We start from the raw sequence: 56,672 nt of genomic DNA on the forward strand, positions 1-56,672 counted from the left end.
CATGTTATGGACATGGACATGCTGGCCGGGTTGAATATCGATGGTGGCGGCACCAATGCTCTCCCCATATTTTACGACATGGCTGCTTTGGGCTATGGGTATGAGTGCAACCTTATGTCCCAAAGGGATATCCTGGCACACTGTAAGTGATTCTGCTTGGCTTCCTCGGAAAAACGAGATCGTGGTACCGGCAGGTATATGATCGACACAGGTAGCCACATTATCTTTTTCATAAATGACAACCGCTTGCTTTTTCACCACTGCTCCTCCATTCTTGACTTGATTCTCTATGATAGAACATTAGTATTCTGTAACACTTAATTCCTCATTCCTTCGCCTTGTCATGCAAAAATTTTCCTCGCCGGGCAAGGCGAGTTTTAAGTGTTACAGAATACTATTGATTATAACACAAGATAAGGATTTGTGTATTAATACAGAGTGATAAAGCAAATCCTGCTATGAACCCCCAGAGGCTCTTAAGCGGAATAAAATGATGGCTATGGAGAAAGACTATTCAGGCATATGTCACAGGCATATGCTTTTTCGTCCCAAAACCACAGAAAGGAGTTGCATGATGTATGCTAATAACCGCCATAAGAACCTTGATACTTTATTTTTTCGTGATTACGGCGTTGCGTCTTATGGGCAAACGTGAAATAGGCCAACTGCAACCCTTCGAGCTGGTCGTCATTCTTATGATCTCCGATTTAGCGGCTATCCCCAGCGAAGATGTGGGCATTCCTCTTATTTCAGGAATTATTCCCATGATGGTTTTGGTTTTAATGAGTATCTCACTGTCTTATCTGGAGTTAAAAAGCGAGAAGGCCCGGGATATTCTCAATGGCACTCCTTCGATCCTGATCGAAAGAGGAAGGATTCTTGAGCATGAATTAGTTCGCAATCGCCTGCCCTTAACCGATTTAGTGGAAGAATTAAGAATGAGAAGTATCCCCAATATTGCCGATGTAGAGTTTGCCATCCTGGAAACCAACGGGCAGATCAGTGTATTGCCCAAATCCTCCAAACGCCCTGTTACACCGGAGGATTTGAAGCTGCAGCCGGCTTACGAGGGCTTGCCGATTGTGTTTATTATGGATGGAATTCTGCAGGAAAGTGCCTTTGCCCTGTCGGGTAAAGATCGGGCATGGCTGGATAAGCAGATCAAAAAACATCAGCTGAAAGGCATAGAAGAGGTGCTCTTTGCCTGCCTGGACTCCTCGGATCATTTATATCTGCAGGGCAAAGAACGATATGCTAAGAAAAAGCAACAGGCTTAGGCCAAAATTAAATGAGGGGGTATTCTATGCTGAGAACGTATCTTATAGCAGGCATAATTATCCTTATTCTGGTGCTGGGGGGCTATTGGCAGAACAATTATATCAGTGAGTCCACTTATACCCTGACCGAAAAATTGGTCAATGTGGAGGAACAGATACGGGCCAGGAGCTGGAGCAATGCCAATCAGGAAATCGAGAAATTCAGCCAGGACTGGAATGGGATCAAAAAATTCTGGAGCATATTGCTCGATCATCAGGAGATAGATGAAATCGAACTCAGCTTAATAAGGCTGGAGCAATATATCAAGGAAAATGAGACCGTTTTAAGTTTAGGGGAGCTGTCCGCCTTGCGCCTGCTGGTTGATCATATTGCCGATAAAGGAATGATTACACTTCAAAATATTTTTTGAAAAAAGAATAGCCGGCGGGGGCGGATAAAAATGCAAATAGGCCAAAGACCGGCCCCGCTGGGTTATCTTATTATATTAGTAATCTCGTTGATATCATACGAAATCTTTATAGCACGATTAAGAATATAAATCAAAAAGTTAACACTTTACAGTAGAATTGGTAATAAAAAGAATGTATTATAGAAATTGATAAAGTGTTCACATAAACATGATACCAGTTATCTGAATTATCTAACATGACATAGATTATTGAATTTTCTTCGTTAAAAATATAGAAATAACCTGGTGAGACATAAGTAGTACAAGTTTTAACATTCACTTAGTAATTTTATTTTGGACGTGTTATTTTAACATAAATTAAAAAAATTACAATGAGGTGAGGAATGTGAAACGAGATGATCAGCCTATGGAAAGCGGATATCAGCGTCTCGCCAGAAGAGGGGTATCCAGAAGGGACTTTTTGAAACTGTGCACATTCACATGCGCGGCCCTGGGGATCGATTTGAGCTTAGCGCCTCAAATAGCGGAGGCGGCTGAAGCAAATTTGTCCAAAAAACCGGTGATCTGGATGCAAGGGCAAGGCTGCACCGGGTGCAGCGAATCTCTGTTATCTTCGGTTGACCCGGGGCCGGAGGAGATTATTCTCGATCTTCTCTCGGTACGCTACCATCCTACCCTGATGGCAGCCTCAGGAGAGCAGGCTGTTCAAAGCCTGGAAGACTGTATAGCCAAAGGTCATTACATACTCGTCCTGGAGGGCTCGATTCCCACAGCGGATTCACGGTATTGCTTTGTGGAAGGAAAGCCCTTTATAGAACAATTCAAACTAGCTGCGGAAAAGGCTGAAGCGGTGATCGCTGTAGGCTCCTGTGCTTGTTACGGCGGGATTCCCCGTGCCGGGTTCACCGGGGCAGTGGGCGCCCAGGAGGTGCTCGAAGGAGTTAAGGTGGTCAATCTCCCCAGTTGTCCGGTCAAACCGGATCGGCTGGTGGGTTTGCTTCTATACTATCTGAGCCATAATGCTTTGCCTAAGCTGGACGGACTCAACCGGCCGGAAGCTTACTATCGCTACACCTTACATGACAGCTGTTATCGCCGCTGGCATTATGAAAAAGGAGAGTATCTGGAGGATTGGAATAACCCGGACACTCTGGATTGGTGCCTTTATCACAAGGGGTGCAAAGGGCAGGATACTTACACGAACTGTGCTAATGCCTGGTGGAATGGCGGAGCCAATTTCTGCGGCTATGCCGGATCGCCCTGTGCGGGATGCAGTCAGCCTGAATACTATGAAGGATTCGCGCCCTTATTTGTGAACCCCAAGGAGGTGAAATAGATGGCTAAGCGAGTTGTGATTGACCCTGTAACACGAGTGGAGGGCCACTTACGCATTGAAGTGGAGATTGAGAATAATGTCGTAACCAATGCCTGGGCACAGGGAACCATGTTCCGGGGGATTGAGCAGATTCTCCAGGGCAGAGACCCCCGCGATGCTGTGTATATTACGGAACGGGTCTGCGGAGTGTGTATGGCATCACACGGCTGGACATCGGCCATGGCCATCGAAGACGCCCAGGGAGCCAATGTACCCCGTGCCGCTCAGCTTATTCGCAATCTTATTGCCGGCTCATTATGGCTGCATGACCATCCTTTGCATTTCTATCATTTGTCGGCCCTTGATTATCTTGATGTCTTGGCAGTCAATCATTATCAAGGAAATGTTGCGGAGCTTCTCGCTGTTAAAAATAAAATAATGTCTTTGGTGACGGCGGGAGATACCGCCCCTCTGACCCCCCGCTACCAACCGGACAGTTATTCCGTAAGGGATCCGGAAATTGTCACAACCGCTCTCGCCCATTATCTGGAGGCCTTAAAGATTCAGGGTAAAGCCAAGAAGATGTCGGCTGTTCTGGGAGGGAAACAGCCCCATCAATCCAGTATTGTTGTAGGCGGAGTGACTATCTACCCCCGGAAAGAACAGCTGGAAGCCTTTAGAACCCTGCTCAATGAAGTCGTGTCCTTCGCCGAGCTGACTTATGTGCCCGACGTCGTGAGTTTTTGCACAGGTCCTCTGTTGGAGCTGGGGAAAGCCGGAGTCGGCGCGGGTCCGGGCGGCTATATAGCCTATGGCGGTTTCCCTATGGATGATTCCGGTACAGAAAAATTATTCAAGGGGGGCTTTATCAGCAACGAGGCTCCGGGTGTTGTCGAAGCATTGGATATGAGCCGGATTACGGAAAGCGCAGCCAGTGCCTGGTACAAAGATGGGGAGCCTGCTCATCCTTGGGCGGGAGAAACCGTCATCGATTTTGATAAAAAAGGAGCCTATACCTTTATTAAATCTCCCCGGTATAAGGGAGAGGCTGCAGAAGTAGGGCCGCTGGCCCGGATGCTGGTTATGCAGCATTCAGGATTGCTGGACTTGATGGGCCGCTACGGAATTAAACCTGGAGCGGTTGCCCGTCACCTTGCCCGCGCCCAGGAAACGCTGCTGATCACCAAGTCCATGTACCGTTGGCTGGATGACTTAGAGACATTATTGGGAAGCAAGACCGTACGTCCTGATATTCATGATTCCAAGCACTGGGATCCTCCTGCTCAGGGTCAGGGAGCAGCTCTCAATGAGGCGCCAAGGGGGGCTTTGGGACATTGGCTCAAGATCGATCAACATGTCATCAGCAACTATCAGATGGTGGTTCCCACCACTTGGAATATTTCCCCTCGTGATGAGAAGAACATCCCAGGTCCTGTTGAACAGGCCTTGATAGGAGTGCCTGTTGATCCGGATAATCCTGTCAATGTGGTCCGGGTGATTCGTTCTTTTGACCCTTGTCTGGCCTGTGCGGTGCACCTTATTGATGCAGACGGGGAGAAGATAGTAAAGATCTGATTTCCCGTATTGAAGCGAACTCATAGCTGAGTGCTGAGGAGGTGACATGGTTTCCGGAACTAGAAAAGGGGTCCAGGGCTTGAGAAAATCCAAAGTAGGATAGTGACGAAAGGGAGGCTGTTTCAATGAGTGAAGAAAAAGATATGTCAAGAAGAAAGTTTTTAAAATCCGGTATTCTGGCGGCGGGAGCTTTAGCTGTTGGCACAAGCATCTTTCATACCCAAGTGGCGGAGGCTGCCCAATTGCCGGAAGGGGAGCATTGCGCACCACCAAGTTTTCCCTACCCTTATGTACAGCTGGACCCGGAAAAAGCCAAGCTGGACGGCTATGCCGGCTATGGTAAATCCAAATGTTCTTATGGTGCCTTTGAGGCGGTTATCGGTCAATTAAGAGAAAAGATCGGTTATCCCTACACCCATGTTCCTACGCAGGTTCTGGGCTGGGGCGGTACCGGCGGCGGAGGCTGGGGTACCCTGTGCGGAGCCCTGATCGGTGCGGCTACTGCCATTAACTACACCATGCCTAAGAGTGATGCGGATAAGGTGGTCAGCGAATTGTTCGGTTGGTATTGTGATCATCCTTTCCCTGAATTTATGCCGGAAGCAGGCAAGGCTTTGGAATATGAGGGGCCCATCGAAAAAAGTGTCGCCAAATCACCTCTCTGTCACGTTTCCGTAAGCGTGTGGTGTGATGCCAGCGGCCTCAAGGCTGAGAGCAAGGCCAGAAGTGAGCGCTGCGCCCGCATTACGGCGGATGTAGCCTCTAAAGCTGTGGAGCTGTTAAATCAATTCCACAGCAAGAATTTCAAAGCCGTTTATAAGAATGAAGTGGTGGATGACTGCATGATCTGTCATGGTAAGGGTCATTCTTTGGAAAATACCCGGGGCATGATGGACTGTGAACAGTGTCATACCGATGTTGATCCCAATAACCTGGTCGACCACATTAAGAAAAGCTGGGATCTGCTGTAATAAGTAACTGGTATATGCAGCGGGTAGTCTTAGCCAATGATGGATACGGAATCTAAAAATCACGGAGTCTAAACAATCTAAACAATCAACATAGAGGCCAATAGCCAGAGTCGTCCTCTCCCCACTGATAGTGGGGGGAGGACGACTTTTTTGTTGACGAACATCAACGAAAAAAGCTGCTCAGCCAATAACCTAAATAGGCAAGGGCAATTCCGCCGCCGTAGGTTATGGTGGTATAAAGTATAAATAGTCGATGCTCCTTTTTTAATTGCAGCTGGGCCATTTCCAGTTTTAGTGTCGAGAAAGTGGTAAATGCACCTAAGAAACCTGTTCCCAGCAAGAGCGTTGTTGTCGTACTTAAATTAGCCCCGGCCATGGCTCCTAAAAGAAATGCTCCGGATAAATTCACAGTCAGCGTGCCTACCGGTAGTTTTCCGCTATTTAATTTCCTGCTGAAGAAATAACGGACAATTGCTCCACAGAATCCGCCTATACCAACCAAAAGGATATGTGATGCCATCACGATTTCTGCACCTCTTTACTTACCTTAAAGCCCAGGTGGCTCATTGTTAGTCCCCCGAGGAGACTTACCAATACATAAACCATAGCTAAAAAGTTATGGCCATCCTGAAATAAGCTGATCGTCTCCACACTCAGGGTTGAAAAGGTTGTAAACGAACCAACGAACCCTGTTCCTATTGCTGTAGAAAGATGTGGGGAGAGGCGGACTTTCTTGAATACATAGCTTGTCAGCCAGGCTAAGAGAAAGCTCCCCAACAAATTTATGGTTAAGGTTGCCCAAGGAAACCGACTATCAGCAAAGAATGAAATACCGATTAAATACCTGAGCATTGCCCCGAACATTCCGGCACAACCTACCCATAAATAAATCATGTTCAGCTCACTCCCTAAAGATAAAAAGACTCCTGCCGGCAATAGATAACCGGCAGGAGTCATTAGCCAAGCGGCGGTTAAAGGCGAACTCCATCGCCTATCTGATTCATGATGATATTATATACTCTGGTTTAATAAAAAGAAAGTTCTATTTTAAAATGAAAAATTTCTATACTTCACACTTTAGAGTGTTGCGAAAAGCTTTCTTGATTGTCTTTAATCAATGTAAGCGTCAATTAAAGAAACGCTTGATATTCGGCGAGTCATCGTCGTGGGAGGCCGGGGCATGATGGGAAAACGAACGTTAGAGCTCCTTGAAGGGTTGAAGCTCCACTATACTAGGAGTTCGTATGCGTAATATAAAGGCCGGTTCAGAGCTCGCAACCTCTCCGGAACCTTATGTCATCGTGAAAGATAACCTGAGGGTTAAAGAAGTGGTCCATCAGAGTAAACGTTATATCGTGTGTTTAAAGAAGAGGAGGACAAACGAGATCAGTTGGTCCGAGAACAAATCGTGGTTAAACTGAGAAGTAAGCTGGAACATGGGAGTATTAAGGGATTTAAATTTAAAGGACCAAGAGCATCTGGTCAGAACGGAAATCCATGGGGCAGCGGCACAGTATGCATGACTACATATTGAATATAAATACTTTTATGGATTAATTTTCCGAAATCTCGTGTTTTTGAGCTTAAAAATAGCCCTAATGTTCTATTCTGGCCATTTTCCTATACCAACTGGGCATTGGCTGCCCCATACCTGGTTTGTCGCACACAGGTGAGTCAGTGTAAAATAAGACCTGTGGAGAATGTGAGACAGATCTCAAAAGATTTCATTTTCATTAGGAGTGGTTCAAATGCATGGAAGTTCTAACCTGAATAAAAACACAGGAAGAAAAAATTTGACATATCGCGAGAAAGAGATATCGAAACTGCGGATTCAAGGATACACTCGAAAAGAAATTGCAGATATTTTAAATATTAGCCATTTTACCGTGAAAAAGCATCTTGAAAACATTTATAAAAAGCTGGGTATAGCGTCTGTGGTCGAATTGATTAAATTGGTGTATAGAGAAAAATAGAAGAATTGAGTCGAAAATATAGGCTCGATGGCGTATGGAAAGTAATGGGGATTTCATCGATAATATAGCTGTACCTAAATTATACTTGCAAGAAGACTTCACGCAAAAAAGAATGATGAGTTTTGAAAGAAGGCGATTTCATGTGCTAATGAATAGACTTGTAATTATTTAAGAATTCAGGATGAAGTGAGGTAAGAAAAATGAGAATTAATAAAAATCTGTTTTTTTCCCTAGGTTTATCAATCATGTTAATTTTAGCAGTGATAGTTCCGGCTGTTTCTGCACAAACAATTGATCAACAGCCATTAACGCTGGCGCACGATGATAAAAGTGTGATAATTGATGGACAAAGGCTTGAAATTGATAAAATACCTGAGATTAAAAGAGGTGCTAAAGTAGAGGTTAAGGATTCAAGTGTTTATAAGGAAACCATTGATGGTAAACTTATGCTTCATGTAATTAAAATCAATGAAGTTAATCATGGCGCATTTAGTACTCAGGATACAAAATGCGTCCACTCCTATACTGTCAATGACTATTATGATCACACATATATGGGAACCGCCGAATTAGATACTACTTGGTTTATTTCCGGCGGAAATATAACCGGCATTAACAATCATGGCTGGGGAACTGTTCCCGACTACCAATGGCCTGATGAGTGGACAAATGATGGCTCAGACGCCTATGTTATTCCAGGAGACCCAACACAGGGTGTGTCTTATGCATATCTTACTGATCATTATTCTCTTCTTGGGTTTCCTGTCGATCATACAACATACTATTTAGAGACTGATGTAAATGGAATTGGTGGTTATACAGATCATAAGTTAATAATCGATTGATGGCTTATAAAAAGCAGAAGATATAGAAACTATAAAGATTGGAAGGTAAATGCAAGTCGGTACTAATTGTACCGACTTGCATCTGTCAAGATTATGTCTATAATATATAAAAAAAGATTTAGATTTGGAAGTGAAATCCAGTTCAAAAGGAGAGCATTATGAAATTAAAACTGTTTCTATTTCTTCTTTTAGTTTGTATTGCACTATATTCACTATTCAATGACCGCATTGGACTTGCAATCGCTATTATACCTATCTTTTTGCTAATGTATCTTTTAAAAATCATTCTTTATTATTATAAGAAAAAAGAATAAATCCGGCCATTTAAGGATGCTTTGGCAGGGACCCACCTGATGCTTTAGGTGGGTCTTTTTCTGGTTCAATGCATAGGAAACAGGAATGTGAAGAACACTAAAGGATGTTTGTTTAGAAGGAGGTGGCGAGTCAGTCCATGAGCTTTGGAGATAAGTTTACCAAGTGGAGCAGTATTATAGCAACGGTTGGAACCTGCATTTTGGCACTTACCGCCACGATTACGGTTACAGTTACGCTCAATGCCTGGAAAATTGATCGTGAATCTTCACGTCCTTACTTATCCCTGCGGGAGTCCCCTCAGGTTGAATTGAAATCCGGTCTGCGCTTAGAGTTCAAATTCAGTAATGTAGGAATTCATCCTGCAGTGAATTTAGCCAGCCGGACCATAGTTTTTGCGGAAAAACTACAAGATAAACCCATCCATAATGAACCCAATTATCTGGTGAATGAAATCCCTCAAGACATGAGCTCCAGTTTAGTGATTGCTTTGGATCCCTATGAAGTGGATATCAGCGAGCCTGATGTAAACCCCTACTATATCGTCCTACACCTGGAGTATGTTGATCCCATCATCAATCAGCAGTATCAGCAAACCCTCTATTACCGGTGGAGCGGCATCAAGGGAGGAGAGGGTCAGCCCGTAGTTCATGTGGAAGTGCGGGAGAAAGAGAGTATCATCAATTACTTTGCAGCCCAGAGTATAAACATGGATCTGTAGCCAGCTTGGCAATCAAGATCAGATGTGCGGCTAAAAAGATGTGTTATTAAAGAAAGGCGGGAACTCAAGGGTTAAGTTGAGTTCCCGCCCTGTTTTTGTATATTCTTTTAGAATGGCTCTGCTATTAATCCATCATAAGGATGCAATAAACTTCCACGGGACCGTGAACACCGATGGAAAGATCCATCTCAATGTCTGAGGTACGGCTTGGTCCGGAGATGATTTCAATAGCAGCCGGGATATCTGTTCCCATAAGTTCATCAAGGACCTGGTCGAGACTGTCCCTGAGGAAGGAGGCTGGAATAAAGGCCAGATGGCGGATGGGCACCAGGCTGACAGCCCGGCCCCGTTTGGCACTGCTTTTCAAAACGAGAGATCCGGATTGGGCTATGCCGAAGTCGGCTCCGGTAATGCCTAACTCCATCTTATCCATGATAGCGTTGCGTTCCGGGGCAGGAAGGTCAGCATAGGAACGGGCCGGCCAGCCCAGCTCTTCCAAACAGGCCCGGGCCATCGTAGGGAGCTCATTCCAAACCACAATGGAATTGGGGTTGAGCCACTGAGGGCTTTCCCCGAACCACTCCCGCAAAGCCTGGGCGGCTTCTTTAGCGGCAGAAGCTTGCACGGCTTTACCGCCCATGGCTTCATACATTTTCATGAATTTATCGATCCGTTCCTCTTGGGAGTCCAGCCGGTAGAGGGGGAATTTAAGCTTGATAGGTTCTACAGAGGTTGGAGTGGGACGTCCCAGTTTTTTAGCGATATTGGCGATAAATGCTTGACGCTCACTCATTATTGATCACCTCGCTGCATAGTTTTTAGTTTCTTCTCCAACTCCGGCCATTGATCCCGGAACATTTGCTTGGCTACAGGGGGTAAGGTCTTGCTGTTGGTCCAATTGCTGAGGGGCGGCGGTCCTGAGGCAATTCTGCCGTTGCGCATGAGGATAAATTGGAATTTGGAGCCTAAGCGGACAAATTTGCTGAGGGTCTTGGGATGGGAGAAGTAATAGCCATAGTATTTGAAGATCTTCTTTTCCACACCCGAAGTATAGCCTTTGAGCACCTTGCGGTCCCGATGCTTGACGATTAAATCCTGGAGGGGAATCCGTACCGGGCAAGCTTCGGAGCAGGCTGCACAGAGAGAGGAGTAGTAGGGGAGATGTCCCCATTTCTCGTAATTCTGTTCCAGGAGGGGAGTAATGACCACTCCGATGGGGCCTGAATAAACAGAGCCGTAAGCATGTCCGCCAACCTGGCGATAAACGGGACAGACATTGAAGCAGGCTCCGCAGCGGATGCAGCGCAGAGATGAGCGAAAATCCTCATCCCCTAGGATTTCCGAGCGATTATGATCGAGAATGACCAAATGCCATTCCTTAGGTCCGTCGATATCCCCTTCCCGTTTGGGGGGAGTAATCATGGTGGTGTAGACCGAGAGGCGCTGTCCTGTGGCGCTGCGGGCCAGCAGGTTAAGAAGAACGCTGAGCTCTTTATATGAAGGGACAATCCGCTCCATCCCCATCATGGTGATTTGGACCTCGGGCATGGTACTGGTCAAACGGCCATTGCCCTCATTGGTAACCATAGTGATGGTTCCTGTATCCGCTACGGCAAAGTTGCAGCCGGTTATGCCGATTTTACTGGTCAGGAATTTTTCCCGCAGCTGCTCCCGGGCAAATTTGGTCAGGGTTGGGGTATCTGATTCCAGCGGATGTCCCGCTATAGGCTCAAAGAGCTTAGCAATTTGCTCCCGGGTTTTATGCATAGCCGGAACAATGATATGTGAAGGGGGTTCATCGGCGATCTGGATAATATACTCTGCTAAATCGGTCTCCACAACCTCAATACCGTCTTTCTCCAGGACCGGGTTAAGGTGAATCTCTTCCGTAATCATGGATTTGGATTTGATCACCGATTTGAAGCCATGCTTTTGGAAAATCTCCTGAACGATTCTTACCCCATCTTCCGGCGTTTTGGCCAGGTGAACGTGGCCGCCGTTCTTTTCTACATTTTCAATAAGCATGTCAAGGTAGTAATCCAGGTTTTCAACGACGTGGTTGCGGATTCTTTCTCCCACCTGGCGCCATTCTTCCCAGTTCCCCAGCTCTTCGGTAATAGCCAGTTTATTGTTTCTCAGCCTATCGGTAGCCCGGCGGGTTGCCTTGCGCAGAAAATCATCTTTAAGAGCTTTATCTAAAGCGGCATCAACGTCATAGTGATTATCCAGTGACATAGTTACATCCCCTTTCCGAGCAATTGAATGACATGCATAGCCGGAATGGAGCGGCCGTGCTTCTCCATATAGCCGGATATATTCATAAGGCAGCCCATATCCAGCCCGGTCAGAATATCGGCACCGGAGGCCAAAACATGCTCAGCTTTTTCGGCGACCATGGCTTCGGATATTTTGGGCATCTTAATGGAGAAAGTACCTCCAAAGCCGCAGCAGAGATGGGCTTCCGGCAGGGGGAGTATCTCTAAGCCTTGTATGTTCTCCAGAATAGCCATAGGCTCATCACGAAGCCCCAAAAGACGGGTGGCATGACAGGAAGGATGATAGGTGACCTTAGCCTGATAACGGGCACCGAGATCCGGGGTTTTAAGGACATTGACCACGAATTGGGTAAACTCATAGCTTTTGTCGATCAGGTCTTTGGCTTTTTTGGCATACACAGGATCATCCTTAAATAAGTCGGGATAATTGTGATGAATCATGCCGATACAAGAGCCGCTGGGAGCTACCACTACCTCACTGTTTTCGAAAGCGTCAATGGTCGCCCGGGCTACGGTGCGGGTATCGTCCATGTAACCGGAATTAAAGGAGATCTGGCCGCAGCAAAATTGCCCTTCAGGAAAGTCTACAGTATGCCCTAAACGGGTAAAGATTTTGGCCATGGTTTCACCAAGATCCGGAAACATGGTGTCCCCGAGGCAGGTAATAAAGAGCGAGATTTTCATGAAAGCTACAGTCCCTTCATTTGAAGCTTGGTTTTCCTAAGTTTCTTCTATTATGGCATGAATTATTTGGATTTATCCACCCAATACGGGTACATTGGGTTCTTCATACCAAAGGCAGACGAGATGGGTTTGACCGCTGCTTTGAGTGATTTTGACAAGTTTGACCCAGCGATTATCCTCCAGCCATTGATTTAATTCCTGCTCAAGAAGTCGTGGGTCGGGAGAACTGATCGCTTTAACCTTCACAAGTGAGCTCCTTTCTTAATCATCATCTTTTTTGTATGTGCAGAATGTTAAAGTAAATCCGGAAAGCATTGCTTGCTTTGCCAAGGCTATATTCTTAAATATTATATCAAATTGGGAGATATTACTAAAGTTTTTTGAATGATTTAGGGGAAAATAAGCTTGAGGTGATAAGAGATGCCTAGAAAAGATGGCAATAAACCCCAGAAGGAAGAATTAAAGAAAATAGAATTAACCCTCAAGAATATTCAGGAAAACGAACAATTTCTTGCCGAGAATGCCGAGGAGCTTTCACCCCATCAATTAAAAGATGTGCGCAAACACTTAGATGCCAAGAAGAAGTTTCTGACCGAGACAGACGGAACAATTAAATACTAAATACTAAAGAATAAAGAGCGGGATAACCGCTCTTTATTGCATCATTAGCACTATGTCCCCAAATGGTAAGAGGTATCCTTGCGGATACCTCTCATAAGGTTAATGTACGGTTAGATGCGGGTTCCTCTTTTGAGGTTTTCTTCTGCAAATTGAATCATGCGCTTGGTCATCATGCCGCCGACAGATCCGTTTTCACGGCTGGTGCGGTCACCGCCCAATTGAACGCCGAGTTCATTTGCGATCTCATACTTGAATTGATCCAGTGATTGTGTTGCTCCTTGAACTGCTGGTTGATTAGTACTTCTTTCTCCTGCCATTTTAGGGTCCCTCCTTAAGTTTTTGTATTGGTTAGTGAGACGGTCTTATTATCTGAATCAGCAGGAGAAAATAAACAGGTAATTGTTGGTTTAATCATCAAAGAACAACTATTAATGCCAATAACAGGAGAATAAGCATCATGTTAATAGATTATGACTCATCATCCTGGGAGCAAACCCGCACCGCTTCCTCAGCCGAATAATCTTCGGATACGATTTTGATAAATCCAGGATAATAAGTATCAAAGGTTTGCGCACCATTCCAGATGAGATTAATAAGCTGTTCCTGGGAAGGCTCTGAATTGGCTGAATCCAGGTAAGTCCGAAAGCGAATTTCGCCATCATCCATATCCATTTCAAAATTGCCGATGGCAAGTTCATAATTAATCCGATTCATGAAGTTGCAGACTTCTACGCGCTTGGCAAAAGGTATTTTCTGCTTGATATGTGTATTGCAAAGCAGAGATTCCTGCTCTTCATCGACAATAATGAAAGAGACGAAATCACAGTTAATACCACGAATCTCTAAGCGAAACAACTCGTTCTTTTGATCATAGTCAAATTTCCAACAGTCCTTCTTCAGGGTATTATACAGAACTTCATAGAGCGTCATAGCAAGTCCTCCTCCTTTACCCATAGTATTTCCACATGCTTAGGGTGATTCCTGCCGGGTTAAGATGGATAAAAAGCAGAAATCCTGTCCATCGGAGTCAGATTGATTCCTTTTTTCGCAGAATTTATTATGTTATAATAAAATGCTGTTCAGCGCTATGGAGCGCTCAATGAATGAAAAAAGAGATCTTAGTTGATCCTAATTTATAGAGTAAGGAGCAAACCTTGTGAGCATATCCCTTGAAAAACAAATCCGTTTCCGGAAAACATTTGCTATTATCTCCCACCCTGATGCAGGGAAGACCACGCTGACTGAAAAATTGCTGTTGTTTGGGGGAGCTATCCATCTGGCAGGGAATGTTAAGGCCAGAAAAACCCAACGCTATGCTACTTCAGACTGGATGGAACTGGAGCGGCAGAGGGGAATTTCGATTACCTCCAGCGCCATGCAGTTTAATTATCAGGGATTTGTCATTAATATTCTGGATACTCCGGGTCACCAGGATTTCAGTGAAGATACCTATCGCACGTTAACCGCTGCCGACAGTGCTGTGATGCTGATCGATGCGGCGAAAGGTGTGGAGACACAAACCATTAAGCTTTTCGAAGTCTGCAGGCGCAGGGGGATTCCCATTTTTACGTTCATTAACAAGATGGACCGGGAGGGGAAGCACCCCATCGATCTGATGGATGAAGTGGAGAAAGTTTTAGGCATCGAAGCCTATGCCATGAATTGGCCCATCGGCGGCGGAGCTGATTTTAAAGGAATTTATGACCGGCAAACGGGTCAGGTGGAGTGCTTTACCGACGGATTGCGCAAAGGCCATGATGATACACGGCAAACAGGTCACATTGACGATCCCTGGATCAAAGAATGGATCGGGGAAGATTTGCTGCAGCGACTCCGGGAGGAAATCGAACTTTTGGATATGGCCGGGAATGTCTTTGACCAGGAGCGGATGGATCGGGGGGAAGTCACTCCCGTGTTCTTTGGGAGCGCTTTGAATAATTTTGGTGTGCCCAATTTCCTGGACAGCTTCTTGAAATTAGCCCCGGCTCCCGCCCCGCGGCAATCCAACCTAGGGATTTTAGAGCCGGCAAGTCAACAATTCGTGGGCTTTGTCTTTAAGATTCAAGCCAATATGAACGCCATGCATCGGGACCGTATTGCTTTCATTCGCATCTGCTCGGGCAGATACGAACGGGGAATGAATGTCATTCATAATCGGACCCATCGCAAAATGAGGCTGGCTCAGCCTCAGCAGCTCTTTGCCCAGGAGCGGACCATTTTGGACGAGGCATATGCCGGAGATATCATTGGGGTTCATGACAGCGGAGTACTCCGCATCGGTGATGTTCTGGCGGAAAAGGATGGTATTGAATTTGAGGCCATGCCGTTTTTCAGTCCGGAAAACTTTGCCCGGGTCAGCATCGCCAATGCCTTGAAAAGAAAGCAATTTATCAAGGGAATACAGGAGCTTCAAGAAGAAGGGGCCATCCATGTTTTCCGGGATTTGAATATTGGGGTAGAGGCTCCCGTGATCGGAGTCGTGGGCCAACTGCAGTTTGAAGTCCTGGAATACCGTCTGCGGGATGAGTATGGAGTAGAGGTCCAAATCAACAATTTGCCTTACGAAATGGTTCAATGGATACCTAAGGATGAAGAAAAGATTCGTATTCTTAAGGAATCCAGCATGAGTATGGTAGTCTTGGATCAGGATGAAAATTATGCTGTCCTGCTTCTGGACAAATGGAAGGCGAATTGGTTAAGCGAGCGCTATGGAGTAGAGTTTCATCCCCAGCCGATCAGGGAGTAGAAGCTTATGCCCTCAGACCCAAAATCCTGGAGAGTCAGCTTCGAGTCTCTTTTTAAGCAAAGGGAGCATTGCCTGAAAGCTACGTTTTGCAGTAGCCCGGCGATGCTCCCTTTTTATGAACTTACGTTAAGAATCCCCTTGACAGGGTCTGCCGAAATTCGTAATCGATTCCGAATTTCGGGTATACATGGTCGCAACCTTCTAAAATACGCGCTTTGCTCCAATGAAGTGGGATTGCCAATAGGAACCCATGGTATAAATGGTTACTCCTTTTGAACTGGAGGCATTAATGAACTGTCCATTGCCCAGGAAAATCCCCACATGGTCGATGACTTTATCACCATCCAAGGAGAAGAAGACCAGGTCCCCGGCCTTCAGGTTGCTGTAAGAAACGGCCGTGCCCACCTTATATTGATCCCTGGATACCCGGGGCAAGGAAATGCCATGCTGAGCGAAGACATATTGGGTGTATCCGGAGCAGTCAAAGCCGCTGGTCGTAGTGCCGCCCCAAACATAAGGCACTCCGATATACTTTTTGGCCGTGTTGATCACGGCAGTAGCTTTGGAGGTAGTGCTGGAGGCACTGGTTTTGACGGAAGCTTTGGCGGCGCTGGCGGTGCTTTTGCTTGTAGCGGCAGACTTCTTGTCAGAAGTGGCAGAAGAGCTGGAAGCAGTGCTTTTCGGGGCTTGTGAGGGTGCAGAGCTGGACTGGGACCCACGGGAAATTTCACCGGTTGCTGCTCCGATTGCAGCTTGTCTGTCGGCATCGGCCCTGGCCAGTTCTCTGGAGGCTAGAACAGCTTCAAGATCGCTTTCAACAGTATCGCTTTGGGGAGCAAGGGCCATTTCCTCAACCCAAGCCAGATCTTGAGCTGTACCGGGCTCTGCCATGGTCTGCGGGTAAGCAAAGAGGGTAGTGGCGAAAAACCCCAAGGCTAGAAGAGAAACGAAAAGTTTATTGATAAATTTTTTCATAAAGTTCTCCTTTCAAAGTAAACGACGCAAAAGTGAAAGACAACCCATCGCAATCTGACAGGTTGTCCTCAGTATAAGATAATTTTTTCACGGTGTCCTTAGAGGATGATTGGTTATATCACCAGGTTTTGTTAAGATGTGGAACTACTTTTCGCTTAAGAGAAATTGAGGTACGCCTAATTTGGGATGATGAACTTGAACTAAATCCGTTTTATAGACCTGGGTTAACGTTTCTTCCCGGAGCACGTCTTCCTTTTTACCCCAGGTAACGATTTCCCCTTGATCGAGAAGGAGAATCCGGTCGCAATACTGAGCCGCTATATTTAAATCGTGCAAGACCATAATCACAGTGATGCCTAACTCGTCATGCCATTGACGGACATGATCCATGACTAAGGATTGATGGCCGATATCCAAATAGGTGGTGGGTTCATCCAGGATAAGTATCCGGGGCTCCTGAGCCATGGCCCGGGCCAGAGAGACCAGTTGGCGCTGACCGCCGCTCAGGGTGCTGACTTTTTGGGAGCGTTTAGGCCCAAGATTGAGTTTAACGAGTATGTTCTCCACCACAGCCTTATCATGGGAGCCCAGGTCGGCAAAAGGTTTTAACCAGGGATAGCGTCCCATGGATACGATCTGCTCTATGGTAAAGGGCAGGGCAGGGGTACCCTCCTGCTCCAGAACGGCAATCTGGCGGGCCAGCTCTTTTGAGGTATGGGAGGAAAGAGGCTTGCTCATTAGCAGGACCTTACCGGAAGTAGGAGGCTGAAGACCGCTGATGGTACGGATCAGAGTCGATTTGCCGCTGCCATTGGGGCCGATAATGCCAAACATATCTCCCTGGCTGATGGCAAAGGAGAGGTTCCGCAGCACAGCAAAGGAGCCATAATGTTGATTAAGGTTCTGAATCTCGAACAGGTTCATCCTAACCCCTCCTTAAACCACTTTTTAAAAGATAGGCGAAAAAGGGTGCGCCGACAAAGGCTGTAATCGCTCCGATGGGAATCTCCTGGGATTGGAGCAGGGTTCTGGCCATGGTATCCGACCACAAAAGGAAGATTGCTCCCGCTAAAGTAGACACCGGCAAGAGAATCCGGTGGTCAGGTCCTACGAGGAGGCGCATGAGATGGGGAATGATCAAACCGACAAAGGCGATAATCCCCACCATGGAGACTGCGGCTGTGGCCAATAAGGAACCGACCATGAGAATGGCAATTTTCTTGCGCTCCACATTGATTCCCAGGTGAGTGGCCGCTCTTTCCCCTAAAGCGATGACATTCAGCTCCCGGCTTTGCAAGAGAAGATAGGCCAAGCCGAGCAGAAAATAAGGGAGAAGGATCAGGACATTCTGCCAGCTGCTGTTGGCGAGACTGCCCATCATCCAGAAGATAATCTGCTGCATCTGCTCGCCGGAAACGGCAATCAGAAGAGAGAGAAAAGCACTCAGCAAAGCCTGCACTACCACACCGGCCAGGATTAAGGTTTCCCGTTCAAACTGACCATGCTGTCTGGATAGAGAGAAGACAAAGGCCAGAGAAATAAGCCCTCCGGCAAAGGCGAAGAGGGGCAGGGCCGATTGACCGAAGAAAGAAAAGCTGCGAAAAAAAAGGATAGCGGAGGCGGCGCCAATGGCGGCTCCGGAGGAGACCCCCAGGATATAGGGATCAGCCAGAGGATTGCGCAGAATTCCTTGAAAAGCCACTCCCGAGGTTGCCAGCATGGCCCCAACGATGAGGGCTAAAAAGACCCGGGGCAGGCGCAGATTCCAAACGATGGATTCCTGGGCTGAGGACCAGCTGGGGTCAAAGCTCAAAAAAGGCAGATGGTTTAAAATGATCTTCCAGGTCAGATGAAAAGGCAGGGAGACGGAGCCGGTCATCACACAGATGACAACGGAAAGAAGCAGGAGCAAGGATAAGCCCAAAATCCAGGGTATGCTTTTGGGGAAAGTTCGGGAATTCATCTTTATGTTATCCTCCTTAACTTAGGTCAATAGCTCTCTCCCCATACGGATGATAAGACCACCCTTGCCAAGGGCTAAAGAGTCAGAAACGCTCCGGGTAAAGGGCTTTAGCGATGGTTTCCAAGCCGTCGACGATCCGGGGACCGGAGCGGGTCACCATATCGCTGTCCAGATCGTAAATCCGGTCATTGCTGACAGCATCGATGGCTTGCCAAGCCGGGCGGGCGGCGATGGTGGCCTTCACATTATCCATGTAGTAGGAGTAGGTGCTCAGGATAACCTGAGGGTTCTTCTCAATCACCTGCTCCTCGCTGTATTGCGCCCAATCCTGGACATCACTGGCGATATTGATGCCACCTGCTTTGGTGATGAGTTCGTTAAGAAAGGTTCCTGCACCGGCGGTAAAAAGACCTGGATCCACTTCAATCCATACCCTGACCCGCTCAGCTTCCTTGATGGCCTCTACTTTATCGGCAATGGCTTGTTCCTTTGCTTTCATTCCCTGGAGCACAGCCTGGGCCTGTTCCTGAGTATTGGTAATGTATCCTAGTTCCTCAATGGTTTGATAGGTGCTTTCCAGACTTTGGGGGTTTAAATGAGCGACAGGTATCCCCAAACTGCGCAGGGAGTTAATAAAGCTGTCCTTATGCATTCCGGTCACGACCAAATCCGGTTTGAGCTGAATGAGCTGCTCCAGATTGGGGTTTAAACTGTCTTCAAAAATATATTCTGCGTTCTCCTGAATACCCACCGGGTAATTATCGTACACAGTTAAGCCGATCAGCTTGCGATCCAGGCCCAGAGCGCTTAAGATCTCCGTGGAAGGCGGAGCCAGACAGATAATGCGTTGAGGTTCCTTTTCCAGAGTGGTGGCCACACCTGTATCATCTGTGTAGGTTAAAGGGTAACTTGTAGTCTGGATGGTATCTTGCCCTGAGGGCGCTTCGGGAGGAGCGGCACCTTGCTGTGAGGGTGAATTGCAGCCGCTGAGCAAAACTAAGGTCACCCATAGGGTTATCAGCAGTGTGAATGCCTGTTTTTTTCTATTCATTTTTATGCTCCTTTCGAGTTGAAGTGGAAAGATCAAGAAAAACCTTTTATCGCCAGGATAAAAGGTTTTTGCTGCATTAGTAAACTCTTGCAGCGCCGTATCCTGTCCTCGAGGAGGGTCGCTGATGATTAGGCAGGTTCCTGACTTAAGAGTGATTACTCACTCAATTCACAGTGGCGGGACCGTGCCGGAATTGAACCGGCTTCCCTTTTAACTCTTTCCGGTAAGGATTGAGTACCTAATCCTAGTGTATTGAATTAAGACAATTATAAGGCATTCGTCCGGTAATGCCAAGGTTTGTTTAGTGCGTGCTTTCCTGGTGATTAAAGAATGGTTTTCAGCAACCGCGTAAATACTAAGGATGAAGATTTCAATTCACGGCAGGGGGATGTAAGCATGAAAGATATGCTCAAGAAAGGTTTAGCCTTGGGGTTAGGTTTCGCTGTGGTGAGCAAAGAGCAAATTGAGAAGGTCGTGGATGAGTTGGTAAAGAAAGGAGAGCTGTCCGCCAATGAGTCCAAGGAATTAATGAATGAGCTGGTCCAAAAGGGCGAGGATCAGCAGAATGAGATTCAGGTCAAGCTTAAGGAGCAAGTGCAAAAAATCCTGGCGGAGCTTAACCTTCCAACCAAAGCAGACATCGAGAGGCTGGAAAACCGCATCGCTCAATTGGAAAGCCGGACCCATGATTAGCAGAAAAATTCGTCATGTTCATCGCTACCAAGAAGTAGCCACGGTATTGGCCCGTAATGGATTCAGCCTCATCCTGGAAGAGATGGGGCTTATTAATTTTATCTCTTTTTCCAGACGGATGCGGAGGCGGGAGGAAGAGGTGGATCCCATAACTCTCGGTCAGCGCCTGCGTAACGCCTTAGAAGAGTTGGGGCCTACTTATGTGAAGATTGGACAAATAGCCAGCACCCGGCCGGATATTATTCCCGATTACCTCATTACGGAACTGGAAAAATTGCAGGATCAAGTTCCGCCCTTTTCTTTTGCCGAGGTTAGTCAAATTATTAAAGCCGAGTTGGGGGCCCCGCCTCAGGATATTTTCCGGCATTTTGAGGAAGAGCCACTGGCCGCAGCCTCGATTGGCCAGGTTCACCGTGCCGTTCTCCAATCAGGGGAAAGTGTTGCGGTAAAAATCCAGCGCCCCCATATTGCCCAGAAGATCGAGACGGATCTGGAAATACTTTTGGATTTGGCTGCTTTGGCGGAAAAGCGTATGGATTGGGCCGCCCTTTATCATGTGCGGGATATGGTGGAGGAATTCGCCAATTCCTTGCGCAATGAGTTAAACTATGAAATTGAAGGCAATAATGCCCAACGAATCAGAAAGCAATTTCAAGGGGATTCCTCCATTCACATTCCCAAGGTCTATAAAGAATACTCCACCAAAAAAGTTTTGACTTTGGAATACATTCAGGGAGTCAAGCTCAGCCAATTCCAGACCCTTGAAGCCTTGGGCTATAATCGGAAGGAACTGGCAGAGAATCTGATTAAAGCGATGTTCAAGCAAATCTTAATCGAGGGGTTTTTTCATGGGGATCCTCATCCGGGCAATATCTTTGTTTTGCCCAAACAGGTGATTTCCTTAATCGATTTCGGCATGATCGGCAGGCTTTCTTCTGATATGAAGGATCATTTTGCTTCACTGGTCATCGGGATGATGCGGCGGAAGACGGAGGACATGGTGGAGGCTGTGTTTGCCATGGGGATCGTGCCTGAGGATCTGGATCCCAAGGTATTGTATCGGGATGTGGATGGGTTAAGAGAGAAGTATCTGGATGTGCCCATGAGTGAAGTCGATCTGGGGAGTGCCGTCAATGACCTGTTTAAGGTGGCCTACAAACACCGGATTATTATTCCTGCCGATCTTGTCCTGTTGGGTAAATCCCTTCTGAGTTTGGAAGGAATCGTGGAGCAGTTGGATCCCGAGATCAGCATCATCGATATTGCCGAACCTTTCGGTGAGCAGCTCCTTAAGGAACGGCTTCATCCCGCTTTTCTCGCTGAAAAGACCTGGAAGCATTTCCGGGAATACTTCGATCTTTTATTAAACCTCCCTAAACAAGCTAAGGAGATTTTCAGCAGCATTCAGCGGGGAAAGATACGGGTGGAGATTTATTTACCCGAACTGGCCGCCTTTATACGGAAGCTGGACCGGATCAGCAATCAGCTCTCTTTCAGTATCTTATTGCTGTCCTTCAGCATTATTATGTGCGGTTTGGTTATTGCCTCCGCCTTAGGCAAGGAACCCCTGGTCTTCTGGCGGATACCGGCTATTGAGGCTGGTTTTACAGTAGCGGCCATGATGTTCATTCTGCTGCTGGTATCCATTTTGCGTTCAGGAAGGTTTTAGTACGGCGAGTTTTAAGTGTTATAGAGCACTGACGGGCATGCCAAGTTTGGTCTTTTTTGCTATAATCAATACCATAAGCAAATCACATAGGAGATTGTCATGTTATGATTAGAGCAATGCAAGAAGGGGATCGGGAACTGTTTCTGGAACTGGCGGCTGAATTCTACCATTCAGATGCTGTTCTCCACCCTGTACCTGAGGAATTTCACAGCAGAACCTTTGCGGAGATGATGAGCTCGGATCGTTATCTGAACGGATATATTCTGGAACAGGAAAACCAGGCTGCCGGCTACGCGATTACGGCCAAGACCTTTTCTCAGGAAGCAGGAGGAATCGTCGTTTGGATAGATGAGATTTATATCCTGCCCCCTTACCGCTCAAAGGGACTGGCCCGGGAATTTTTTCAATACTTGGAAAGTCACCGGCACCCAGGGATTAAGCGGATCCGGCTGGAGGTGGAGGAAGAGAATGTTCAGGCCATATCCCTGTATAAACGATTGGGATTTAATGATCTTGAATATATTCAGATGATCAAGGATTTTGACTGATGGATAGGAACTGATGAGGAACAATAAAAAGAAACAAGAGGATGGAATAGTGCATGAAAGTTGTTGAAGTAAAAGGGGCGGAATTAGAGGAGGCCTTTCAAATTCGCAGGGAAGTTTTTGTGGAAGAGCAGGGGGTTCCGCTGCAGGATGAATTTGATGGCTATGACGAGCCGGGTGCAGCCGCCCGTCATATTCTGGTATACTATGAAGACCAGCCGGCCGCTGCGGGCAGGCTGCGCTGGCTGGGGGATACGGCTAAATTGGAGCGGATCTGTGTCCGTGCCAACCTGCGAAAATTCGGCTTAGGCAGTGTCGTGGTCAAAAGCATGGAGCAGATTGCACAAAGGGAAAGCTTCCCTAAAGCAAAGGTTCATGCTCAGACCCAGGCTCAGAACTTTTATGAAAAACTAGGGTACCGCCAGGTGTCTGAGGAATTCATGGAAGATGGGATTCCCCATATCATTATGGAAAGGACGCTTTAAATGGTTTTTTTTCCATACGGCTCCAAAGAAATTGAGCATTTAAAGACCCGGGATAAGGTCCTGGGGCAGGCTATTGAGCGCATGGGAATGATCGAGAGAGGGATTATCCCGAATCTTTTTGAAGCGCTGATCTCCAGTGTGGTCAGCCAGCAGATTTCCAAAAAGGCAGCTGAGACGGTATGGAACCGGCTGCAAACCCTGCTGGGAGAGATTAGTGCCGAGAAGATCGCCTTAGCCGATCTGGAAGCGATTCAAGGCTGCGGCATGTCTATGCGCAAGGCGGGATATATCAAAGGGATTGCCGCTGCTGCCCAAAGAGGTGAGGTGGATTTCCAGGAGCTCCCTACCCTGAGTGATGAAGAAATCATTCAATCCTTGTCGGCTTTACCCGGTGTGGGGGTGTGGACGGCGGAGATGCTGCTGATCCATTCCCTTTGCCGGCCCGACGTGGTCAGCTATCGGGATTTAGCTATCCGCAGGGGAATGATGAACTGTTATGGACTGGAGGAGTTATCCAAGGAGACCTTTGAGCATTACCGCAAGAAGTATTCACCCTACGGGTCGGTGGCTTCTCTGTATCTGTGGGCCATGTCTTAGTAAAGGTAAGCCCGTATCCTTATCTTCTTCGGGGGATGAGAAGAGAATCTGTGTAAAAAGGTGGTTCCCATAAGACGGAACCACCTTTGCTATGAGTAGCATAGTATAAAAGGATGAGTCTTTTACCCTTTGGAACGGGATGAGGGGGGATTATTGATTAGAGGTGGCTGAACCGGAGGCTGCTGTTGAACCGGGGCTTGCTGGACCGGCGGGCATTGGGGTCTTTGTTGAGCTGGATAAGAAGGATAAGAGGGATACATGTTGGGGAACGGAGCGTGTGCCGGAGGACAGCAGGTTTGAATCGGGGGACAGCAGGCTTGAGTATTAAAGAATTGAGGATGCGGCCCCCAAAAACTGAAAGGAACGCAGCATTTATCAAAAAGATGCATGAAGAATTCACTCCTTTTCCTGGAATAATCGGCGCTGAACGCTGAAGAGGGTTTAAGGGTTTATATTTCTAATATATGGTAATTTTTAATTTTGGAAAGTTGGCCAGTTTAATAAACGAAATTTTAGCTTGTTGCTCTTGAAGCGCTGTATTATAATGGTGAATAGTGTTATTTAACAGAGAACTTAATACTGATGAGGTGTTGTATGTTAACGGTAGAAAAAATCGGGGGCACTTCTATGTCCCAATTCGAAGATGTCTTGAAAAATATTATTGGGGAACCGGATTCACAGCGTTTCAGCTTTGGCAGAGTGTTTGTTGTCTCCGCTTACGCAGGGGTGACCAACAAGCTTTTGGAGGATAAAAAGACAAAGGCTCCGGGAATTTATCGTCATTTTGTCAATGGGGAAGATTGCGAAGAAGCTTTAAATGTCCTGTTGCAGGATCTCCTCAAGGTTAACGAAAGATTTGTGAACATCGGTTTGGATTATGAAGCGGCCAAGGAGTTCCTGGGCTCAAGGATCCAGCAGACCAAGTCCTATTTGCATAGTATGCATGAAATCATTGCCTCCGGTTATGTAGATCGGGAGAATATTTTCTCGGCGGCCAGGGAACTGCTGGCTTCTTTGGGAGAAGCCCATTCGGCTTTCAATTCCGTGAACATTCTGCAGAACCGCGGCATACCCGCCCGCCTTGTGGATTTAACCGGCCTCCGGGATTCCAGCCAGCTCACCATTGATGAGCGGATCGCCAAAGCTTTCCGGGGAGTGGACCCATTCAAAGAGATCGTTATCGTCACCGGGTATACCAAAGGCAAAGAAGGGATTATGCGCCAATTTGAACGGGGTTATTCGGAGATCACTTTCTCCCGGATTGCCACTCATCTCCATGCGGATGAAGCGATCATTCATAAGGAGTTTCATCTATCCTCCGCCGATCCGAAGATTGTCGGGGTAGAAAAGGCCATCCCCGTAGGGCGGACTAATTATGATGTTGCGGATCAGCTGGCGGATATAGGCATGGAGGCCATCCATCCCAACGCCTCCAAACCCTTGGAAATGGCCGGGATTAATCTGCGCCTGAAGAACACCTTCGAGCCGGATCATCCGGGAACCCTTATCTCCAAAGACTATATTGGCCCCGAGGCCAAAATTGAGATTATAGCCGGTTCGGACAAAGTGGTGGTAGTGGAAATCCATGACTCCTTAATGGTGGGGGAAGCAGGCTATGATAAGCAGATCATGGAGATGTTCATGAACTATTCCGTAAGTTATATCATGAAAGCCACCAATGCCAACAGCATCTCCCTGGTGATCTGGGAGCACGATCTGAACGAAGCTCTGATGGCGGAGCTGAAGGGAGCTTATCAGACCGTAACCATTCTGCCGGCGGCCATTGTCTGCGTGATCGGCTCGAATATTGCCGTTCCCAATATTTTGGCTCGTGCCACCAGCAGTTTAGCGAAGAATCATATTAATGTGAACTGTGTGTCCCAATCCCTGCGTCAGGTCAATATGCAATTTGTCATTGACCGGGATAAATACACCAGTGCGATTTATCATCTTAACGAAGATTTGTGTGTAGGGTAATCGTTGGAGTAAAACAAAAAAGATAGGGTGCCTTTCAGCCAGGCGTCCTATCTTTCTTTATGAATTAATTCAAGTTCAGCTACCAAGTAATTAAAGCTGTTTTCGTCCATCTTTATAATATAGTCCTCAGGTTTAATTTTACCCATAAGATACTCATTGGAATATCTCAATAAAAATAGACCTTTTACCCACGATGGCTTAGTAAATCCATTATTGCGCCAATTTAAAATGGGGACCTTAAATTGATCGTAATAGGATGGTGGATTATTTGGTGCTTGAGAAGTTGTTGAAACTAAAACAAATAATTCATCTGCAGTACCACCAACAATTATGGCTGGTCTTCTTTTGCTGCTATCAGGATCATCTTCGAATTCAACATCTAACCAAAAGATATCTCCAACACTAAGGTTCATGATTCAATCAATCCTCATGAATGTAACGATGAGCGGGATTGTTTTTGTCTAATTGCACTTTGCCATCTTTAATTTTAGGGCTTATCGTTATCTCCTTTAGTTTTTTTTCAGATAAAGACAAACCCTTATATGTATTTACTTCTTTTTTTGCTAATGAAGGCATTTGCTGACCCTCCTCTTGAGGACTATTCTTGTCCATATCTTACCACCTCCATAGTTCGGCTACAAGACTCTATGTCTAGTTTTGCCAATTTAGAAGGAGATAATTATAGACATATTCGAAAGCGCAGACAAGTCCAACATAATTTAAAGGCAGGTTACTCAGGCCGCGGACTTCTTGGCGGCTTGGGTCCGAAGAATTGATAATAATGGCATTCCAAGCGGCCGTTGTAAAGCTTTCTGCTCTTATCCCAGCGGCGGCCGATCAGGAGCTCGGGATGTTTATCCGTGGTGATCATATGCAAGGACCAGGTTGCCAAGCTCTTGAAGATCTCGCCAAGATCTTTATAGAGCTGTTTGACTTCCTCTTCCTCACCCAAACGCTCTCCATAAGGAGGGTTCGTGATCAGATGGCCGTATTGGAACCGGGAGCGGACTTCGGCAGCAGGCAAGCGTTGGAAGAAGATTTTATCCGTCAGTCCGGCATCTTCACAGTGAGCCCGGGCCAGCTGAAGGGCTTTGGGATCGATATCCGAACCATAAATATGGAGCGCCTGATCCCGATCATAGAGGTCTTCAGCCTCTTCACGGGCTTCCCGCCAGAGTTTTTCCTTAATATTGGGCCATTTCTCAGCGATAAAGTCCCTCTTTAGGCCTGGTGCACGATTAAGAGCGATCATAGCGGCTTCGATAGGAATAGTTCCTGTGCCGCAGCAAGGATCAATTAAGGCGCGGTCTGCTTTCCAATAGCTGAGATTGATCATAGCGGCGGCTAAGGTTTCTTTTAAAGGGGCTTGCCCCGCTAAGCGGCGATAGCCCCGCTTGTGCAGCCCGGCGCCGGAAGTGTCAATGGTAAGGGTGACGACGTCCTTTAAAAGAGCGACTTCGATTTTGTACTTGGGGCCGGTTTCTTTAAACCAGCTGATGCCGTAAACATCTTTGAGCCGTTCGACGACAGCTTTTTTGACAATAGCCTGGCAATCGGAAACGCTGAAGAGCTTGGATTTGATGGACTTTCCTTCCACAGGGAATTCCGCGTCGACGGGGAGCCATTCCTCCCAGGGCAGGGCTTTGGTTTGCTGGAAAAGCTCCTCAAAGGTTGTTGCTTTGAATTCGCCCATTTTCAGCAGGACCCGCTCTGCTGAACGCAGCCACAGATTGGTCCGGCAAATTCCCAGCTCATTGGCGGCAAAGGTAATTTTGCCGTTTTCCACTTGGGTTTCGGTATAGCCCAGATTATGGAGTTCACGGTTTACTATGGATTCAATGCCAAAGGCACTTGTGGCAATCAGCTCTAATTTAGCCAATACGGTATCACCCTTCATCATAAAATTCTTCTTCTATCATAATAACTCACCCGGAGAAAGGCAAGTCTTGCAAACTTATCTTGTTCACTATAGGATAAACTATAGGATAAGCTGAGCTGATGAAGGTCATTGGAGCACATGAATAGTGATAAGGCAGGCAGTAGTAGGAGGGTATTCAGTGGAAACGATGGAGCATCAGGAAAAGGAGCAATATAAAGAGGAACATCAGAAAAAGGTGCAATATGAAGAAAAGCTGCGTCAGGCTTTGCTGCCGTCATTTTGGCTCACTCAGCTGCTCTCGTTGCTTCTGGGAGGATTCCTGCTTTGGTTTTTCTATTTGCGCCAAGGGTATTCCTGGCAGGATTTTTTTGTCTGGGACAGCAACTGGAGCATATGGTGCCTGAGTACGGCAGTGGCTCTTTCTATGATGGGCCTGCAAATTCTGGCCTGGAAAGTTTTCTCTCCCGATGCTTTCGATGATGGTGGGATTAACCGTCTTTTAGTGGAACTACCGGCAAAACTCCTTTTTCCCATGTTTATCATCGGGGCCTTTTCTGAGGAGCTGCTGATCAGAGGGGTTATCCAGACAGGGCTTGCAGGTTTCCTTGGCCCCTTGTACGGTATCCTATTGACCAGCCTTATTTTTACGGGAATGCACTTCCGCTATCTTAAGAAACCCCTCCTGATGGGAGCCGCTTTCCTGATCAGCGTATTTCTTTGCCTCCTTTATGGCTTGGCGGGAACCCTTTGGGCTACGGTATACGCTCATTTCCTCTATAATTTCGGAGCGGCTCTTTTAGCCAAAAAATACTATCTGCCTTTGCTGGCAGGGGATAAAAAGATGAATAGCTAAGGAAAAGGGAGCGTCAACCGCTGCTTCAAGCAGCTTCGCGACACTCCCTTTGGGTGTTTGCATCTCAGGATGGTTGATTGATCTTAAATGGCCTAACGCATGTTTCCATTGGGAACGAAGGTGGCACAGTCCGTCATTTCAGTGGTTTTTGCATTGGGAGCTTGAATTTCGATGGTTTGGGCATGACAGTGATCATTTCCCCAATAGTGGCAGGTATTTACAACACATTTAACTCCTTGAAGATGGGAATCCACTTTGTCTACACGTCCAGGCATTGTTTTGCCCTCCTTTAGTATTTAAAATTTGTTTCAGGGATTTTCCCTGAACTCTTATTTAATTTCCCACGATGAGTGTTTTTTATTCTTAATCATAGTTGCTATTTACGTTTACGAGACAAATTTAAGATACTCAAACCATAAAAAAGTCCTGCTGTAACCAACAACACTAAAATACTTCCCTGAGGAGAAAGTAGAGTGTCCCCAAAACGGAAAGTCACGCCCATCAGGGTCTTGAATTCTGCCAGACTCTCTGCCGGGGCCTGGGCAAAAGCCTCCTGTAGGGGTGCTTCCATAAGGATCTGACGAAAGAGCACGGCAGCATGGGAAATTGGGAAAATCTTTACCACATATTGTACTGCTTCCGGCAGAACCCCAACGGGCAAGTAGATACCGGTTAAAAAACCGATCAAGGTTCCGATCACGGTGCTGGCCGTAGAAAAAGCATTGAGACTCTTGAAGAAAGAGGCCAGAAAAAACAGGATCGCTGTGCTGGCCAGAGAGGAGAGCAGAATAAGCGCCAGCACCTGCAGAGCCTTTGTCCCTGTCAGCAGCTCCCCGCCATTGGCGAGAATGTAAATTTCGGCTAAGATCAAGGCCACAACACTCATGATGACCCCAATGACAAAAGCGCTTAAAATATAGCCACCGGCCAGGGCGCTTCTCGAAACAGGGGATGATTGAAAATCCTTGATAATATTTCTAGCTTTATCCGCCACCATAATGCCCAGGGCCCCCATGGTCGTCGTCACGGAAGTGACAGCCAGCAATCCTGCCATGATCCAGCTATCCATAAGATAACGGGCATTCTCTATATCCGAATAATCCTCAGCCCAAACATCTCCTAAAAAAAGGGCATAGAGGCCGATAATGATAAAAACCGCCAGCAGAGAAAAGAAAACCGCACTTTTATCTCTGAAGAAGATTTTCAGATTGCGCAGCATAAAGTTGATCATTCTCTTATCTCCTTTCCGGTGATCTTAATAAAGGCATCGTCCATGGTACCATGGCTGACTTCCAAGCCGGTGAGATAAGCTTGGCATCCGGCCAGAATCGGCAAAGCCTCCAGGGTTGATGAGAGTTCGATAATGATTTGATCGGCAACCTGGTGGTAAGGGATGTGCATTTCCTGAAGAGCTGTGCTTAGCTTTTCTTTGTCGTGATAAGAAAGCTTAAGCCGGTCACTGGCATAGTCCCGTTTCAACTCTGTGGGTGTTCCTTTAGCGGCGATTTCGCCGTTGTCGATCACTATAACATAATCGGCCTCGGCAGCTTCCTCCATATAGTGGGTGGTCAGAAAGATGGTCATATCTTTTTCTTTCTGCATTTTCTGGATGGTTTCCCAGACATTCTTACGGGTCTGAGGATCCAGCCCTGTGGTGGGTTCATCCAAGAATAAAATTTTCGGTGCGTTAACCAAGGCCCGGGCGATATCCGCCCGGCGGCGCTGGCCTCCGGAAAGATTGCCATAGGGCCGCTTCAAAAATTCAGTTACCCCAGTAAGGGCCGCAATGGATTTTATGGAATCAGCCAAAACCGCCTTTTTCAGCCCGTAGAAACCGCCCCTGATCTGCAAATTCTCTTCTACCGTGAGCAGCGGATCCAGGAGGCCATCCTGAAATACCGCACCAATCACGGAGCGGATTTTATTATCCTCTTTGCCTAATTCGTAGCCGTCCACAACGACCCGTCCCCGGTCCGGTTTTAAAAAAGTACAGATGATATCGATTGTCGTCGATTTTCCGGCACCATTGGGCCCCAGAAAGGCAAATAATTTGCCTTTTTCCACATAAAAATTGAGCCCCTTAACCGCCTGAACATGACCATAGCTCTTATGCAAATCTACAACCTCAATTATTTTATCCATCCTGCCAACTCCTTTTTGGTGAACTCACAAGTGTCGACGTACATATTTTTACTTAAGTCTAATTCTACATGGAAGGCAAAAACCTTCTTAAGCCCAGATTAAAATTGGATTAAAAATGTAAATTTACATGAAAGGTCCAAAAAGAGAGAGGAGAAGTGCATATGAATTGCTCCCAAGGAGATTTGTTGGCAAAGATATGTGCCTCATCAGATCTTCATAACATACAAAAGTATCTTAATGAGGTATTATTATTACGAGGATTTGAGAGGCAAAGTGCCCAGGATAAAAAAGAAAACATCACAAGGGAATGGAAATAAATTGGATGATGGAGAAGAGGTGCAGCCATGGGTAAGACCTTGATCATAGCCGAGAAACCCTCCCAAGCCAGGGAATATGCCAAGACTCTTGGTGTAAAGGGCAAAAGGGAGGGCTATTTTGAGAACGATGAATATATTATTTCCTGGTGTATCGGTCATTTGTTTGAACTGAAAGCGCCGGAGACTTATATGGATCTCCCTAAAGTGGGCAAGCGCTGGAGCATCCGCCGCCTCCCCGTGCTTCCCCGGCTGGGGGAATTCCAGTATGGGTTAAAATCCGGCACTGCCAAGCAGTTTAAAGTGCTGCAGGGCTTGCTCAGGTCCCCGGAGGTGCAGCAGGTTATTTGCGGGACGGATGCCGATCGGGAAGGGCAACTGCTTTTTCAGGAAGTATGGGACGCTGTAGGCAGCAAGAAGCCTCTTTTCCGGCTCTGGATTTCATCTTTGACCCAAGAGGCCATTCGTGAGGGGATGAGCAAACTGCGCCCCGTTGGCGAGGTGGAGGGCTTGGCTCAGGCAGGGTATGGGCGTTCCTATGGAGATTGGGATTTTGGCATGAATTTGACCGAAGGGTTCACCGCTCTATTTGGCAGTTTTGATCCGGTGCGCAAAAAGCCTAATGTCATCTCCATCGGCCGGGTTCAAACTCCCACATTGGCCTTGGTGGTGGAGCGGGAATGGGCGATCGAGAATTTTGTCCCGGTTGCTTATGTGGAAGTGGAAGCGGAATTTGCAAGTGGGCAAGGCTCTTATAAGGGAAAATGGTTTGACCCCGCTATCAAGAGCCCACGTGACAAAAGTCAGGAAACCGCTAACGAGCAAATGATGTTGGACCTGGACCGGGGCAAAGAGATTGTTGCTAAAGTTCAAGGAAAACCGGGCAGAATTCGTTCCGTAAAAGATAAGGAGACGAAGGAGCCTCATCCCTTGCTCTTCGATCTAACCTCTCTAACCGTCAGTGCTTCCCGGCGCTACGGATTCGGAGCGGAAAAAGTGCTGAAAATTGCTCAGTCCCTTTATGAAAAGAAAGCCATAACCTACCCCAGAACCGATTGCAATTATTTACCCCCCGACATGCTCCCCAAACTGAAGGCCCATCTGCAGGCTTTGCAGCAAAGCCCCTTTGCAGAATGGGTTAAGGAAGCGCTTAACAGTCCCTTACCCGGGGGAAAAAGGGTTATCAATGAGATTACGGCCCACCATGCGATTATTCCTACCACTGAGAAAGCGGCTCTGAATTTGAGTCCGGATGAACGGAAAATTTGGGAGATGATTGTCCTGCGTTTTCTCTGCATTTGGTTTCCCCCGGCCCGTTATGCGGAAAAAGAGGTCGTTACGGTAGTGGAAGAGGAGTCCTTCCTGACCAAAGGCAAAACCTTGCTGGAACCGGGATGGAAGAAGATCGAGAATACTGAAAAGCATACGGAGGGGTCCGGACTCCAGCTCCCCTTGCTGCATGAGAATGAGGAGGTCAAGACCCGGTCCTGTCAAGCTCTGCAAAAGGAGACCAAGCCCCCCAAGCGCTATACCCAGGGCGATCTGATTAAAGCTATGGAAGGAGCCGGCAAGGAGGTAGAGGATGAGACCCTGCGCCGGCAATTAAAGGGAAAAGGGCTGGGAACCGTGGCGACACGAGGGGCAATTATTGAGAACCTCCTGGACCGGGGGTATCTTCTGCAGCAGCAGAAGGTGCTTATGCCGACGGCAAAAGGAACAGAGCTTATTCGCTTAATTAAAGAGCGCTTACCCCGGGCTCAATTGCTGATCAGCGCCGAAATGACCGGACAGATGGAATATGAATTGGCCCAGGTCGAACGGGGGGAGATGCCTTTAAGCCGGTACATGGAGAAAGTCGAAGAGGCTATCCGGGGTATCATTGAAGAGCTGCGCCACTATGAAGCCACCCAGGGCAAAAAACCGCTGGCTTTTGCCCCTCAGAAGCCGGGTGCCCACGGCCGCAAAAGGGAAAGCAACTCAGAGAGGAAACCCCGAGAGCCCCAAACTCAGGCAAAGAGTGCAAAGGTTGGGCAAGAGCGTCCAGCTTCGGCTGCCGGGGATAATTTGGGGATCTGCCCCAGCTGCGGAGGCGGGGTAGTGGAGAGGGAAAAGGGCTATGGCTGCCAAAACTGGAAAGATGGCTGTCCCTTTATTCTTTGGAAGAATCCCATCTGCGGCAAGGTACTGACACCTGCTCAGGTCAAGAGCTTATTAAAAAAAGGAAAAACGAATTTAATCAAAGGTTTTCGCTCTAAAAATGGCAAAAGCTTCGCGGCTTATCTTGTTTGGGAAGATCCCTCTTCAGGAAAGCTGAAGTTTGAGTTCGAGAACAATGAGCGGGCAAAGCCCGGTTAAGTTATTACAATCCAGAGCAAGCTCCATGTTGTGGCGGCACCAGCAAAGGGTGAAAGTATCGCCGGGTAGCATAAGCCAAACTCCAATGCCGTCTGCACCACTAATTGAGATGACAAGTTTATCGATATTTGCTAAGATATACTTGAGTGTGACAAGAAACAAAGAAAATTGGGGCAATATGTCATTTTGATTCTATGCCAATTTTTGACGATCAGGAAGAAAAATGTGTCCATCTGAATAAGATGAAACAGACGGCCCAGGAACATATGGACAGGGGGGAAGAGTATGGGAAGTTGGGAAAGTGTCGTGGTAGCCATCGGAATTATCCTCTTATTTTACTTCGCGAGGCGCTATACCCCTGGTCAGAAACATCCCAAAACCATGAAAACAGGGTCGCGGTCTAAAGAAGAGACCCCAGCTTTGGAGATGATCCTTACCAAAAAAGAAGCGAAGCATGTACCGGTTAAACCGGCTCCTTCTTCCCAAGGGGCCGCCAGCCTTGTGATGCATCCCCACAGTTTTGAACGGGCTAAGCGGGAGTATATGCATTATGCACAGCAATTCAGCGGGCTTTACGAAGTGCTCTTTTTATCCTGTTCAGGAAAAGCGTCCGCCCAGGGGCGGGAACAATTGCTTAAGAATTGGGAGGAAGGCATTGTCGGTACAAATGCCCCGAATTTTATACTGGCTTGGAATACCATTATCCAAAAATATTGTGGAAGAAATTTTTACTTTAAAGGAAATGTAAAAGGAAAAAGCGACCAGAGTGAGGAAGAACGGATTCTTCAGGATTGGTTGAAAATACTGTTCAGATGGGGCCTTCATCGGGAACCCAGGGGTCAAATCCAGCTTGAACCACATGGTGGAGAGCCGATTGGCGTCCAAGACCTGAATTATTATTGGGTTCTTAATGGGGAAGTGCTCGAAGAAGGGCGAGGCAAAAGCCAGTCCCTAGGTCAATGAGTGGAGAAGATGCAGTTGCTGCATCTTTTTTCTTTCATATTGTTCTTGACAGAAAAGGAGTTGTATAGGAAACTAAAGACACTGAATTAGTTTCCGCAGGGAGGAATCAGGTTGCGAGACCGCATTTTAGAGAAAGCCTATGAATTGATTCAACGCTATGGGTTACGGGGGTTCACCATGGATGATGTGGCCGGCGAATTAGGGATCAGCAAAAAGACCATCTATAAATCCTTTGCCTCTAAAAACCAATTGATCAGCCGGTTGGTGGACAATATCGTCGAGGTGGAGAAAAAGACATTTATGGAAGCCATCAGCGGTTATTCCACATGGCTGGGGAAGTTTGAAGCCATGCTGACCATGTACACTCCGGAGGATATTCCTTTTCGGCTGGTGGATGAACTCTACCGTTATTATCCGGAAGAAAAAGAAAAGATTGAAAGATTGGCTGAGTTCCGGCAAGAGATTTTTTATCCCTTGATCCAAGAGGGGCAGGCTACGGGAAAAATCCGCCTGGATCTTAACCCGGCGATCATCGTGTCCATGATTCATAACCTGTTCATGATGCCGGCTGATCCCAAGATGCTGGAATCTCAGGATATTACCATCAAACAGCTGCTGGAGCAAATGAAAAACCTGGTTTTTTACGGAATTCTTAATCATGGGGAGGATAATAAAGATGAGGTCTAAGCCTACTGGATCGTTTATGGCGCTGGTCATGAGTTTGACATTGATGTTGGGAGGGTGCACTCAGGCGGCTGCGGTAACCCCTCCGGAAAAGGAACATCTGGTTCAAGTGCAAGAAGCTAAGGAAGGGGCTTATCCGGTGGACCTGCGCTATACAGGACTTACCTCTGCCGGCGAACTGAAAAAGTACAGCTTTAAAATTCCGGGAAAACTCACGGATATTGCCGTGGCAAAGGGAGCTTTGGTGAAGCCGGGCCAACAGCTCGCTGCTTTGGATACCGCGGAGTATGGCTTAGCGGTTCAAGCTGCTCAGCTTAATGTCACTAAAGCGGAGAAGGCCTATACGGAAGCCCGGGATAACTATGGGAAGTTAGAAAAGCTCCATGAAGCAGGGGCTCTGCCGGAAGCAGATCTTATTAAGGTTAAGCTGGATTTGGATGTGAAGGAAGCAACCTATCAGCAAGCTCAGCTTGAGCTGGAAGCCAAGCAGATTCAGCTCAATGACGCACAGCTTTATGCTCAGAATGAAGGCTATGTGGTGGATATTCTTTTCCGGGAAAGCGAAGTAGTGGCCGCCGGATATCCAGTGGTGGTCATTCGCTCCCCTGAACAGAAGGTAACGGTGGGTCTGTCTCAAAGTGATGTTCAGAAGGTCAAGGTGGGGGATAGGGTGGAAATCACTTTAGATGGGCAAAAGGGAACAGGACATGTTGAACGGCTGGAAGCCGTTCCGGATCCTCAAACCCGCACTTATACTGCTGAAATTCTTATTACCGAGTCTTTTCCCAGTGAGAAATATTATCTTGGGGCCACAGCCGAGGTGAAGTTTGCCCAAGGTGAGGCAGCGGGGATATGGGTTCCCTTAGCCTGCATTCTCAATGATGGTGAAGATTATGTTTTTCTGGTTGAAGAGGAGCGGGCGGTGAAGAGGAATATTAAGTTAATGGATACCCAAGGGTTTAATGTCCGGGTAGAAGGCTTAAAGCCAGGGGAACATTATATATTCAGTGGGATGAAAAGTTTAAAGGAAGGACAGAAAGTCAGGATTCAAAGCGAGGGCACCTCCCATGAACAATAAGAAAGGACTCATTTACCACATTATCAGCAACTGGCGTTTTACCATCTTTTTCACCATCCTCACCATGGCCTTGGGAATTTACAGTTATTATATAGTCCCCAAGCAGGAGAGCCCGGATATCTCCGCCCCCTTTGCCGTCATTACCACCATTTATCCCGGAGCAGCTCCTGAGGACGTGGAAAAGCTGGTGACCCGGGTGATTGAAGATGAGATCCGGGAAGTCCCGGGCTATAAGACCTCCCAGTCCATCACCAAAAACAGCCTTTCTGTAGTTGTCCTGGAGCTTCACAATGACGTGGACGTGAAAGAGGCCTGGAACGAGCTGGGGCAGATTCTGGATGGAGCTCAAGGGAAAATTCCCGCCGAGTGCTTTGACATTGAAGCGGACACCAAGCTCTCCGAAACGGCGGGGATGATCATCAGCCTCTCCGGGGCAGGGTATACCTATGAGCAGCTTGCCGATTATGCTGAGCAATTTAAAAGCAGACTGGCCAAGATTGATGGCATTTCCCGCTTTACCGTGACCGGCGTTCAAAACAAAGCGGCCCGCATTGAAGTGAAGATAGCTGAACTGAACAAGTACAACATCTCTCTTGACGAACTGGTATCCTTGATTCAGGCTCAGAACCTGCAGATTCCTTCAGGTTCCTTAAGCGATCAGCGGGTGAAGGTCAATGTCAGCTCCCCCGGTCTTTTTACATCACTCAGCGATTTGGAGAATATGATCATCGATGTATCTGCTGAAACCGGGGCCCCCATTCGTTTGCAAGACCTGGCGGACATCCGTTGGGATATTGAGGATGCCGATTATCAGCTTAAGCACAACGGACAAAATGCCATTATGCTGAGCGGCTTTTTCAAAGAGAACCGCAACATCCTGCTGGTCGGCGAGGATGTCCGGGCGGAGCTGGACCGGCTGAAAGCGGAACTGCCCCCGGAATTAATCGTTGATGAGGTGGTTTATCAGCCCACAGATGTGGATAAGAGTGTGGCTGAATTCTTTAAGAATCTTTTGGAAGGCATGGCTTTGGTGCTGATCGTGGTGTTTTTGGGGATGGGCTTCAAGAATGCTTTAGTAGCTTCCACAGCAGTTCCTCTCTCCATTGTCATTACCTTTATTGCCATGCATCTTCTGGGGATACAGCTTCAGGAAATATCCATTGCCGGTCTCATTTTAGCCCTGGGCATTCTGGTGGATGATGCTATCGTCATTATCGATGCCATTCAGGTGCATATCGATCAGGGATTGGAGAAGATGGAGGCTTGCATCCGCGGTATGAAGCAAGCCATGATTCCTGTGTTTTCAGCCACCCTTACCATCGCAGCCGCCTTTTCCCCCATGCTCTTTGTCCCCGGTCCGGCGGGAGAATTTCTGAGGAGCTTGCCCCAGACGGTGATTATTGCCGTGAGCGCTTCCTTTTTGGTAGCGATTACCGTGACTCCCGTCCTGGCTTATCTATTCTTTGACAAGTTGAAGAAAGAGGATGACAAACGGACTCCCCTGCGCCGTGTTTATGGGTATGCTTTGCAAATCGGCATGCAATACAAAAAGTCCACGGTGTGTGCAGCCATCTTGCTGATTGCCATCGCTGGTTACGGTGCCCTCCAGCTTCAGATTGAGTTTTTCCCCAAAGCGGATAAGAATGTTTTTTATATTAACCTCTATTCGGAAAATGCCTCCGACATCTCAGCTACAGCCCGGTTGGCGGAACAAGTGGAAGGAATTCTCCAGGAAAATGAGGAGATCATCAGTTATTCCACTGCTCTGGGAGGCGGTCTGCCCAAATTCTATATCACACTGCCTAAGGCGACTCCTGCTAAAGATTTTGGCCAAATCATGGTCAAGGTGGATTTGGCCAAAGGGGAATTCGCCAATAATGAAGACCTGGCCCTTCATCTTCAGGAGCAATTGGATCAGCATTTAATCGGTGGCTCGGCTAATGTGCTGTTGTTGGAAAAAGCTATGCCGGGAGATCCCCTGGAGGTGCGGGTCAGCGGCGCCGATCCCCTGCAGGTCAGGGATGGGGTCGCTTTAATCCGCCGGGAACTGGAGGGGATTCCCGGAACCATGAAGGTGGCGGACGATTATGTCGCCGGTGAATACGAATTTGTGGTGGATGTGGATACGGAACGGGCTACGACTATGGGCATCACCAATTACGATATCCAAAGACAGATCAATATTGCTTTGAGCGGTGCCGAAGCATCTCTATTCCGCATCGCCGGCAATGAGTACCCGATCCTGGTTCAAAGCGATGTGAAGAGCAAAGAGGATTTGGAAAACCTGGCTATCAAATCCTCCCTGGCCGGTCATAAAATCCTGCTTAAGCAGTTAGGAAACATCCACCTCCAAGCCACTGTGCCCACGATTAATAAATATGATGGGGTTCAGGCGGTGACGATTTCCGGAAAAGTGCAGCCGGGATTCAGTGCCGTAACCATTGAAAATACCTTGAAACAGCGGCTGACGCAATCGGGTTTTGATTTCTCCGGGCTTACGGTGAGCTATGAGGGAGAAGCCAAAGATATCAAGGATAATTTCGGAAGTCTGGGGACCACGGCGATTTTCGCCTTGTTCCTCATCTACGTGATTTTGATGATCCAGTTTCGTTCCTTCCTGCAGCCGGCGATTATCTTCATCACCATTCCCTTATCCGTGATTGGAGTGGTGGCAGGGTTGATGCTCTTCGCCCAGCCCTTATCCTTTACGGCTTTGGTCGGGGTGGTAAGCTTGATGGGACTGGTCATCCGCAACGCTATTTTGCTGATTGAGTTTATCAATCTGGCCCGGGAAGAGGGAATGTCCATCGATGAGGCCTGCCATTTTGCGGTCAACCGCCGTTACCGGCCCATTATTCTGGCAGCGGTGACCACGGTCATCGGTCTGGTTCCTCTGGCTTTTTCCGGAAGCGATCTGTTCACCCCTATGTCCGTGGCTTTGATGAGCGGATTATTGATTTCCACCCTCTTTACCCTGGTGGTGGTTCCGGTATTGTACAGCCTTCTGGTCCGGGAGGGGAAAGGAACGGCCCCCGGCGCTTCTGCTGCCGGGAAAAGGGAAATGGGTCAGAGTATGTAGAAGCTTACCAGACAGAAAGCCGCCGCCGGAGGACAATATGTTCCTCGGGCAGCGGCTCTTTGTTTTGACCTACTCCTCTTCTCCGGCGGCCAGCAAGGCCGCGCTCTCCTCCACAGGCAGAGTCTGCACCTCTTTAAGCTTCCGGCCGATGGACCGGGATTTCCGGGTGGCGGTCTCGATGGTGTTGCTGGCTTCCTGGAGCTTTTTCTGGGTCTTTTCCAAAATCTCCGTGAACTTGCCGAACTCCGTCTTGACTGCACTCAGGAGATTCCAAACCTCACTGGAGCGCTTTTCGATGGCCAGGGTTCGAAAGCCCATTTGCAGGCTGTTAAGCAGAGCGGCTAAGGTGGTGGGACCGGCGATAACCACTTTATACTCTCTTTGCAGCAATTCACAGAGCCCGGGGCGGCGGAGAATCTCCGCATAAAGACCTTCAACAGGCAGGAACAGGATAGCAAAATCCGTAGTGTTGGGAGGGTCCACGTATTTTTCATGAATGGATTTGGCTTCCGTTTTGATGCGGTATTCGAGGGCTTTCTCCGCTTCGGCGATCCGGGGAAGATCGCTTTGTTCCTGGGCATCCAATAAGCGATGGTAATCCTCCAGAGGAAATTTGGCATCGATGGGGAGATAGACCAGGCGGTCATGTCCGTCTTTAGCCGGAATATTGATGGCGAATTCCACACGGTCCTTGCTCCCGGCTTTAGTGGCAATATTGATCGAATATTGATCAGGGGTCAGGAGCTGTTCCAGGAGATTGCCCAGCTGGATCTCGCCCCAGGTTCCCCGGGTTTTGACATTGGTGAGGACTTTTTTCAGGTCCCCGACACCGGAAGCCAAGGTCTGCATTTCGCCCAAGCCTTTGTGGACTTGTTCAAGCCGGTCGCTCACCATTTTGAAGGACTCACCAAGTCGCTGTTCCAAGGTACTGGTCAACTTCTCATCCACGGTAACCCGCATCAGCTCCAGCTTTTGAGCATTATCCTGCTGAATAAGCCGCAGCCGTTCCTCAACCGTTTGGCGCAGCTGTTCCAGCTTCTGCTCATTGGTTTGAGAGAGATTGTTGAGCTGCTTAGAGAATATATCCAGTTGACTGCGCTGGAGAGTGGCGATTTCCGACATTTGGGTGAGCTGGGAGTCGCTGAAACGTTTTAAGGCGTGACTCATTTCCTCACGCCCTTGCCGGGAGTTGGTATTATGCTCTTCCCGGTTGCGGGCAAACTCCCCTTGCCAAAGGCGTTCCTGGCGTTCCAGGTTTTTTTCTAATTGGGTTATTTGGTTTTCCAAGGACTGAAGTTTGGTATGTAGAGCGTGAGTAGAGTTCTCCCGTTGGAATCTGAAAAACTGAATAAGCAGAAAAACAAGGATAAGGACGGTAAGGGCTGTGAGAGCGCTGTTTAAGACAGGCCAATAGGTCATGAATGATTCCTCCTAATGGTTATGGAATGGGTTATGTAATCGTCGTAGTGTGAGACCTCCTTTATTTTAGCATAGTGAAGGCAAATTTGCTCTGTTATGGCTGGGTGTGGCTGGTTTTTCAAAGCTCTTGACGTCTGACTTTTCAGTTTGTGAAGGTAAGGGATAGTGGAGAGGATGATGAAACGAATGGGGGAGATTGCCGTGTATCCTCCGTCTACAAAAAGCTGTTGATGAGATGGCGAAATTATGATAAAATAACGCCAGATAGTAAGCCGTCAATTTCAACAGAAGGAGGATGCGATATGATTACTATTCGACCTGTTTCGGATTTAAGAAATAAGTTCACAGAAATTGAGGAAACCGTTAAAAAAGGCGATCCGGTTTATCTCACTAAGAACGGTTACGGCTCTATGGTCGTGCTCAGTCTGGAACAATACGCCGCGTTGACAGATGAAATCGAATTAAAACTGGATGAGGCGGATAAAGCCGCGGTAGTGGACAGCACCCGCTACACGGAAGATGAGGTTTTCAGCAGAGTGAGGGGTCGCATTCATGAACGAAAAACGTTATAAGCTGCGATTTCTTCAGCTGTTTGAGGACGATTTGAACGAAATCGTGGACTATATCGCGGGACGTTTGCGGAATCCAATGGTGGCAGACGCCCTTGTGGACGATGTGCAACAGGCTATCCGGGGCCGGCTTTCCTGTGCGGAGGCGTTTGAACAATACCATTCTGCAAAAGAGCGCCAATACCCATACTACCGCATCTATGTCCGAAACTACACCATTTTTTATGTGGTGATCGACGACATCATGGAAGTTCGCAGAATTGTTTACAGCAGGCGCAACCTTCCAGAGGAAATCTAACCCAAAATACAGAGAAAAGCAGTCCTTGAGGATTGCTTTTTTGCTGCCAAAAGCAAGGGGGACACTATAGAGGGCCATTAAAAGGGCCTGAGACCATTGACAATAAAGGCTTGACCTCTGACCAAATTTGATTAAAATATTTATTGTATACTATTGGATTAATATGGAGGGTTTAAAACAATGAGTCAGATTGAAACAAAAGAGTTCCAGACAGAGATCAGGCAGCTGCTCGATATTGTCATTAATTCCCTTTATACGGATCGGGAGATTTTTCTGCGTGAATTGATTTCCAATGCTGCCGATGCTTCAGAAAAAGTAAGGTATATGCAATTATCCGGACAAAATGTCAAGGATCAAGAGCTTCCCCTGGAAATTCGCATTACTCCCGATGAAAACGCCAAGACCTTAACCATTGCCGATGCCGGTATTGGCATGACCAAGGAGGATTTAATTGAGAATATAGGGACCATCGCCCATTCCGGCTCCAAAGCTTTCGTGCAGCGTTTGGCGGAAGCAGGGGATAAGAAGGATGTCAATCTGATTGGTCAGTTTGGGGTCGGTTTCTATTCGGCTTTCATGGTGGCGGATAAGGTGTCCCTTACCAGCCGCTCCTATGAACCTGATGCCCAGGGCTATCGTTGGGAATCCGACGGAAGAGGCAGTTACAGTATTTCTGAAGCAATGGATCTGCCCCGGGGAACCAGCATTACCCTTCACCTGAAAGAAGATGCTCATTCCTTTGCCCAGGCCGATACCGTGAAGCGCATTATTAAGCAGTACTCCAGCTTTGTGCCTTATCCCGTCTATGTCGGTGAGGAAAAGATCAATACAGTTCAAGCCTTATGGACGAAGAACAAGAATGAGATCTCTGAAGAGGAGTACAAAGAGTTTTATAAGTATATCGCCAATGCCTATGACGAGCCTTTAATGCGCATGCATTTTTCCTCAGATGCTCCCATTAACCTCAATGCATTGCTGTTCGTTCCTAAATCCAATATGGAAAAGTTCGGCTTTGGACGGATGGAGGCCGGGGTCAACCTCTATTGCAAAAAAGTCCTCATTCAGGAAAAAGCCAAGGACATTGTTCCGGAGTGGCTGCGTTTTGCCCGGGGCGTGGTGGACAGTGAAGAACTTCCCTTGAACATTTCCCGTGAAACCATGCAGGACAGCGCCTTGATCGCCAAACTGAATAAGGTGGTGACCAGCCGCTTCCTGAAATTCCTGGATGATCAAGCGAAGAACGAACCCGAGATCTTTAAGGAATTCTGGAATGAGTTCAGTATTTTCCTTAAGGAAGGGGCTGCCAACGACTTTACCCATCGTCAGGAGATCCTGAAGCTGCTGCGCTTTGAGTCCTCGAAGACGGGAGAAGGGGAGCTGATATCCTTAGGGGATTATGTGGGCCGGATGAAGGAAGGACAAGAAGCGATCTACTTTATCAACGGTCCGACCCGGCAGATTATCGAGGAGGGTCCTTATTTAGAGGTCTTTAAAAACAAAGACTATGAAGTCATCTATACCTATGATGGCATCGACGACTATGTCTTCGATATGATCAGGGAATATGACGGCAAGCGTTTGCTGTCCGCCGATCATGGGGACCTTAACCTTGCTGATGAGGATGGGGCCTCGGCAGAGGAAAAGCTTTTATCAGAAGAGGAGCTTAAAGAATTTAATGACTGGCTTAAGGAAGTGCTGGGGGAGAAAGTGACGGAAGTCCGTGAATCCAAGCGCTTGGTGGACAGTCCGGCCATCATCCTCAGTCATTACGGTACCCACAGCATGCAGCGGATGATGCAGCTGATGAACAGGGACCTGCAGGACGTTCCGGCCGGAATTCTGGAGATCAATCCCAAGCATGTTCTGATCCAGCGTCTCAACGGTTTAAGAAAGCAGGAAGATTCCTTTGCTCCTTTGGCCGCTGAGCAGCTTTTTGCCAATGCCCAGATTGCAGCGGGAATCATCGTGGATCCCCGGAGCATGGTCAGCCGGTTAAATGAGATACTTGAGAAAGCCTTGAGATAACTCAACAAAAGACACAAGGAAGCGCAGCAGTGGCAGATTGCTGCGCTTCGTCATCTTTAGGACTTGGCCTCGCTATACTAATCGGAAGAGATGAGTATGGACTGCAAAGGAAAACTAATCAGAAATTGGGTGCCCTCAGGGCTGGAAAGGACATCGATCCTGGCGTTATGGGATTTCGCTATTTTATAACATATGGATAACCCTAAGCCTGTTCCGCTTTCCTTTGTGGTAAAAAACGGGGTGCCTAGTTTTTCCAATAATTCTTTGGGTATGCCATGGCCCTCATCTTTAATGGCTAAAACAACAGTATGGTTTTTTTTATAAGTTTGGATCGTCAGGCATCCCCCTTCAGACATCGCTTCAAGGCCATTTCTGCATATATTTAAGACCATCTGGGTAATGTCTTTGGGGCTGATCTCGATATCGGGGATATCTCCGGGGGTAAAACGGATTTGTTTGTTTTGGGTGAAAGAATCGGCCTCAATCAGGGGATGCAGGTTTTGCAGCAATGTATTGAGGTTAAAGATTTGGTAATTGGGTTTATGGCTTTTGGCCAGGGTAAGAAATTCTTTGATGATCGTGTTGGCCCGATCCAGCTCTTCTATCATGAAGTGGAGGGTTGATTTTTGCCCCATATCCTGAGTTTTTTCCCCCATGAGCTGAAGATATCCCCGGACTGTGGTCATGGGATTCCTGATTTCGTGGGCGATACCGGCAGCCATCTGACCTACCAGGTTAAGGCGGTCCAGCCGGACCATCTCCGTATGCAAGCTTTTTAACTCCTTAATATCCGTGAGCGACATTAAGATGCATTCTTCATGGCCCAGCTGGATGGTTTCAGCAGAAATCGCCGCAATACCAGTGATACTTCCTTCCCTCTCCAGAGAGATTTCTATATTGCCAAGGGCCGTTGCCCCCGAGTGAGGTTTGTTGTTTTTGGCATAGTCGAGGATTTTTGTCCAGTCTGCTGCATTGAACCCTACTTCGAGAGGAGTTTTGCCGATCACATCTTCGCCTGAAAGCCCCAGGTAATTGGTAAAGCAATGATTTATTTCTAAAAATTGATTATCCGATATTCTGATAATAGAGAGACCAACCGGTGCAAACTGAAAGACTGTATTAAAATATTGAAAACCTGATGCGATTTTTTTGAATGGTTCGTGTAAGTTTTTAATCAGTATGTTTTTGAGGATAAAGATATATCCCAGGAATTTAAAGATATGCCCTGCCACATTATCTATATCGTAGATATTATTGTATATTGTGAAAAATAATTCGCTAATGAGGAGCAAAAGCAAGGCATTCGAAAGGTTGGAGCGCTTCGGCACCTCTTCGCTGTGAGATTTGTGAATTAATATGAAAAGTGCTGCAAAATTCAAACTGCACACAAAATATTCAACAGCTATTTTGAGAGGAGTTAACCCGCCGTCGGGAGTCAGTATAGCAGGTAAAGAAGCTCCCCATTTCATAATGACAATCAAAATAATCGTTAAACAGACAGAGCCAAGAACTCTGGAAACTCTTTTTTTCGGAGCCCGATTTAATATGTAAATCAAAAGACCAATTGCCTCGGTCAGCCGGGCAATTAACCAGAAATAGGTTGACCTTGCTCCTGTGGAGTTGAGAAACATGCCTTTATAAGTTAAGACATGCATTAAATCATAGAGGCCCACCGACATAAAGATGATACCAAGAAGGTACTTGCGGTCCGATTTAGTATAGGGGTAAGAAGCTAAGCATTGCAAGGCGATAGTAAAGGATACAATAATGCTGAAGAACTCGAGAAGAGTATGAAGAAAAAGGAAATAAGGGGATGGGATAACCCATTGAATGTCTGTATAAACTAATCTACTGATGAAATAAAGCAGCCCTATTGCTGCGATGCTGTGATGTTTCAGGGTTTTCCACAAAAACAAAAGACAAACCTCCAATTCTGTATATTTTGCTGAAGAAAGTGTTTAATAAGCCCTTTGTATTATAAAAATTGTAAATATTCTTAATACATTTCGCTAGGAATGCCAATTATCCTGTAATTTTGTCGTTTTATTTAGGAAAAATCTAAAAAAACAATTTTATTAAAAGGAGAATGATTAAACCTAACGAAATTAAATAAACTGAGCTGAAATAGAATCTCAGACCAAAATTCTGTAAACACTAACCTAACTGTAAGAAAGGACGTGAAGTCATGACCCATTGGCAAAGCGGAACACGCCCCCTGAATTACTATGTCAACCCCAGTGATCCCCGCAATCTGAAACAGAAGGAAGAGGATCTGAAAGAGCTTCCTCAAGAATATCAGGATTTTTACCGGGAGGTATCTCAATTCGTACCTTATCAGCGGATTTTTATCGATCCTCTCTATACTTTAGGTTATGGAATTGATGCGAGCTTTTACCGCCTCATTCCCAAAATTGTGATTCGGGTTCTCAATGATGCAGAGATGGGGGAGATTCTGCGTTTATCGCAGCGGACGAAAATACCGGTCACTTTCCGCACAGCAGGCACCAGCCTTTCCGGACAAGCCCTTACGGATTCTGTGCTGTTAGTGCTGCAAGGCTCTTGGCGGCACTATAAAATTCATGACCATGGCAAAAAGATCAGCTTGGAGCCGGGGATTCTCGGCGTGGAGGCCAATCGCTATCTTCGCTCCTATAAACGCAAGATCGGCCCGGATCCTGCATCTATCGATCACTGCATGATCGGCGGCATCGCTGCCAATAATGCCAGCGGTATGTGCTGCGGCACCTCGGATAACAGCTACAAGACCGTGGATGAAATGCGGATTATCTTCGATGATGGAACGGTGTTGGATACAGGGGATTCCTCCTCGCGGCAATATTTCAGGGAACGCAAGGGAGAGCTGATCCGGCAGATCGAAGAGATACGTGACGAGCTTAATGCCGATCCTGATCTGGTGGCCATGATTAAAAAGAAATATAAGATTAAAAATACCACGGGTTACAGTATCAATGCTTTTGTTGATTTTCAGGATCCCATCGAGATCATTAAACATATTCTGATTGGTTCGGAAGGGACCTTGGGTTTTATCTCTGAAATTACTTACAAGACCGTTGTGGACTATGACCATAAAGCTTCAGCCTTGATTATGTATCCGGATATGGATCATGCCTGCCGTGCCGTGATGAAACTGGATCGGGATTTGGTAGCGGCGGCTGAGATGATGGATAGGCCTTCCCTGCGCTCTGTGGAAGATGCTCCCGGAATGCCGGATTATCTGAAGACTCTTTCCGATACGGCAACAGCACTTTTAGTCGAAGTCCGGGGAGCCAATCCTGAGGAACTGGAGCAGCGGATTAAAAACGCCACCGCTGTCCTGGAAGATATACCGACCATCTTCCCGATCAGCTTTACTTCAGTGAAATCAGAATATGAAACCTATTGGAAGATTCGCAAAGACATCTTCCCCGCCGTAGGAGGTGTGCGTGCCCAGGGTACGGCGGTTCTGATCGAAGATGTGGCCTTTCCTTTGGAGCGCTTAGCCGAAGCTACTGCCGATCTGCGGGATAGTCTCAATAAATTCGGCTATACCGATGCGATTATCTATGGCCATGCTCTGGATGGCAACTGGCATTTTATCTTCACACCTAAGTTTGACAGTGACGAAGAGATCGCCCGTTATGAGGGATTGATGAATGAGGTCAATGAATTTGTCGTGAAGAAATACAATGGTTCCCTGAAGGCTGAGCATGGCACAGGCCGCAACATGGCCCCCTTTGTGGAGCTGGAGTGGGGAAGCAAGGCTTATGAGCTGATGAAGCGGATTAAATCGGCTTTTGACCCCCATAATCTCTTAAACCCCGGTGTGATTATCAATGACAACAAGAATGTCTATCTGGAGAATTTGAAGGCCATGCCGGCCTCTCATGAAACCATTGACCGCTGCACCAACTGTGGATTCTGCCAGGATATCTGTCCTTCCAAGCATCTCACCACCACCCCCCGGATGCGTATTATCCTGCAACGGGAGATCTCCGACTTGAAGCGAACCGGCAGGGAGCCGCAACGCTTGATGCGCTTGCTCAGGGATTATGATTATGCCGGCAATGCCACCTGTGCTACCGATGGGTTATGTGCCACGTCATGCCCTCTTAACATCAATACAGGGGATAACACCAAATACTTACGCTCTCGGGCTATTACACCGGCAACCCGCAAGGTGGCAAGGGCCCTGGCCAAGAATATGAACGGGGTAACCGGCATTATGCGCTTTGGCTTAGGTGCCGTAGATGGAGTCCATGGCTTTTTGGGCACGCGCATCTTAGGCGGCATGGCCAGAACAGCCCGGGACGTCTCCCAGAGCAAGATCCCCTTATGGAATGAATGGATGCCCAGTAAAGGCAAGGGCAAGGTTAAGCCCCGGCCGCCCTTTGCCTCGGCTCAAGGGGGTGAAGTCCTGAAAGTCGTGTATTTCCCCAGCTGCATCAGTCGCTCCATGGGACCGGCCCGTAAGGACAAGGATCAAAGACCTCTTAATGAAGTGATGTGCTCTCTGCTTGCCAAAGCTGGCTATGAAGTGATTATTCCGCCGGGGTTGGATAAGCTTTGCTGTGGCATGCCTTGGGAGAGCAAAGGATTTTTTGATATTGCCGATGAAAAAAGCGCAGAATTGGAAAAAGTTCTGCTCCAAGCCAGCGAGAATGGCAAATACCCCATCGTTTGCGATACCAGCCCCTGCCTTTACCGTATGAAACGAGCCTTCACATCAGGTATAGAGCTTCATGAATCCGTAGAATTTACCCATGACTTTTTGCTCCATCGCTTAAAGATCAAGAAAGCACGGGAAACCATTGCCGTTCACGTTACCTGCAGCTCGGTTAAAATGCGTCTGAGTGAAAAGTTCAAAGCCCTTGCCGAGGCTTGTGCTGAAAAAGTAATCATTCCCGATGATGTTCATTGCTGCGGTTTTGCCGGAGATAAAGGGTTTACTTACCCGGAATTAAACGATGCCGCACTGGCGGGACTTAATGGAGCCCTACCGGATAATTGCGCCGGAGGATATTCCAACAGCCGGACTTGTGAGATCGGCTTATCCGCTCACAGTGGCATCAGCTACCAATCCTTAATCTATCTGGTGGATCGCTGCTCCAGTCCCTTAAGGTAAAAATTTTGCGCCATTGGCTCACTATTTTCGCAAGCAGAAACCCCGCCCGGTCATATTCTGACGACTGGGCGGGGTTCTCTTACTTGCTGGATTCCAGGGCTTTGGCAAGCTGATCGGCACAGGATGTGGCTTTATGGCCACAGCGGATACCTTTGAGACGCTCTGCCACATCGTCCACAGACATTCCTTCCAGAAGCACAGCTAAAGCCTGCAGGTTGCCGGGACATCCGTTGACGAATTCGACATCGTATAGTTTGTTTTCCTTTATCTCGAAATGTATATGGCTTGCGCAAACACCTTTTGTTTTATAAGTACTCATAATCTGTCCTTTCCATGAATCTTTCCAAGAAATTTCTGTGATTTTTAATTCTGTTAGGTGATTTATACTTCAACATCTATTATAATGATTCAATGGATATTTGAACAGAAACAAAAACTCTATGTAAGGTAATGGTCTTAGCGGTTCAGCAGCAGTATGATGGGAGTGTACTCATGCAAAAGCAATATCTTCGGCCGATGGTTATTTTGGTCATCATCCAGTTCCTGGTTATGGTGGGCTTCGGGATAGTCATTCCCATCCTTCCTTTTTTGATAGAAGAACTGGGCGGCGGGGCTTTCTCACTGGGGTTATTTATGTCTGCTTATTCCATTATGCAGTTCTTCTTTGCCCCCTTTTGGGGAAGGCTGTCGGATCGCATCGGCAGACGGCCTGTTCTGTTAATTGGACTTAGTGGTTATGGCATTACCTTTTTTCTCTATGGAATGGCCGGAAATCTGCCTCTTCTCATCGCTTTTCGAGCTCTGTCGGGGGTGGTCTCTTCGGCCACTTTGCCTACCGCAATGGCTTATATGGCTGATATAACGGAAGGAGCGGACCGGTCCAAGAGTATGGGAATGCTCGGAGCCGCCATGGGATTGGGGATGGTTTTCGGACCGGCTTTAGGCGGTTTCCTGGGACATTATAGCTTTACGTTACCCTTTTACTTTGCAGGAACTTTGGCTTTGCTCGTCCTGCCTTTTGCCTGGAAGCTGCTGCCTGAAACCCTCAAAGAACCCAACCTGGAATCTAAACCAAAAGTACGCCTTCATCCCGGGGTGATTCGGGATCCTTTATTCCCGCTGTTTATCTTCAATTTCGTCCTTAGCTTTACGATGGCCATGTTTGAAAGCACCTTTACCTTGTTTGCAGCCGAGCGGGTGGGATTCGGGCCCCAGGAAATGGGCATCGTTTTTATGATTATCGGCATTACTGGTGTGATCGTTCAGGGAATGCTGATTGGCAAGGTGGTCAGGCGGTTTGGGGATGCCAAACCGGCCAAGGTGGGAGCACTTCTTTGCGCTGTGGCCTTCCTCTGGCTGCTTTGGGCACCTAATGCCATCCTGTTGGTTCTGGGAACGGTAGTATTTATGGTCGGAAATTCCTTTATGGTTCCCACCGGTTCCAGCCTGGTGAGCAAAAACAGTCATACCGGGCAGGGAGCTTCTCTGGGTGTATTTCAATCCTTTGGCAGCCTCGGCCGAATTGCCGGCCCTCTGGTGGGAGGCGGTATCTATGGATTATCCATGAATACCCCCTATGTCATTGGGGCGGCTACCCTGGTTTTGTGCCTGATTTTCTTTGGCACCAGGATTCAGGATTGCAAAGCGGGTGAGGCCGGCACTTCAGCTTAGGCTGCACCATCGAGTGATGAAAAATAGCAGCAAATAGTGATGCCTTGCTCAATATCATGGAGTACATTGTTCAACATCATAAAACCTTAGCCACCTTGAACGATAAAATTCCTGCCTCACCATCCACCTGGCTTGTAATTCCCTCCCAATACCCCTATAATGGATACAGGTGGAAATTAAAAGGCCGCCGCGGCCTGAAAGTGCTACCAACACTTCCAGGCACGCGCAAGGTGTGGAAGCACCTACACGTAACAGCAAGCTGTCCGCGACGACAGATCCATTATACAATGCCCTTCCCTCCAGTACAACCGTACCGGCGGCCAGGGTGTATAACCAGAGTGTATAATCGGATTGCCGCTCAGGGAGCGTGCTGATTGTGTGCGACTTGAGAGCAGAAACTTGAGACAGTATAATTCAGGCGCATGTGTAGGGATAAACCCTTGCATGCGTCTTTTAATTTCCCCTGATCACCGCCAGGCTGCCGGAAGCGGACCCTTGATGGGGGTCCGGTCCGGTGCCGGGCGGGAAAAGGGGGAAGTATATGAATAGCAGAGCAGGAACGGATGGACCTATCCTCATGGTCACCTATGCCTGGGCAGAAACCGGCCAAGGGCGAAGGAGAAAGGCCCGGCGGAAGCCATGCTGAGCGCCGGGTTGAATATTAGCCTATGCGATGACGGTGCACTGCAGCGGGCATACATAAAACTTATCCTTCAGGACTATGAAAGCAGATGCGGAGTCAAGTTTAACCTTTATGAATTCAGCAGCGGGGAGGAACTGCTGGAAAAATTCAACGAGAACCCTAATCTATTTGACCTTTTCTTTCTGGATCACCGGATGAAAAAGATCACCGGTCTTGAGGCTGCCTCACATATAAGGCAGCGCAATCAAGGGTGTCACATCGTTTTCATAACAGCGTCGGAGGAGCAGGAGGATTTTAAAGCCGTGTCGCCGCTCCGCGTCCTGACTAAACCGGCCCAGCCGGCAGCCGTCTGGGACATTCTGGACAAGGTCGCGGCCGAAAAAATCAGCCCCAGCCATCGCGGATGATTTATCCACTGAACGGACGGCGCTGGTGATCGCGGCTGAAATAAATATGATTACCCGGCAAACCCGGAAAATTCTGCTGGCCACAGCTTAGGCTGATTTCCGTGGGCGATGAAAATAGCTCAACATAGTGATGTTTTTGCTCAATATGTGGTATACTAAAATTAAATAGGAGTCATGCGCTAACATGACCCCTAGCAACAGCCGCTTGAAGTGCGGTCGGCTTTGGAAATCGGAAAATAGACCGGCATTCCTTGAGCAGAGGCGGTCTATTTCCGTTTATCGGAGGTAAGTAATAAAGCAACTAATGCTCCAAAGGAGATCATTAGTGTTAAAGGTTCATATACTTCCATGGCATCACCTTCCTTCGGAGGAATGCCGACCGCTCTGCTGCAAAAATTAATTATAGCATACAAGCACTCTGAATAGGGGTGCTTTTTCTTATATACTTCTTAACCACTGGTGCTAAAAGGGGAAAGTGAGTCATATGGATTTAGGGAGACAGGCTCGCAACACGAATTGCCCATAGAAATGAGGTGGCACAGTGGGGGAGTATGTAAGAGAAGAAGTCTACCCGATCATCCAGGGCTTGGATTTATATCTGGCGAAAGGCAAAGCGATTTCCTATAACTCAAGTTCCTTCAATCAGCTCAAATTAAATTTGCGGGAGTATGAGCTTTACTTTAATGAAAGACGCTGTGAGAATTTTGATATGGTGGGAACCTACCGGCCTTATCATTTTAATTCGGAGAATTTCGGTCTCTATCTTTATGCGGAAATGTTCGGGATGTATCTCTTAAGTGTTCTCAGACAGACCGCGATGACCTTAAGAGAGGCGCATACCCTGGCTTTGGATTCTGTTCTCACTCATGTGTCTTTCCATTATCTCATTGAGCGCTACTGTATTTTGCTGGATGATGTGGGAAGGAATAATGAGGGTCTTTACCCGGCTTATAAAAGAAAGATCTATAGTCAGACCTGGGGCACTCAGGATTGTCTTGAAGAAACCCTGGCCAACGCCTTTGTCTTAAAGGCGCACCCCTACTGGACCGATAAGCAGAAGGACTATATTCAATCCGTGTATGCACGGCAGCGGGAAGGGTATATTCAAGCCCACAATCTGAACCCTGTGCATTATCGGGAACTCTACGGTCTTCTGGAAAACCAGCTTAAAGGCCAGAGAAGCGCGCATGAGGTGCCCTCTCTTTATGATTTTGTCCATAAGAACTTACCCTTTCGCTTTATCGGGCTTCCGGTGTATTTGGTCAATGATTGCGGCAAGCTGGAAGAATTCATTCAAATCGTCGAACTCTTATTTCCACAGATATAGAAGTGCTTTTTAGATATAGAAGTGTTTTTTAGAGTTTTCATCAGGTGAATGGAAAAACTAAGAAAACCATGAGTTGAAAAAACCGCATGAGATCAAACGATGATTTCACGCGGTTTTATATTATGTGGCTGTTTTGGACTATGGTTGTTTAAGTGCTAATCTTGTAAGAAGGGCCCTTTAATTTGAATGCTCTTCGGCATAGAGTTCAATAATTCTGAGGATAACTTCCACGGATTTTTCCATGGCGAAGGTGGGAATGAATTCATAGCGGCCGTGGTAATTATGCCCGCCGGTGAATAGATTAGGGGTGGGCAGGCCCATAAAGGATAAGCGTGAGCCGTCGGTGCCCCCGCGGATGGGCTTGATCAGAGGTTTAACCCCCACCGTCTCCATGGCCTTTTGGGCTTTATCCACAATATGCATCACCGGCTGAATTTTTTCTTTCATGTTTTTGTATTGATCGGTGATCTCGACATGAAAATGTCCCGATCCGTATTTTTTGTTGCACTCTTCCGCTAAATTGAGCATGGTCTCCTTACGCTTGGCAAAAGAGTCTTCAGCAAAATCCCGGATAATGTAGTAAAGGGTGGTTTCTTCCACATCTCCCCGGATATCATTGAGATGATAAAAGCCCTCATAACCCTCGGTGGTGGCCGGTGTTTCCTGAGGGGGGAGTTTGACGATATATTCATTGGCTAAAAGAATGGAATTAATCATTTTGTTCTTGGCATTGCCGGGGTGAACATTTCTTCCTTTTACTTTCACGATAGCTTTGGCGGCATTGAAGTTCTCGTATTCCAGCTCGCCAATGGGCCCGCCGTCCACGGTATAGGCAAAATCTGCTCCAAAACCGGCCACATCAAACTGGTCGGCACCCCGGCCGATCTCTTCATCAGGGGTAAAGGCCACACAGATGGTTCCATGCTCAATCTCCGGGTGTGCAGTCAGATAGGCGATTGCTGTCATGATCTCGGCGATGCCGGCTTTATCATCCGCTCCCAAGAGGGTGGTACCATCAGTAGTGAGCAGGGTTTTTCCTATGTAATCCAGCAATTCCGGGAAGTCTGCAGGGGAGAGGACTAGATTGTGTTCCGGGTTAAGAAGGATGTCCTGGCCGTCATAATCTTTTACTAACTGTGCTTTGACATTGGTCCCTGAAAAATCAGGACTGGTATCCATATGGGCGATCAAGCCGATGGCGGGGATCGCCTTGGTAGAGTTGGCAGGCAAGGTTCCATAAACATAGCCTTCCTGGATGCGCGCATCCTGCAAGCCAAGCTCTTTAAGTTCTTGTTCAAGAAGCCGGGCTAAGTTCAGCTGCTTCCCGGTGCTGGGGGTGGTTTGGGACTCTTCATTGGATTGGGTGTCGATGGCCGCATATCTGAGAAAACGTTCGATGACACTGGACATGATTAAGCCTCCTCATTCGTTGGTAGGGAACTAGATATAGGAATTGGTTAGCCTGGGTTTAATGGTTATATATTAGCTTTTTGGACTTAGACTTTCCAAGACCATGCCGGAAGGTAATACCCCTTGACGTTCAGGGATTGTAGGGGTGAAGATGAAAATTCGCCGGTTTTGAAATTGAGTCAGCTAGCTTAGTAAAAGTCAAAATCAGCGGATTTTTAAACTCACTTGCCATACCTTGGTATTGGCTGACAAGCAGATGAGCATTAAACATTTGTCCTTGAAATACCTAAGCCAGTCGTTAAGATAACTAAAAATAGCCCCCCTGGCAAGGACAAAGGCTATTTTTTAGGTCAATCCCATATGACCGCATTGCGGACTAAGCCGGCACACCGGCTGAGATATTAATCCATCTCCGCTTTTGCTGCTCCTATTATAACCCTAAAACAGAAAAATATAAAGAGAATTGCTTGGAGGGTATTTTTGCTTTGATTGCTTGACATGTGTCGTGTAAACGGCTATAGTATTTTTAGTGAACGACATAAGTCGTGCAATGGGAGGGGAGGGTCGTAATGGTAACGGCAAATAATGCCCTTGGCAAAAGTGAGTGGTATATCATGGAGAAATTGTGGGAGCTGGCACCCCGCACCTATGTGCAGCTCTGCCATGAATTAAAGGATGATCCGGGCTGGAGTCGCAGTACAGTGCAGACCATGCTGGAACGCATGACTGAAAAAGGTGTTATTCGCTTTGAAGTGGTAGGGCGGGCCAAGCAATATTACCCCAATGTGGCACGGGATGATGTTGCGGTGGCTGAGGCACGTTCCTTGCTTGAACGGGCCTTTGCAGGCTCGGCAAGCATGATGATGAGCACCTTAGTACGGAAAAAGCAGCTTTCCAAAGAGGAGATCAACGAGCTGTACGCCATTTTGCAGGAGGCGGAGGATAAAAATGATTGAAACAGTGATGACCTCTTCCGTTCTGATTCTTATTGTTGTTGCCCTGCGGCAGCTGCTGCGCGGCCGGATTTCCTCCCGGCTGCAATATGCGCTGTGGCTGCTTGTGGCGATCCGGCTGCTTCTGCCCTTTTCCTTGTTTGAAAGCCCCATCAGTGTGCTGAACGCTTTGCCCAAACAGCCCGGTGGTTTTGTTACTGTTGTTCCGACTACCATACCTAACCCAGCTGCTCTAGTTACTTCAGCTGATCCAGCTGTTCCAGCTGACCCTGCCAATCCAGTTAATCCAGTTAATCCTGCGAAGGGAATAGAGCCAATCGGAATTCAGACAGCTCAAAATAATAATACCGTCACCAATGCTGCAGCTCATAAGACAGACTACGGAGCGATGGCAACTTATCTCTGGTTGGGCGGAATTTTGACCAGCGGCGGGGTTGTGGTCATGGCCAATGTTCGCCTGAGCCGAAAGCTCAGACGAAGCCGGCAGCGGGTACATAATGTTTCTTGCCCGCTGGCTGTCTATGTCACCGAGGATTTGCCGTCTCCCTGTTTGTACGGATTGTGGAAACCTTCTATCTACCTGACACCTCCCAGTCTCGCCGATGAACAGAGAACAACCCATGTGATTGCCCATGAGTTGACTCATTACCGACATGGTGACCACATTTGGTCTCTTGTGCGCGTTTTATGTTTTTGCATTCATTGGTTCAATCCGCTGGTCTGGCTTGCTGTGGTGCTATCCCGTCAAGACAGCGAGCTGGCCTGTGATGAGGGAACCCTTCGTGTACTGGGTGAAAAAAACCGCCTGGCTTACGGCAAAACTCTCATCGAAATGATGACCGTATCACCAAAGCCTACGGAGTTATTTTACTGCGCCACCACTATGACAGGAGGTAAAGGAGAAATAACAGAGCGCATCAAACGGATCGCTCAGAAGCCGCGCATGCTGAGGATCACCTTGATTGGGGTGCTGCTGATTGCCGCGGTTTCCATAGCGGTTACCTTTGGCGGAGGCTATAGCGAAACGACAGCAAAGGAGGTTGGCTTAGCCGAAGACCTCTGGAAAAGCCGGACGGAGTATCTGGGGGATAACTCCGCAGTCGGCAAGCTGATTGGTTTATTACCTGTACCGGAGGGTGTGCAGTACGATCACTTTAAGCTGCACACCGGTGAGCAGCCTTATGATATTGAAATTATTTACTCTGTTTCCGCTGAGGTGCTTAAGCAGTATGATACGGAAGAAACCAGGCAAGCCAATCCTTTTCGCCAAAATGCCCTGATCCTGCTGGCTCTGGTTGATAATGCCGGAGGTATTCGCGCTACATTAACTGATGGCCAGCGTGAAGTAGGCTTTATCAATGGTCGTGAATGGGCGGATTATGCGGTTGGTGAGGATGTCAGAAATTATGCCGAAAGCCCCGAAAAGCTGGGGGAGCTGATGGACTTTTCCTTTACCTCCGGGACGGCGACTCAGATCAGAACGCCTATTGAAGGGGGAACCCTTGTCTATGACAGCTCCGGTATCCTTATTGAAGATATCGAAGGTAAGGATGCCCGCGGTGATATTTTTTTCAGAGGAAAAGTCATGCTTATCAGCGATCCCAAGCGGGTTAAAGTAGCCGTTACTCAGGAAATTGGAACGGCCGGGGAGAAACTCACGGATATGGTAAGCCGTTCAGGCGCCATTGCCGGTATCAACGCCGGAGGAGTCTACGATCCCAATGGGGAGGGGAATGGAGCCATTCCTTATGGAATTACGGTGCAGAACGGGGAAGTCGTGTATGACACTATCAGGGATGA

At 47.5% G+C, this 56,672-nt stretch carries 55 protein-coding genes, 2 pseudogenes and 2 riboswitches (2 of these 59 cut by a window edge); of the genes and pseudogenes, 34 read left to right on the top strand and 23 right to left on the bottom strand.

The window, feature by feature from the left end; all coding sequences use genetic code 11:
* Positions 1-261: the 5' portion of a UxaA family hydrolase gene (locus DESLBE_RS00250; protein WP_005812779.1), read on the bottom strand. It extends 54 nt beyond the left edge of the window; the window shows 261 of its 315 coding nt (coding positions 1-261); the start codon lies at positions 259-261; the stop codon falls past the left edge of the window.
* Between the two features lie 317 nt (positions 262-578).
* Between DESLBE_RS00250 and DESLBE_RS00255 the strand changes: the two genes are divergently transcribed.
* The 5 genes from DESLBE_RS00255 to DESLBE_RS00275 all read left to right on the top strand — a co-directional run bounded on the left by DESLBE_RS00255 (position 579) and on the right by DESLBE_RS00275 (position 5,548).
* Positions 579-1,277, top strand: coding sequence for a DUF421 domain-containing protein (locus DESLBE_RS00255; RefSeq protein WP_144674780.1), 699 nt, complete (start codon positions 579-581; stop codon positions 1,275-1,277).
* A 26-nt stretch (positions 1,278-1,303) separates the two neighbouring features.
* The gene (locus DESLBE_RS00260) at positions 1,304-1,687 is read left to right on the top strand and encodes a DUF4363 family protein (RefSeq protein ID WP_144674781.1); all 384 of its coding nucleotides are present in this window, start codon (positions 1,304-1,306) and stop codon (positions 1,685-1,687) included.
* Positions 1,688-2,093: 406 nt separating this feature from the next.
* Positions 2,094-3,023, top strand: a complete 930-nt coding sequence (locus tag DESLBE_RS00265) for a hydrogenase small subunit (RefSeq protein ID WP_144678588.1) — start codon at positions 2,094-2,096, stop codon at positions 3,021-3,023.
* Complete coding sequence (locus tag DESLBE_RS00270; protein ID WP_144674782.1) at positions 3,024-4,577, top strand: nickel-dependent hydrogenase large subunit; 1,554 nt, start codon at positions 3,024-3,026, stop codon at positions 4,575-4,577.
* A gap of 125 nt (positions 4,578-4,702) precedes the next feature.
* Complete coding sequence (locus tag DESLBE_RS00275) at positions 4,703-5,548, top strand: C-GCAxxG-C-C family (seleno)protein (protein ID WP_144674783.1); 846 nt, start codon at positions 4,703-4,705, stop codon at positions 5,546-5,548.
* A 163-nt stretch (positions 5,549-5,711) separates the two neighbouring features.
* Here the strand turns inward: DESLBE_RS00275 and crcB (DESLBE_RS00280) are convergent, their stop codons facing one another.
* Positions 5,712-6,068 carry a fluoride efflux transporter CrcB gene (crcB, locus tag DESLBE_RS00280; RefSeq protein ID WP_005812772.1) on the bottom strand — a complete coding sequence of 119 codons (357 nt, stop codon included), beginning with the start codon at positions 6,066-6,068 and terminating at the stop codon, positions 5,712-5,714.
* Complete coding sequence (crcB, locus tag DESLBE_RS00285; protein ID WP_015944500.1) at positions 6,068-6,442, bottom strand: fluoride efflux transporter CrcB; 375 nt, start codon at positions 6,440-6,442, stop codon at positions 6,068-6,070. Before crcB (DESLBE_RS00285) ends, crcB (DESLBE_RS00280) begins: the two co-directional genes overlap by 1 nt.
* A gap of 46 nt (positions 6,443-6,488) precedes the next feature.
* Positions 6,489-6,549, bottom strand: a riboswitch (Fluoride riboswitch).
* A 92-nt stretch (positions 6,550-6,641) separates the two neighbouring features.
* Between crcB (DESLBE_RS00285) and DESLBE_RS00290 the strand changes: the two are divergent.
* The 4 genes and pseudogenes from DESLBE_RS00290 to DESLBE_RS00305 all read left to right on the top strand — a co-directional run.
* Positions 6,642-6,998 (top strand): annotated as a pseudogene (locus DESLBE_RS00290) (IS1634 family transposase); the annotation flags it as partial.
* 298 nt (positions 6,999-7,296) lie between these two features.
* Positions 7,297-7,521, top strand: coding sequence for a LuxR C-terminal-related transcriptional regulator (locus tag DESLBE_RS00295; protein ID WP_005812768.1), 225 nt, complete (start codon positions 7,297-7,299; stop codon positions 7,519-7,521).
* Between the two features lie 200 nt (positions 7,522-7,721).
* A complete protein-coding gene (locus DESLBE_RS00300) occupies positions 7,722-8,366 on the top strand; it encodes a hypothetical protein (protein WP_005812764.1) in 645 nt (214 codons plus the stop codon).
* Between the two features lie 451 nt (positions 8,367-8,817).
* Positions 8,818-9,399: a hypothetical protein gene (locus tag DESLBE_RS00305; RefSeq protein ID WP_005812762.1), complete on the top strand. Its 582-nt coding sequence runs from the start codon at positions 8,818-8,820 to the stop codon at positions 9,397-9,399.
* Positions 9,400-9,523: 124 nt separating this feature from the next.
* Here DESLBE_RS00305 and DESLBE_RS00310 read toward each other — a convergent pair whose 3' ends face one another.
* From DESLBE_RS00310 to DESLBE_RS26400, 4 genes are all read right to left on the bottom strand, one after another.
* Entirely contained in the window at positions 9,524-10,192 is a 669-nt protein-coding gene (locus DESLBE_RS00310; RefSeq protein WP_005812760.1) for a lactate utilization protein, read from the bottom strand.
* The gene (locus tag DESLBE_RS00315) at positions 10,192-11,634 is read right to left on the bottom strand and encodes a LutB/LldF family L-lactate oxidation iron-sulfur protein (protein WP_011460058.1); all 1,443 of its coding nucleotides are present in this window, start codon (positions 11,632-11,634) and stop codon (positions 10,192-10,194) included. Before DESLBE_RS00315 ends, DESLBE_RS00310 begins: the two co-directional genes overlap by 1 nt.
* Positions 11,635-11,636: 2 nt before the next feature.
* Positions 11,637-12,359 (bottom strand): (Fe-S)-binding protein, encoded by a 723-nt coding sequence (locus DESLBE_RS00320; RefSeq protein ID WP_005812756.1) that lies wholly within the window; start codon positions 12,357-12,359, stop codon positions 11,637-11,639.
* A 72-nt stretch (positions 12,360-12,431) separates the two neighbouring features.
* Complete coding sequence (locus DESLBE_RS26400; protein ID WP_018306862.1) at positions 12,432-12,605, bottom strand: hypothetical protein; 174 nt, start codon at positions 12,603-12,605, stop codon at positions 12,432-12,434.
* Between the two features lie 174 nt (positions 12,606-12,779).
* Here DESLBE_RS26400 and DESLBE_RS00325 point away from each other — a divergent pair, with 174 nt between their 5' ends.
* Entirely contained in the window at positions 12,780-12,980 is a 201-nt protein-coding gene (locus DESLBE_RS00325; protein WP_005812752.1) for a hypothetical protein, read from the top strand.
* Between the two features lie 110 nt (positions 12,981-13,090).
* Here DESLBE_RS00325 and DESLBE_RS00330 read toward each other — a convergent pair whose 3' ends face one another.
* Both DESLBE_RS00330 and DESLBE_RS00335 read right to left on the bottom strand, forming a co-directional pair.
* The gene (locus tag DESLBE_RS00330; RefSeq protein WP_005812750.1) at positions 13,091-13,297 is read right to left on the bottom strand and encodes an alpha/beta-type small acid-soluble spore protein; all 207 of its coding nucleotides are present in this window, start codon (positions 13,295-13,297) and stop codon (positions 13,091-13,093) included.
* Between the two features lie 151 nt (positions 13,298-13,448).
* A complete protein-coding gene (locus DESLBE_RS00335) occupies positions 13,449-13,910 on the bottom strand; it encodes a YbjN domain-containing protein (protein WP_015944499.1) in 462 nt (153 codons plus the stop codon).
* Between the two features lie 226 nt (positions 13,911-14,136).
* Between DESLBE_RS00335 and DESLBE_RS00340 the strand changes: the two genes are divergently transcribed.
* Positions 14,137-15,726: a peptide chain release factor 3 gene (locus DESLBE_RS00340; protein WP_011460057.1), complete on the top strand. Its 1,590-nt coding sequence runs from the start codon at positions 14,137-14,139 to the stop codon at positions 15,724-15,726.
* 201 nt (positions 15,727-15,927) lie between these two features.
* Here DESLBE_RS00340 and DESLBE_RS00345 read toward each other — a convergent pair whose 3' ends face one another.
* The 4 genes from DESLBE_RS00345 to DESLBE_RS00365 form a co-directional block, all read right to left on the bottom strand.
* On the bottom strand, positions 15,928-16,701 hold the full coding sequence (locus DESLBE_RS00345; RefSeq protein ID WP_005812744.1) for a C40 family peptidase: 774 nt from the start codon (positions 16,699-16,701) through the stop codon (positions 15,928-15,930).
* 144 nt (positions 16,702-16,845) lie between these two features.
* Positions 16,846-17,625: an ABC transporter ATP-binding protein gene (locus DESLBE_RS00355; RefSeq protein ID WP_144674784.1), complete on the bottom strand. Its 780-nt coding sequence runs from the start codon at positions 17,623-17,625 to the stop codon at positions 16,846-16,848.
* A gap of 1 nt (position 17,626) precedes the next feature.
* Entirely contained in the window at positions 17,627-18,664 is a 1,038-nt protein-coding gene (locus DESLBE_RS00360; RefSeq protein ID WP_011460055.1) for an iron ABC transporter permease, read from the bottom strand.
* Positions 18,665-18,746: 82 nt separating this feature from the next.
* On the bottom strand, positions 18,747-19,715 hold the full coding sequence (locus DESLBE_RS00365; RefSeq protein WP_144674785.1) for an ABC transporter substrate-binding protein: 969 nt from the start codon (positions 19,713-19,715) through the stop codon (positions 18,747-18,749).
* Between the two features lie 113 nt (positions 19,716-19,828).
* Positions 19,829-19,972: riboswitch (cobalamin riboswitch) on the bottom strand.
* Positions 19,973-20,111: 139 nt separating this feature from the next.
* Here DESLBE_RS00365 and DESLBE_RS00370 point away from each other — a divergent pair.
* The 7 genes from DESLBE_RS00370 to DESLBE_RS00400 all read left to right on the top strand — a co-directional run bounded on the left by DESLBE_RS00370 (position 20,112) and on the right by DESLBE_RS00400 (position 25,681).
* A complete protein-coding gene (locus DESLBE_RS00370) occupies positions 20,112-20,408 on the top strand; it encodes an ATP synthase subunit B (RefSeq protein ID WP_011460053.1) in 297 nt (98 codons plus the stop codon).
* On the top strand, positions 20,401-22,077 hold the full coding sequence (locus DESLBE_RS00375) for an AarF/ABC1/UbiB kinase family protein (protein ID WP_018306866.1): 1,677 nt from the start codon (positions 20,401-20,403) through the stop codon (positions 22,075-22,077). Before DESLBE_RS00370 ends, DESLBE_RS00375 begins: the two co-directional genes overlap by 8 nt.
* Positions 22,078-22,181: 104 nt before the next feature.
* On the top strand, positions 22,182-22,625 hold the full coding sequence (locus DESLBE_RS00380; RefSeq protein ID WP_005812737.1) for a GNAT family N-acetyltransferase: 444 nt from the start codon (positions 22,182-22,184) through the stop codon (positions 22,623-22,625).
* Positions 22,626-22,678: 53 nt separating this feature from the next.
* Entirely contained in the window at positions 22,679-23,107 is a 429-nt protein-coding gene (locus tag DESLBE_RS00385) for a GNAT family N-acetyltransferase (RefSeq protein ID WP_144674786.1), read from the top strand.
* On the top strand, positions 23,108-23,704 hold the full coding sequence (locus tag DESLBE_RS00390) for a DNA-3-methyladenine glycosylase (RefSeq protein WP_144674787.1): 597 nt from the start codon (positions 23,108-23,110) through the stop codon (positions 23,702-23,704).
* 163 nt (positions 23,705-23,867) lie between these two features.
* A complete protein-coding gene (locus DESLBE_RS26405; RefSeq protein WP_172625337.1) occupies positions 23,868-24,032 on the top strand; it encodes a hypothetical protein in 165 nt (54 codons plus the stop codon).
* A 266-nt stretch (positions 24,033-24,298) separates the two neighbouring features.
* Positions 24,299-25,681 carry an aspartate kinase gene (locus DESLBE_RS00400; RefSeq protein WP_144674788.1) on the top strand — a complete coding sequence of 461 codons (1,383 nt, stop codon included), beginning with the start codon at positions 24,299-24,301 and terminating at the stop codon, positions 25,679-25,681.
* A 47-nt stretch (positions 25,682-25,728) separates the two neighbouring features.
* Here the strand turns inward: DESLBE_RS00400 and DESLBE_RS00405 are convergent, their stop codons facing one another.
* The 3 genes from DESLBE_RS00405 to DESLBE_RS00415 form a co-directional block, all read right to left on the bottom strand.
* Positions 25,729-26,094, bottom strand: coding sequence for a type II toxin-antitoxin system PemK/MazF family toxin (locus DESLBE_RS00405; protein WP_144674789.1), 366 nt, complete (start codon positions 26,092-26,094; stop codon positions 25,729-25,731).
* A 7-nt stretch (positions 26,095-26,101) separates the two neighbouring features.
* A complete protein-coding gene (locus tag DESLBE_RS00410) occupies positions 26,102-26,293 on the bottom strand; it encodes a hypothetical protein (protein WP_072774539.1) in 192 nt (63 codons plus the stop codon).
* A gap of 118 nt (positions 26,294-26,411) precedes the next feature.
* Positions 26,412-27,581: a class I SAM-dependent RNA methyltransferase gene (locus tag DESLBE_RS00415; protein WP_243131199.1), complete on the bottom strand. Its 1,170-nt coding sequence runs from the start codon at positions 27,579-27,581 to the stop codon at positions 26,412-26,414.
* Between the two features lie 166 nt (positions 27,582-27,747).
* Here DESLBE_RS00415 and DESLBE_RS00420 point away from each other — a divergent pair, with 166 nt between their 5' ends.
* Positions 27,748-28,413: a CPBP family intramembrane glutamic endopeptidase gene (locus DESLBE_RS00420; RefSeq protein WP_144678590.1), complete on the top strand. Its 666-nt coding sequence runs from the start codon at positions 27,748-27,750 to the stop codon at positions 28,411-28,413.
* Between the two features lie 92 nt (positions 28,414-28,505).
* Here the strand turns inward: DESLBE_RS00420 and DESLBE_RS00425 are convergent, their stop codons facing one another.
* From DESLBE_RS00425 to DESLBE_RS00435, 3 genes are all read right to left on the bottom strand, one after another.
* Entirely contained in the window at positions 28,506-28,688 is a 183-nt protein-coding gene (locus tag DESLBE_RS00425) for a DUF1540 domain-containing protein (protein WP_015944492.1), read from the bottom strand.
* Positions 28,689-28,789: 101 nt separating this feature from the next.
* Positions 28,790-29,644, bottom strand: a complete 855-nt coding sequence (locus DESLBE_RS00430; RefSeq protein WP_144674790.1) for an ABC transporter permease — start codon at positions 29,642-29,644, stop codon at positions 28,790-28,792.
* Positions 29,641-30,555, bottom strand: coding sequence for an ATP-binding cassette domain-containing protein (locus tag DESLBE_RS00435; protein WP_144674791.1), 915 nt, complete (start codon positions 30,553-30,555; stop codon positions 29,641-29,643). Before DESLBE_RS00435 ends, DESLBE_RS00430 begins: the two co-directional genes overlap by 4 nt.
* Positions 30,556-30,899: 344 nt before the next feature.
* Between DESLBE_RS00435 and DESLBE_RS00440 the strand changes: the two genes are divergently transcribed.
* The 5 genes from DESLBE_RS00440 to DESLBE_RS00460 all read left to right on the top strand — a co-directional run bounded on the left by DESLBE_RS00440 (position 30,900) and on the right by DESLBE_RS00460 (position 39,028).
* Positions 30,900-33,224: a type IA DNA topoisomerase gene (locus tag DESLBE_RS00440; protein ID WP_144674792.1), complete on the top strand. Its 2,325-nt coding sequence runs from the start codon at positions 30,900-30,902 to the stop codon at positions 33,222-33,224.
* Positions 33,225-33,509: 285 nt separating this feature from the next.
* Positions 33,510-34,187 carry a hypothetical protein gene (locus DESLBE_RS00445; RefSeq protein ID WP_144674793.1) on the top strand — a complete coding sequence of 226 codons (678 nt, stop codon included), beginning with the start codon at positions 33,510-33,512 and terminating at the stop codon, positions 34,185-34,187.
* 111 nt (positions 34,188-34,298) lie between these two features.
* The gene (locus DESLBE_RS00450) at positions 34,299-34,874 is read left to right on the top strand and encodes a TetR/AcrR family transcriptional regulator (protein ID WP_018211377.1); all 576 of its coding nucleotides are present in this window, start codon (positions 34,299-34,301) and stop codon (positions 34,872-34,874) included.
* Complete coding sequence (locus tag DESLBE_RS00455; RefSeq protein WP_005812710.1) at positions 34,864-35,949, top strand: efflux RND transporter periplasmic adaptor subunit; 1,086 nt, start codon at positions 34,864-34,866, stop codon at positions 35,947-35,949. The genes DESLBE_RS00450 and DESLBE_RS00455 overlap by 11 nt, the downstream gene beginning before the upstream one ends.
* Entirely contained in the window at positions 35,939-39,028 is a 3,090-nt protein-coding gene (locus tag DESLBE_RS00460) for an efflux RND transporter permease subunit (RefSeq protein ID WP_144674794.1), read from the top strand. Before DESLBE_RS00455 ends, DESLBE_RS00460 begins: the two co-directional genes overlap by 11 nt.
* Positions 39,029-39,097: 69 nt before the next feature.
* On the opposite strand, the gene rmuC is transcribed toward DESLBE_RS00460, so the two are convergent.
* On the bottom strand, positions 39,098-40,447 hold the full coding sequence (gene rmuC, locus DESLBE_RS00465) for a DNA recombination protein RmuC (protein WP_018211379.1): 1,350 nt from the start codon (positions 40,445-40,447) through the stop codon (positions 39,098-39,100).
* Positions 40,448-40,749: 302 nt separating this feature from the next.
* Between rmuC and DESLBE_RS00470 the strand changes: the two genes are divergently transcribed.
* The 3 genes from DESLBE_RS00470 (at position 40,750) to htpG (ending at position 43,339) form a co-directional block, all read left to right on the top strand.
* Positions 40,750-41,019: a type II toxin-antitoxin system Phd/YefM family antitoxin gene (locus tag DESLBE_RS00470; RefSeq protein ID WP_144674795.1), complete on the top strand. Its 270-nt coding sequence runs from the start codon at positions 40,750-40,752 to the stop codon at positions 41,017-41,019.
* Positions 41,000-41,314 carry a type II toxin-antitoxin system RelE/ParE family toxin gene (locus tag DESLBE_RS00475; protein WP_144674796.1) on the top strand — a complete coding sequence of 105 codons (315 nt, stop codon included), beginning with the start codon at positions 41,000-41,002 and terminating at the stop codon, positions 41,312-41,314. Before DESLBE_RS00470 ends, DESLBE_RS00475 begins: the two co-directional genes overlap by 20 nt.
* A 180-nt stretch (positions 41,315-41,494) precedes the next feature.
* Positions 41,495-43,339: a molecular chaperone HtpG gene (gene htpG / locus DESLBE_RS00480; RefSeq protein WP_144674797.1), complete on the top strand. Its 1,845-nt coding sequence runs from the start codon at positions 41,495-41,497 to the stop codon at positions 43,337-43,339.
* 77 nt (positions 43,340-43,416) lie between these two features.
* On the opposite strand, the gene DESLBE_RS00485 is transcribed toward htpG, so the two are convergent.
* Entirely contained in the window at positions 43,417-45,255 is a 1,839-nt protein-coding gene (locus DESLBE_RS00485; protein WP_144674798.1) for an MASE3 domain-containing protein, read from the bottom strand.
* A gap of 269 nt (positions 45,256-45,524) precedes the next feature.
* On the opposite strand from DESLBE_RS00485, the gene DESLBE_RS00490 reads away from it, so the two are divergent.
* Positions 45,525-48,461 carry an FAD-binding and (Fe-S)-binding domain-containing protein gene (locus tag DESLBE_RS00490; RefSeq protein ID WP_144674799.1) on the top strand — a complete coding sequence of 979 codons (2,937 nt, stop codon included), beginning with the start codon at positions 45,525-45,527 and terminating at the stop codon, positions 48,459-48,461.
* 79 nt (positions 48,462-48,540) lie between these two features.
* Here the strand turns inward: DESLBE_RS00490 and DESLBE_RS00495 are convergent, their stop codons facing one another.
* Positions 48,541-48,780 carry a TIGR03905 family TSCPD domain-containing protein gene (locus tag DESLBE_RS00495; RefSeq protein WP_144674800.1) on the bottom strand — a complete coding sequence of 80 codons (240 nt, stop codon included), beginning with the start codon at positions 48,778-48,780 and terminating at the stop codon, positions 48,541-48,543.
* Between the two features lie 173 nt (positions 48,781-48,953).
* On the opposite strand from DESLBE_RS00495, the gene DESLBE_RS00500 reads away from it, so the two are divergent.
* The 4 genes and pseudogenes from DESLBE_RS00500 to DESLBE_RS00520 all read left to right on the top strand — a co-directional run bounded on the left by DESLBE_RS00500 (position 48,954) and on the right by DESLBE_RS00520 (position 52,509).
* Entirely contained in the window at positions 48,954-50,132 is a 1,179-nt protein-coding gene (locus DESLBE_RS00500; protein WP_144674801.1) for an MFS transporter, read from the top strand.
* A gap of 639 nt (positions 50,133-50,771) precedes the next feature.
* Positions 50,772-51,182 carry a response regulator gene (locus DESLBE_RS00510; RefSeq protein ID WP_144674802.1) on the top strand — a complete coding sequence of 137 codons (411 nt, stop codon included), beginning with the start codon at positions 50,772-50,774 and terminating at the stop codon, positions 51,180-51,182.
* Positions 51,172-51,270, top strand: a pseudogene (locus DESLBE_RS00515) (DUF3102 domain-containing protein); the annotation flags it as partial. The gene DESLBE_RS00510 and the pseudogene DESLBE_RS00515, both read left to right, overlap by 11 nt.
* Before the next feature lie 453 nt (positions 51,271-51,723).
* The gene (locus DESLBE_RS00520) at positions 51,724-52,509 is read left to right on the top strand and encodes a hypothetical protein (protein WP_144674803.1); all 786 of its coding nucleotides are present in this window, start codon (positions 51,724-51,726) and stop codon (positions 52,507-52,509) included.
* Between the two features lie 177 nt (positions 52,510-52,686).
* Here the strand turns inward: DESLBE_RS00520 and pepT are convergent, their stop codons facing one another.
* Positions 52,687-53,919, bottom strand: coding sequence for a peptidase T (gene pepT, locus DESLBE_RS00525; protein ID WP_144674804.1), 1,233 nt, complete (start codon positions 53,917-53,919; stop codon positions 52,687-52,689).
* A 569-nt stretch (positions 53,920-54,488) separates the two neighbouring features.
* Between pepT and DESLBE_RS00530 the strand changes: the two genes are divergently transcribed.
* Entirely contained in the window at positions 54,489-54,875 is a 387-nt protein-coding gene (locus DESLBE_RS00530) for a BlaI/MecI/CopY family transcriptional regulator (protein ID WP_011460033.1), read from the top strand.
* Positions 54,868-56,672, top strand: partial view of a M56 family metallopeptidase gene (locus DESLBE_RS00535; RefSeq protein ID WP_144674805.1) — the 5' portion only. The gene runs 442 nt beyond the window's last position; the window shows 1,805 of its 2,247 coding nt (coding positions 1-1,805); its start codon is at positions 54,868-54,870; its stop codon lies off the right edge, out of view. The genes DESLBE_RS00530 and DESLBE_RS00535 overlap by 8 nt, the downstream gene beginning before the upstream one ends.

The organism is Desulfitobacterium sp. LBE (assembly GCF_007830365.1).
In the GTDB taxonomy this organism is placed as follows: Bacteria; Bacillota; Desulfitobacteriia; order Desulfitobacteriales; family Desulfitobacteriaceae; genus Desulfitobacterium; species Desulfitobacterium hafniense.

Bases quoted from the DNA above. Each gene is read 5' to 3' on its own strand.
- DESLBE_RS00255 (WP_144674780.1), top strand. From the start codon at position 579: ATGCTAATAACCGCCATAAGAACCTTGATACTTTATTTTTTCGTGATT.
- DESLBE_RS00260 (WP_144674781.1), top strand. From the start codon at position 1,304: ATGCTGAGAACGTATCTTATAGCAGGCATAATTATCCTTATTCTGGTG.
- DESLBE_RS00265 (WP_144678588.1), top strand. From the start codon at position 2,094: ATGGAAAGCGGATATCAGCGTCTCGCCAGAAGAGGGGTATCCAGAAGG.
- DESLBE_RS00270 (WP_144674782.1), top strand. From the start codon at position 3,024: ATGGCTAAGCGAGTTGTGATTGACCCTGTAACACGAGTGGAGGGCCAC.
- DESLBE_RS00275 (WP_144674783.1), top strand. From the start codon at position 4,703: ATGAGTGAAGAAAAAGATATGTCAAGAAGAAAGTTTTTAAAATCCGGT.
- crcB (WP_005812772.1), bottom strand. From the start codon at position 6,068: ATGGCATCACATATCCTTTTGGTTGGTATAGGCGGATTCTGTGGAGCA.
- crcB (WP_015944500.1), bottom strand. From the start codon at position 6,442: ATGATTTATTTATGGGTAGGTTGTGCCGGAATGTTCGGGGCAATGCTC.
- DESLBE_RS00295 (WP_005812768.1), top strand. From the start codon at position 7,297: ATGCATGGAAGTTCTAACCTGAATAAAAACACAGGAAGAAAAAATTTG.
- DESLBE_RS00300 (WP_005812764.1), top strand. From the start codon at position 7,722: ATGAGAATTAATAAAAATCTGTTTTTTTCCCTAGGTTTATCAATCATG.
- DESLBE_RS00305 (WP_005812762.1), top strand. From the start codon at position 8,818: ATGAGCTTTGGAGATAAGTTTACCAAGTGGAGCAGTATTATAGCAACG.
- DESLBE_RS00310 (WP_005812760.1), bottom strand. From the start codon at position 10,192: ATGAGTGAGCGTCAAGCATTTATCGCCAATATCGCTAAAAAACTGGGA.
- DESLBE_RS00315 (WP_011460058.1), bottom strand. From the start codon at position 11,634: ATGTCACTGGATAATCACTATGACGTTGATGCCGCTTTAGATAAAGCT.
- DESLBE_RS00320 (WP_005812756.1), bottom strand. From the start codon at position 12,359: ATGAAAATCTCGCTCTTTATTACCTGCCTCGGGGACACCATGTTTCCG.
- DESLBE_RS00325 (WP_005812752.1), top strand. From the start codon at position 12,780: ATGCCTAGAAAAGATGGCAATAAACCCCAGAAGGAAGAATTAAAGAAA.
- DESLBE_RS00330 (WP_005812750.1), bottom strand. From the start codon at position 13,297: ATGGCAGGAGAAAGAAGTACTAATCAACCAGCAGTTCAAGGAGCAACA.
- DESLBE_RS00335 (WP_015944499.1), bottom strand. From the start codon at position 13,910: ATGACGCTCTATGAAGTTCTGTATAATACCCTGAAGAAGGACTGTTGG.
- DESLBE_RS00345 (WP_005812744.1), bottom strand. From the start codon at position 16,701: ATGAAAAAATTTATCAATAAACTTTTCGTTTCTCTTCTAGCCTTGGGG.
- DESLBE_RS00355 (WP_144674784.1), bottom strand. From the start codon at position 17,625: ATGAACCTGTTCGAGATTCAGAACCTTAATCAACATTATGGCTCCTTT.
- DESLBE_RS00360 (WP_011460055.1), bottom strand. From the start codon at position 18,664: ATGAATTCCCGAACTTTCCCCAAAAGCATACCCTGGATTTTGGGCTTA.
- DESLBE_RS00365 (WP_144674785.1), bottom strand. From the start codon at position 19,715: ATGAATAGAAAAAAACAGGCATTCACACTGCTGATAACCCTATGGGTG.
- DESLBE_RS00370 (WP_011460053.1), top strand. From the start codon at position 20,112: ATGAAAGATATGCTCAAGAAAGGTTTAGCCTTGGGGTTAGGTTTCGCT.
- DESLBE_RS00375 (WP_018306866.1), top strand. From the start codon at position 20,401: ATGATTAGCAGAAAAATTCGTCATGTTCATCGCTACCAAGAAGTAGCC.
- DESLBE_RS00380 (WP_005812737.1), top strand. From the start codon at position 22,182: ATGATTAGAGCAATGCAAGAAGGGGATCGGGAACTGTTTCTGGAACTG.
- DESLBE_RS00385 (WP_144674786.1), top strand. From the start codon at position 22,679: ATGAAAGTTGTTGAAGTAAAAGGGGCGGAATTAGAGGAGGCCTTTCAA.
- DESLBE_RS00390 (WP_144674787.1), top strand. From the start codon at position 23,108: ATGGTTTTTTTTCCATACGGCTCCAAAGAAATTGAGCATTTAAAGACC.
- DESLBE_RS00400 (WP_144674788.1), top strand. From the start codon at position 24,299: ATGTTAACGGTAGAAAAAATCGGGGGCACTTCTATGTCCCAATTCGAA.
- DESLBE_RS00405 (WP_144674789.1), bottom strand. From the start codon at position 26,094: ATGAACCTTAGTGTTGGAGATATCTTTTGGTTAGATGTTGAATTCGAA.
- DESLBE_RS00410 (WP_072774539.1), bottom strand. From the start codon at position 26,293: ATGGACAAGAATAGTCCTCAAGAGGAGGGTCAGCAAATGCCTTCATTA.
- DESLBE_RS00415 (WP_243131199.1), bottom strand. From the start codon at position 27,581: ATGATGAAGGGTGATACCGTATTGGCTAAATTAGAGCTGATTGCCACA.
- DESLBE_RS00420 (WP_144678590.1), top strand. From the start codon at position 27,748: ATGGAGCATCAGGAAAAGGAGCAATATAAAGAGGAACATCAGAAAAAG.
- DESLBE_RS00425 (WP_015944492.1), bottom strand. From the start codon at position 28,688: ATGCCTGGACGTGTAGACAAAGTGGATTCCCATCTTCAAGGAGTTAAA.
- DESLBE_RS00430 (WP_144674790.1), bottom strand. From the start codon at position 29,644: ATGATCAACTTTATGCTGCGCAATCTGAAAATCTTCTTCAGAGATAAA.
- DESLBE_RS00435 (WP_144674791.1), bottom strand. From the start codon at position 30,555: ATGGATAAAATAATTGAGGTTGTAGATTTGCATAAGAGCTATGGTCAT.
- DESLBE_RS00440 (WP_144674792.1), top strand. From the start codon at position 30,900: ATGGGTAAGACCTTGATCATAGCCGAGAAACCCTCCCAAGCCAGGGAA.
- DESLBE_RS00445 (WP_144674793.1), top strand. From the start codon at position 33,510: ATGGGAAGTTGGGAAAGTGTCGTGGTAGCCATCGGAATTATCCTCTTA.
- DESLBE_RS00455 (WP_005812710.1), top strand. From the start codon at position 34,864: ATGAGGTCTAAGCCTACTGGATCGTTTATGGCGCTGGTCATGAGTTTG.
- DESLBE_RS00460 (WP_144674794.1), top strand. From the start codon at position 35,939: ATGAACAATAAGAAAGGACTCATTTACCACATTATCAGCAACTGGCGT.
- rmuC (WP_018211379.1), bottom strand. From the start codon at position 40,447: ATGACCTATTGGCCTGTCTTAAACAGCGCTCTCACAGCCCTTACCGTC.
- DESLBE_RS00470 (WP_144674795.1), top strand. From the start codon at position 40,750: ATGATTACTATTCGACCTGTTTCGGATTTAAGAAATAAGTTCACAGAA.
- DESLBE_RS00475 (WP_144674796.1), top strand. From the start codon at position 41,000: ATGAACGAAAAACGTTATAAGCTGCGATTTCTTCAGCTGTTTGAGGAC.
- htpG (WP_144674797.1), top strand. From the start codon at position 41,495: ATGAGTCAGATTGAAACAAAAGAGTTCCAGACAGAGATCAGGCAGCTG.
- DESLBE_RS00490 (WP_144674799.1), top strand. From the start codon at position 45,525: ATGACCCATTGGCAAAGCGGAACACGCCCCCTGAATTACTATGTCAAC.
- DESLBE_RS00495 (WP_144674800.1), bottom strand. From the start codon at position 48,780: ATGAGTACTTATAAAACAAAAGGTGTTTGCGCAAGCCATATACATTTC.
- DESLBE_RS00500 (WP_144674801.1), top strand. From the start codon at position 48,954: ATGCAAAAGCAATATCTTCGGCCGATGGTTATTTTGGTCATCATCCAG.
- DESLBE_RS00510 (WP_144674802.1), top strand. From the start codon at position 50,772: ATGCTGAGCGCCGGGTTGAATATTAGCCTATGCGATGACGGTGCACTG.
- pepT (WP_144674804.1), bottom strand. From the start codon at position 53,919: ATGTCCAGTGTCATCGAACGTTTTCTCAGATATGCGGCCATCGACACC.
- DESLBE_RS00530 (WP_011460033.1), top strand. From the start codon at position 54,489: ATGGTAACGGCAAATAATGCCCTTGGCAAAAGTGAGTGGTATATCATG.